Annotated in this window: 41 protein-coding genes, 2 tRNA genes, 1 rRNA gene and 1 other annotated feature (1 of these 45 running past the window's edge); of the genes, 13 read left to right on the top strand and 31 right to left on the bottom strand. The window is 42.1% G+C overall.

All coding sequences use genetic code 11. The features are described from left to right. The 10 genes from QR40_RS24830 to QR40_RS24785 all read right to left on the bottom strand — a co-directional run. A protein-coding gene (locus QR40_RS24830; protein WP_044297245.1) for a beta-galactosidase crosses the window boundary here: on the bottom strand, positions 1 to 292 show its 5' portion. It extends 1724 nt beyond the left edge of the window; the window shows 292 of its 2016 coding nt (coding positions 1-292); it begins with the start codon at positions 290 to 292; the stop codon falls past the left edge of the window. Positions 293 to 448: 156 nt separating this feature from the next. Continuing rightward, on the bottom strand, positions 449 to 1795 hold the full coding sequence (locus QR40_RS24825; RefSeq protein WP_044297244.1) for an alpha-L-fucosidase: 1347 nt from the start codon (positions 1793 to 1795) through the stop codon (positions 449 to 451). A gap of 11 nt (positions 1796 to 1806) precedes the next feature. Then, complete coding sequence (locus QR40_RS24820; protein ID WP_044297242.1) at positions 1807 to 4524, bottom strand: hypothetical protein; 2718 nt, start codon at positions 4522 to 4524, stop codon at positions 1807 to 1809. A 78-nt stretch (positions 4525 to 4602) separates the two neighbouring features. Then, positions 4603 to 6861 (bottom strand): glycoside hydrolase family 95 protein, encoded by a 2259-nt coding sequence (locus QR40_RS24815; protein ID WP_044297240.1) that lies wholly within the window; start codon positions 6859 to 6861, stop codon positions 4603 to 4605. Positions 6862 to 6876: 15 nt separating this feature from the next. Then, a complete protein-coding gene (locus QR40_RS24810) occupies positions 6877 to 7971 on the bottom strand; it encodes a glucuronyl esterase domain-containing protein (RefSeq protein WP_152614278.1) in 1095 nt (364 codons plus the stop codon). Continuing rightward, the gene (locus tag QR40_RS24805) at positions 7961 to 11086 is read right to left on the bottom strand and encodes a glycosyl hydrolase 2 galactose-binding domain-containing protein (RefSeq protein WP_152614277.1); all 3126 of its coding nucleotides are present in this window, start codon (positions 11084 to 11086) and stop codon (positions 7961 to 7963) included. The genes QR40_RS24810 and QR40_RS24805 overlap by 11 nt, the downstream gene beginning before the upstream one ends. Positions 11087 to 11281: 195 nt before the next feature. Continuing rightward, entirely contained in the window at positions 11282 to 12976 is a 1695-nt protein-coding gene (locus QR40_RS24800) for a type 2 periplasmic-binding domain-containing protein (RefSeq protein WP_044297238.1), read from the bottom strand. A gap of 50 nt (positions 12977 to 13026) precedes the next feature. Further along, positions 13027 to 13896 carry a carbohydrate ABC transporter permease gene (locus QR40_RS24795; protein WP_027294946.1) on the bottom strand — a complete coding sequence of 290 codons (870 nt, stop codon included), beginning with the start codon at positions 13894 to 13896 and terminating at the stop codon, positions 13027 to 13029. 29 nt (positions 13897 to 13925) lie between these two features. After that, positions 13926 to 14870, bottom strand: a complete 945-nt coding sequence (locus QR40_RS24790; protein WP_027294947.1) for an ABC transporter permease — start codon at positions 14868 to 14870, stop codon at positions 13926 to 13928. 136 nt (positions 14871 to 15006) lie between these two features. After that, positions 15007 to 16458 carry an MATE family efflux transporter gene (locus QR40_RS24785; RefSeq protein ID WP_044297237.1) on the bottom strand — a complete coding sequence of 484 codons (1452 nt, stop codon included), beginning with the start codon at positions 16456 to 16458 and terminating at the stop codon, positions 15007 to 15009. A 301-nt stretch (positions 16459 to 16759) separates the two neighbouring features. Between QR40_RS24785 and QR40_RS24780 the strand changes: the two genes are divergently transcribed. Both QR40_RS24780 and QR40_RS24775 read left to right on the top strand, forming a co-directional pair. Then, positions 16760 to 17611 carry a helix-turn-helix domain-containing protein gene (locus QR40_RS24780; protein WP_044289497.1) on the top strand — a complete coding sequence of 284 codons (852 nt, stop codon included), beginning with the start codon at positions 16760 to 16762 and terminating at the stop codon, positions 17609 to 17611. A 264-nt stretch (positions 17612 to 17875) separates the two neighbouring features. Then, the gene (locus QR40_RS24775; RefSeq protein ID WP_027294949.1) at positions 17876 to 19393 is read left to right on the top strand and encodes a response regulator; all 1518 of its coding nucleotides are present in this window, start codon (positions 17876 to 17878) and stop codon (positions 19391 to 19393) included. A gap of 115 nt (positions 19394 to 19508) precedes the next feature. On the opposite strand, the gene QR40_RS24770 is transcribed toward QR40_RS24775, so the two are convergent. The 7 genes from QR40_RS24770 to QR40_RS24740 all read right to left on the bottom strand — a co-directional run bounded on the left by QR40_RS24770 (position 19509) and on the right by QR40_RS24740 (position 30255). Beyond that, entirely contained in the window at positions 19509 to 20621 is a 1113-nt protein-coding gene (locus QR40_RS24770) for a uroporphyrinogen decarboxylase/cobalamine-independent methonine synthase family protein (protein WP_027294950.1), read from the bottom strand. Positions 20622 to 20754: 133 nt separating this feature from the next. Beyond that, a complete protein-coding gene (locus QR40_RS24765) occupies positions 20755 to 21597 on the bottom strand; it encodes an AraC family transcriptional regulator (RefSeq protein ID WP_044297236.1) in 843 nt (280 codons plus the stop codon). Positions 21598 to 21611: 14 nt separating this feature from the next. Continuing rightward, the gene (locus QR40_RS24760; protein ID WP_044297234.1) at positions 21612 to 22889 is read right to left on the bottom strand and encodes a sensor domain-containing diguanylate cyclase; all 1278 of its coding nucleotides are present in this window, start codon (positions 22887 to 22889) and stop codon (positions 21612 to 21614) included. A 146-nt stretch (positions 22890 to 23035) separates the two neighbouring features. Continuing rightward, on the bottom strand, positions 23036 to 25735 hold the full coding sequence (locus tag QR40_RS24755; protein ID WP_044297232.1) for an InlB B-repeat-containing protein: 2700 nt from the start codon (positions 25733 to 25735) through the stop codon (positions 23036 to 23038). A 265-nt stretch (positions 25736 to 26000) separates the two neighbouring features. Next, positions 26001 to 26086 (bottom strand) — tRNA-Leu (locus QR40_RS24750). Positions 26087 to 26120: 34 nt separating this feature from the next. Next, positions 26121 to 26202, bottom strand: a tRNA-Tyr gene (locus QR40_RS24745). 138 nt (positions 26203 to 26340) lie between these two features. Next, complete coding sequence (locus tag QR40_RS24740; protein ID WP_052431045.1) at positions 26341 to 30255, bottom strand: PAS domain-containing protein; 3915 nt, start codon at positions 30253 to 30255, stop codon at positions 26341 to 26343. A gap of 196 nt (positions 30256 to 30451) precedes the next feature. On the opposite strand from QR40_RS24740, the gene QR40_RS24735 reads away from it, so the two are divergent. Further along, positions 30452 to 31375 (top strand): AEC family transporter, encoded by a 924-nt coding sequence (locus QR40_RS24735; RefSeq protein WP_027294955.1) that lies wholly within the window; start codon positions 30452 to 30454, stop codon positions 31373 to 31375. Here the strand turns inward: QR40_RS24735 and trpA are convergent. The 5 genes from trpA to trpD all read right to left on the bottom strand — a co-directional run bounded on the left by trpA (position 31365) and on the right by trpD (position 35960). Then, positions 31365 to 32138, bottom strand: coding sequence for a tryptophan synthase subunit alpha (trpA, locus tag QR40_RS24730; RefSeq protein ID WP_044297231.1), 774 nt, complete (start codon positions 32136 to 32138; stop codon positions 31365 to 31367). The two genes, QR40_RS24735 and trpA, sit on opposite strands and share 11 nt — an antisense overlap. Continuing rightward, the gene (trpB, locus tag QR40_RS24725; RefSeq protein ID WP_044297230.1) at positions 32131 to 33315 is read right to left on the bottom strand and encodes a tryptophan synthase subunit beta; all 1185 of its coding nucleotides are present in this window, start codon (positions 33313 to 33315) and stop codon (positions 32131 to 32133) included. The genes trpA and trpB overlap by 8 nt, the downstream gene beginning before the upstream one ends. Before the next feature lie 65 nt (positions 33316 to 33380). Further along, positions 33381 to 34004: a phosphoribosylanthranilate isomerase gene (locus QR40_RS24720; protein ID WP_027294958.1), complete on the bottom strand. Its 624-nt coding sequence runs from the start codon at positions 34002 to 34004 to the stop codon at positions 33381 to 33383. Positions 34005 to 34157: 153 nt separating this feature from the next. After that, positions 34158 to 34937, bottom strand: coding sequence for an indole-3-glycerol phosphate synthase TrpC (gene trpC / locus QR40_RS24715; RefSeq protein WP_044297228.1), 780 nt, complete (start codon positions 34935 to 34937; stop codon positions 34158 to 34160). Positions 34938 to 34946: 9 nt separating this feature from the next. Further along, complete coding sequence (gene trpD, locus QR40_RS24710) at positions 34947 to 35960, bottom strand: anthranilate phosphoribosyltransferase (RefSeq protein ID WP_027294960.1); 1014 nt, start codon at positions 35958 to 35960, stop codon at positions 34947 to 34949. A gap of 44 nt (positions 35961 to 36004) precedes the next feature. On the opposite strand from trpD, the gene QR40_RS33865 reads away from it, so the two are divergent. Beyond that, positions 36005 to 36079 carry a DUF6783 domain-containing protein gene (locus QR40_RS33865; RefSeq protein ID WP_377146398.1) on the top strand — a complete coding sequence of 25 codons (75 nt, stop codon included), beginning with the start codon at positions 36005 to 36007 and terminating at the stop codon, positions 36077 to 36079. Positions 36080 to 36170: 91 nt separating this feature from the next. Here QR40_RS33865 and QR40_RS24705 read toward each other — a convergent pair whose 3' ends face one another. Next, positions 36171 to 36740 (bottom strand): anthranilate synthase component II, encoded by a 570-nt coding sequence (locus tag QR40_RS24705; protein WP_044297226.1) that lies wholly within the window; start codon positions 36738 to 36740, stop codon positions 36171 to 36173. Further along, positions 36740 to 38200, bottom strand: coding sequence for an anthranilate synthase component I (gene trpE, locus QR40_RS24700; protein WP_027294962.1), 1461 nt, complete (start codon positions 38198 to 38200; stop codon positions 36740 to 36742). Before trpE ends, QR40_RS24705 begins: the two co-directional genes overlap by 1 nt. 105 nt (positions 38201 to 38305) lie before the next feature. Continuing rightward, positions 38306 to 38593 (bottom strand) — a binding site (T-box leader). 580 nt (positions 38594 to 39173) lie between these two features. Between trpE and QR40_RS24695 the strand changes: the two genes are divergently transcribed. From QR40_RS24695 to QR40_RS24670, 6 genes are all read left to right on the top strand, one after another. Next, positions 39174 to 40580: an ABC transporter substrate-binding protein gene (locus QR40_RS24695; RefSeq protein ID WP_044297225.1), complete on the top strand. Its 1407-nt coding sequence runs from the start codon at positions 39174 to 39176 to the stop codon at positions 40578 to 40580. A 125-nt stretch (positions 40581 to 40705) separates the two neighbouring features. After that, positions 40706 to 41563, top strand: coding sequence for a carbohydrate ABC transporter permease (locus tag QR40_RS24690; protein WP_044297224.1), 858 nt, complete (start codon positions 40706 to 40708; stop codon positions 41561 to 41563). After that, the gene (locus QR40_RS24685; RefSeq protein ID WP_044297223.1) at positions 41564 to 42394 is read left to right on the top strand and encodes a carbohydrate ABC transporter permease; all 831 of its coding nucleotides are present in this window, start codon (positions 41564 to 41566) and stop codon (positions 42392 to 42394) included. Between the two features lie 22 nt (positions 42395 to 42416). Further along, positions 42417 to 43490, top strand: coding sequence for a uroporphyrinogen decarboxylase family protein (locus tag QR40_RS24680; RefSeq protein ID WP_044297221.1), 1074 nt, complete (start codon positions 42417 to 42419; stop codon positions 43488 to 43490). 120 nt (positions 43491 to 43610) lie between these two features. After that, positions 43611 to 45347, top strand: a complete 1737-nt coding sequence (locus QR40_RS30315) for a sensor histidine kinase (protein ID WP_052431044.1) — start codon at positions 43611 to 43613, stop codon at positions 45345 to 45347. Then, entirely contained in the window at positions 45340 to 46845 is a 1506-nt protein-coding gene (locus QR40_RS24670) for a response regulator transcription factor (protein WP_044297219.1), read from the top strand. The genes QR40_RS30315 and QR40_RS24670 overlap by 8 nt, the downstream gene beginning before the upstream one ends. A 159-nt stretch (positions 46846 to 47004) precedes the next feature. Here the strand turns inward: QR40_RS24670 and QR40_RS24665 are convergent, their stop codons facing one another. The 5 genes from QR40_RS24665 to QR40_RS24645 form a co-directional block, all read right to left on the bottom strand. Next, complete coding sequence (locus QR40_RS24665) at positions 47005 to 48246, bottom strand: uroporphyrinogen decarboxylase/cobalamine-independent methonine synthase family protein (protein ID WP_027294963.1); 1242 nt, start codon at positions 48244 to 48246, stop codon at positions 47005 to 47007. Positions 48247 to 48262: 16 nt separating this feature from the next. Next, positions 48263 to 49576 carry a family 4 glycosyl hydrolase gene (locus QR40_RS24660; protein WP_044297218.1) on the bottom strand — a complete coding sequence of 438 codons (1314 nt, stop codon included), beginning with the start codon at positions 49574 to 49576 and terminating at the stop codon, positions 48263 to 48265. Between the two features lie 80 nt (positions 49577 to 49656). After that, positions 49657 to 50472 carry a carbohydrate ABC transporter permease gene (locus QR40_RS24655; RefSeq protein ID WP_044289499.1) on the bottom strand — a complete coding sequence of 272 codons (816 nt, stop codon included), beginning with the start codon at positions 50470 to 50472 and terminating at the stop codon, positions 49657 to 49659. Between the two features lie 13 nt (positions 50473 to 50485). Then, on the bottom strand, positions 50486 to 51391 hold the full coding sequence (locus QR40_RS24650; RefSeq protein ID WP_242849124.1) for a carbohydrate ABC transporter permease: 906 nt from the start codon (positions 51389 to 51391) through the stop codon (positions 50486 to 50488). A 69-nt stretch (positions 51392 to 51460) separates the two neighbouring features. Beyond that, a complete protein-coding gene (locus tag QR40_RS24645) occupies positions 51461 to 52828 on the bottom strand; it encodes an extracellular solute-binding protein (RefSeq protein ID WP_052431043.1) in 1368 nt (455 codons plus the stop codon). A gap of 537 nt (positions 52829 to 53365) precedes the next feature. On the opposite strand from QR40_RS24645, the gene QR40_RS24640 reads away from it, so the two are divergent. From QR40_RS24640 to QR40_RS24630, 3 genes are all read left to right on the top strand, one after another. Beyond that, complete coding sequence (locus QR40_RS24640; protein WP_044297216.1) at positions 53366 to 54088, top strand: GntR family transcriptional regulator; 723 nt, start codon at positions 53366 to 53368, stop codon at positions 54086 to 54088. Positions 54089 to 54166: 78 nt separating this feature from the next. Beyond that, positions 54167 to 55168 carry an N-acetylglucosamine kinase gene (locus QR40_RS24635; RefSeq protein ID WP_052377874.1) on the top strand — a complete coding sequence of 334 codons (1002 nt, stop codon included), beginning with the start codon at positions 54167 to 54169 and terminating at the stop codon, positions 55166 to 55168. Continuing rightward, the gene (locus tag QR40_RS24630) at positions 55149 to 56186 is read left to right on the top strand and encodes an SIS domain-containing protein (protein WP_027294969.1); all 1038 of its coding nucleotides are present in this window, start codon (positions 55149 to 55151) and stop codon (positions 56184 to 56186) included. Before QR40_RS24635 ends, QR40_RS24630 begins: the two co-directional genes overlap by 20 nt. 135 nt (positions 56187 to 56321) lie before the next feature. Here QR40_RS24630 and QR40_RS24625 read toward each other — a convergent pair whose 3' ends face one another. Together QR40_RS24625 and QR40_RS24620 are read right to left on the bottom strand one after the other, a co-directional pair. Next, positions 56322 to 56684: a hypothetical protein gene (locus QR40_RS24625; protein ID WP_044297215.1), complete on the bottom strand. Its 363-nt coding sequence runs from the start codon at positions 56682 to 56684 to the stop codon at positions 56322 to 56324. Positions 56685 to 57172: 488 nt separating this feature from the next. Then, positions 57173 to 57671, bottom strand: a 23S ribosomal RNA gene (locus tag QR40_RS24620); the annotation flags it as partial.

Genomic DNA, 57671 nt, shown 5'->3' with positions numbered 1-57671 from the left:
TGACTTCCCCTCTGTTATCCACATAGAGAACCTCAGGATGTGCATAAACCAGCCATGCCGGCGGGCATGCAGTCGGTGTGCAGATAATACTGCTGATCCCTGCTTCACCTAATTCCATGACTACTTCTTCCAGCCAGTCAAACTGATATTCTCCCGGTTCCGGCTCCATTTTACACCATGCAAATTCACCCATACGAACCGTGTTAATACCGGATTCCTTTAATAGTTTCAGGTCATGCTGTAATTCTTCCTTTGTTTTATGTTCAGGATAATACGCTACACCATACTGCATTTTCTATTCCTCCTACTCTGTTCTCCATAAATAGCACCAGCCGGCTTGTAAAAGCGGTTTTTCTTTCACACTTTCCCCGTGAATCGCGCAAGCTGGCTTGTGCGATTCCTAATATGTAGTGTGAACAAAGTTCGCACTGTGAAAGTGGGTTTCCTTTCACACTTTTCCTGTAAAATAGATTTCTGCCGCCTCGGCCTCTTTCACTTCTTCTTTTAAAGTAAGTACTACAATGGTATCAACTTCCGGTTCCCGGATACTGCTTAGATCAATCCGTACCCCCACATCATCCTGTACAAATGGAAGTGCATCTCCATGAAGAAGTGCTGCATTTTCAACATGATACTCCTGTAATGGAACCTGTTCCCTGGCAAATGCTTTTGTATCCAGCACATGCAGATAGATTTTATTTGCTTTGCTGGTAGTTCCATATACGTTATCTACCGGTTCAACAGGGCCCCCTCTGGTTCCATAGACTGCTTCGCCGTTTATCTTTAACCATGCTCCGATTTCCCGCATTCTGGTTTTCACCTCTTCTGAGAGCTTCCCATTTTTATCCGGTCCTACGTTCAGAAGCAGATTCCCATCCCTGCAGATTACATCTACCAGCATTTTTATCAGCCAGTCAAAATCGGATACCGGATCTTCTGCCATCCATCCCCAGGAACTGCCGCTGCAGACACACATATTTTTCTCCCAGGGTACCGGAAGAATTTTACCGCTGATCTCGTGGGAACCCTCATCGCAATAAAAGTCTCCTTCATATCCGGAACGTGGATTTAATAAAGTTTTTGGATTATATTTACGAACCACTTTATTTAAATTTACCGGCTCCCAGAACCATGCACTGGAGGTGTCACTGCCTTTGTGGGCAAGCCATCCGCCATCGTACCACATAATATCAATGGGACCGTATTTGCTGCAAAGTTCCTCCACTTGTCCGTAACACTGGTCTTTCATCAGTTTTGCATTATCCGGCAATCCTTCCGGGTCAAAATATCCCGGAAATCTCCAGTCCATTGGCGAATAATACAGTCCTACACGAAGGCCCGCTTCTCTTGCCGCATCCGTATATTCTTTTACAAAATCTCTTTTCGATCCTGTATTGTAACTGGTAAATCCCTCAAAGCTTGCAGGACTGTCCCAGAGCGCAAAACCATCATGGTGCCTGGTAACCATTACCATATACTTTGCCCCGAAATCTTTTGCCAGATCTGTCCATTCCGTCATAGAAAAATTCTCCGGGTTGAATTCCTGCGCCAGTCCCTCATATTCTTCTTTTGGAATCTGTTCATTAAATCTTGCCCACTCCCCTCTTCCAAGTATGGAATAAAGGCCCCAGTGAACGAACATCCCTACTTTTGCATCTCTCCACCATTGTAAATCCTCCGGCGGTAATTTCAGTTCCGGGCATTTTACCCCCCCTAAACTTTTTAAATTTATACTGCTTTTCAGCATAGAGCGCAATTCTGCGCCCGTCATCTCTCTTGGTGTTTTTGAACCCATTTTTATTCCTCCTATTCTTCGTATAACCAGTCCAGGGTATCCAGTCCCTCACCGCCCAGGTTGGCATTTCTGGGTTTTAATACCGTATCAGCAGCTACGACACCGGCGATCATGAATGCTCCGGTTCCAAAATAAATTTCATGAACTCCTTTTTCATACCGGTAAGCATGAATGTTAATTGGCGGGCAAGCCTCTGCCTTAATGGCATTTGCATAGACTACCGTCAGCCCTCCCCGGTCATCTGCGTGGGTGTTAGTTTCAAGATCCGGCAGCTGCAGCCACTCTACCCCCTTGGCATTCATATATCCAATCAGTACATAAGAATCCTGTGGCAGATCCAGTTTTACGGTTACCCCTTCTTCAATCGCTGCTCCCAGTCCCATACGTACTGCATGCAGTTTTTCAAGTTCCGGCGCCAGGTTGATTACTTTGCAGGAGCAATCGGAAAATACACTGTCACCTTTTTTCAGATCATAAGTTTCACAGCTCTGATCTCCCAGCAAAGTAAACGGCACAGGTATCAGTGCATCCGCTTTCACTTCCTCTGCATGATCAGTTGGCAGAATTCCCTGCTTTAATTCTGCAAGGTGTTTCTTAAAGTTCTCATATTCCTTTTCGTACTCTGCGAGGCAGGCTGACCAGTGTCCGAAGGTTTCTCCATTAGGAAAAGGTATTTTTCTCTGTGGAGTCTGCATACTGTTGGCATAGAGGTAAGTACTTTCTGTAAGTTTTGCAAGATTTCGAAATTCATGAAGAGAGTCTTGCATTAATGCCGCTGCATTTTCTAACAATGCCACATCGCCTTTGCACTTTTTATCCATCGTATATTTATATTTCAGGATCTCCATGGCACCCTCTAGCTTTTTACAGTAGGAAATACTCATTTCGTAAACAGCTGCCGCATCGGTATACAGGCGGTTCAGCTCTTCATTTCCTTCTCCTTCTTCTTTCATAACCTCTTCCATAAGCCGTAATGCCTTTGTCGCATGAGCGCTGACTTCTGAAATCATATCATACGGCGTCTCTCCAATATGTGCCTCACCAGCCAGTTCTTTTTGAATATAATCATCCGGCTGTTCCCCTTTTCGGGCTACGGAATTCCAAAGTTCCTTATTTGGGCGGTAGCGGTTAACATTGGTAAACTGGCTCATGGTCATTCCAAGACTCATAGTCTGCCTGTTTCCTTCTGTAATACCTATTCTTCCCAGAATTTTCGGCGCACACTGCCCCGCATTTTCCTGAGAAATTAATAACTTTCTTGCTGATTCCGCAGAAATCCGGTAGTGCTTTGCAAATACATTTACCCAGTGTTCCATTTCTGTATTTTCTTCACGGTTTGGATTCCATGCATAGCGGAACCATGCGGCATACCAGATATAATCCCTGTCCATCTGCAATAATCTGGGTGACACCTTATCCGGTGTATATGGCCAATCCCAGTAGAACAATGGATACAGATGCAGTCCATTACAGCCAAACCGGTGCTGTCCAGCCTGCACACACTTCTGAATGTACAACGGGGCGTTAAATTGGAAGGGCTCCAGATCTGCCAGAATATGTATATTCATTATATGTGTGGTGCCCAATCCGCTTAGCGACTGGTGAATGTCCTGCCATTTTCCCTTAGGATAATAAGTAGTCAGACTTTCTCCATTATATTTCCACATGGTGTAAAGGTTGGAGTACTTTTTCTTCGCCTCTTCCATGGCTCCAACAGGGTCACAGTCATGACCGCGCAGAATAACCGGAGGCTCTTCTGACAGTCCTGCTTCTGCTGCTCCTTCTTTTACTGCGGGTATGATGGTATCGATAAACCAGTCTGTCTTGTTCTGCGTTCCGCGGAGTGCTTCTCCCAGGCATACCATAAGACCAATATGAGGAAAGGATTTGATGAATTCCTTAATTGTTTTTCCTGTGTAGTCTGCTACCAGTGGTGTAATCTTACTTTGCAGCAGTTCCAATCCATGCTTCCTGGCAAATGGGAGAGGGATATGTATATTGTAGAATTTTAATACTACCCAGATACCTCTGCGGTCACATTCCCTGGTAAGCCAACCGAATACTTCACGGTTTAACTCAAATTCTTCTTCCGTTACCTCCAGGGCTTCGGGATAGTCTGCCACTTTCACCAGGGATGAAAAGGGGTGTCCGCTCCAGATATAGAGCACGTTGCAACGCATGGATAACAGCATATCCAGAAACTTTGTCCACATCTCTTTATCGTAAAACCACGGGAACCGCTCCGGGGTAATTGGATATTCATAGGTAAGCCTTGGAGGTTCGATCTTTGTCTTTTGCAGACCGACTGCAGGTCCCCTCAGTTTAAATACAGGTGCGTCTCCAAAGGTTATTTCAGCCGGAAATTCTCTGTCTCTTTCAATTCTCTCTTTTAACTCCATACAGCCGTATAAGGCTCCGGTGTCTGTTCCTCCACAGATGACCGTTAACTCTGCAGAACAGGTTTCAATATAAAAGCCTTCCCCCTCCGGCTGGCGGGTATGGAAAATTAATAGTTCGTTTTCCACCATCCACTGTAAGAATGTGTCTTCGCATAATACAGAAATATAAACCTTTTTCCCTTCTATATTCCGATACTCTGCAGGTGACTGGGGGAGCGGGGCGTAAATCACTTCATACCCGGCACTGGTCATTGCCTGATCAAGCTGCAGTAATCCAAAATTGATTCTTTCATTTTTTGTGCTGTTTTGTAATATTGTAATTCTTTCCATTTGTTCCTCCATATTCTTAGAGCGTTTTTATAAATGTCAAAGTGTGTCCGAAATTACTTATATAATTGAATTGCATATTTACCAATTCAGTTCTACTTTTTCTCCTGCCCTGCAGATAACATTTCTAATCTCATTCCTCCAGGCCAGCTGATACGTCTTTGTGCTTTGTGAAGTCAGGGCAATTCTCACAGGCCTTTCATTTTCCCAGTCCATGTCCAGTCTCGTATTTCCTTTTAAAATATAACCTTTCAAACTGCCGTCTTTCCATTCCTTTGGCAGTGCCGGCAGCAATACCGCTTTTCCTGTCAGGCTCCGCACAATGCCTTCCAGAATTGCCTCTGCAATTCCAAAATTCCCATCAATTTGAAATGGTGGATGCATATCCAGCAGATTATCCTGAATGCACTTTTTCAGAAGCTGACTCACATGCTCTTTCAGTGATTTTCCATCCTCCAGCCTTGCTGCAAAGCATCCAAGCCATGCACGGCTCCAGCCTGTGTGTCCGCCGCCATGGGTAAGTCTGGTCTGCAAAGTCTTTTTAGCTGCTTCAAAATATGCCTCAGTTTCAGGAGTAATTTCATTTCCCGGATGCAATGCATAGAGATGAGAAATATGCCGGTGCCCCGGTTCCATTTCCTCATAATCCTCCATCCACTCCATTAGCCTGCCGTCTTTTCCAATCATAAGCGGCGGCAGCTTCCCAAGAATATTCTTTAAGGTTTTTTCTTCCTCTTCATTTTGAATTCCAAGGACATCCATACTGTCCAGATACGCTTTCAGAAGCTGTCTTAAAATTGCACTGTCCATTGCGGTTCCCATAGATAATGCTCCGGTTTCACCCACCCTTGAACGATATGTATTTTCCGGAGATACAACCGGTCCTGTGACCAGAAGGCCATTTGGAAGCTCATAAAGATAATCTTCAAAGAACAGGATCGCCTCTCTCATAATTGGAAGAGCTTCTTTCAAAAACTCCATGTCTTCTGTATATAAATAATGTTCATACAGATGCAGGCACATCCAAGCGCCTCCCATAACCCAATAGGGAGATGCATCAAAAATTCCTTCCGGTGCTGTACACCCCCATACATTTGTATTGTGATGTGCGCAGAACCCTCTTGCGCCATATAGCTTACGGGCTGTTTCCTTTCCGTTCCCGGCAAGCAGCTTTACCAGATTCATAACGGGCAGCTGACACTGGGATAACCCTGCTTTTTCCGCAAACCAGTAATTCATCTGGGTATTAATATTAATTGTATACTGACACTGCCACGGCGGTTCATAGGAGCCGTTCCATAACCCCTGGAGATTAGCGGGAAGCTGGCAGTTATAGGAAGAAGCAACCATCAGATATCTGGCATAGTGTACCAGAATTTCCGTCAGATAATTGTCGCACGAAATATCCCCCTGGCGAAAGGCATTCAGAATTTCAGCTGTTGCCATTTCTTCTTTCCCTGTTCCATATAAATCCAGATTAAAATCACCATATACAGACTGATAATCTTCTAAATGCCGCCTGCGTATCTCATCATATCCCGCTGCCTGTGCCGCGTCCAGCCGTTTGCCGACCACCTGATACAGTTCTTCATAAGCTTCTTTGCCGTCTTTACGCTTACCATTCAGACAATCCAGGTAATCCGTACCTGCTGCCAGATATACTACCACTTCCTCAGCTGCTTCCAGATAAACGGCATCGCCCATGGTCCTGGCTCGCTCCGATGCAATGCGTACCCCACTCAGATAGTGCATTCCGCCTGCGCCGTTTTCTCCCCAGTTTCCCGCTGTAGCCTCTCCCAGAACTCCCGTAAATTCTTCAAATGGTTTCCGGCTGATATTGGCACTCATGGTTATCTTATGTTTTCCCTTAGAGCGGACACGGATTGCAAGCACCTGATAAGCTTCACTGACAAAATGTTCCCTTTCATACCGGGTTTCATCCAGTTCATATACAATTGTGGCAATTGCCTCATTCAGACACAGCCTGGCTTCGTATTTCGTTTCCTTCCCGGCATGATTTAAGAAACAAAGTCTCAAATCTCCCATAGGCTGGTAAGGATTGTTGTATTTCGGCGTTGACGCCAGAGCCATTTTAGCCAGAAATGCCGCTTTTTCCACCTTACCTTCCAGTAAAAGGTGTCGGATTTCTCCCAGATGCCCCAACGCATCGGGATTTTCCCTTTCTCTTGGAGGTCCATAACACAGGGTCTCTTCATTTATAAATATAGTTTCTTCTTTCAATCGCCCCAGCAGCATCGCTCCCAGGCGGCCATTCCCAAGAGGGAATCCATCGTCCCACTTCCTGGCGGGCTTTTTCATATATATTTCATACCTCTTCATCTTTTCTTTTACCTCTCACACTCCATGCCGATTCCGGTATGCAATTATCTGTCTCCAGTCATCCCGGCTGAGATAATGAGTCCCCCGCCGCAAATGGTATCCGATTCTGCCTTCATGGTAACATGCTCCTGTTTCCGGCAGGCGGTCCGGTGAAACCAGACCTTCTTCTCCATACAGATTCCAAACTTTCGAACATTCCGCACACGTTAAAAATTCAGACTTTGGATCTGCCCAGTCATCCCTGTCCGCACTGGCTATATAGAGATGGCGGGGAGCTGTCAGGGACAGGAGAAAATGCTGGTCAAAAGGCATCCGGGTCAGATCCTTTCGGTAGTTAAAAAAATTTCCGTCAAACCAGAGTCTGGATCCCTTCCCATAGAGATTTTCTATCTGCTCCCCGGTTTTCCCCCGAAACAGAGCGGCTCCACCCGCGCCGGATTCATTTGCAGCCGTCAGGGAAAACCTCTCATCAAAAGCCCCGGCAATTAACGCTGTTTTTCCCAGACGCGAATGCCCCAGAACTGCAACCCTCTTTTCATCTATTTCCTCCCTTTCCAAAATATCATCCAGGATTCTGCTGCTCCCCCATGCCCACATTGCCAGTTTCCCCCAGCTGTCATAATTATTCCTGGTACAAAACCTGCCCAATCCGCTTTGATGCTCGTCATAATAATCGGCGGTAATATCCTGATAATAAACATTTGCCACACCATATCCGGCATCCAGAATTTCTTCTCCTAACCCATCCGCAATTTCCGGTGAAAATGCCAGATAGAGAAAAACAGGGGGACGCTCTGCATTTTTCGGAAGCATGAGACGGTATGGAAATGATACATAAGAATAATCGGATGCAATCCCAAGGTTTATGGTCTTCACCACCGCTTTGCCACCGTAGGCACTATCATCCTCCAGAACCTGTTTACCTGCTATTCGATGCGTAATTCTTGGGAAACAGCCGCAGAACTCTCTGCAAAGCAGATTTTTTATCTCCTCCCGTCTGGATCTCCAGCCGCTTTCATTCTGTACAGCCTCATTGTCTTTATTTCTAAATAGCTCCGGAAGATTTCTGCTTTTTATTTCTTGCTCAAGCAATCCCATCTTATCTTTCACCTTTCAAGATCAAATTTCTGAACAGTTCATCCAATCCCGGATTACATCCGATTCTTCCTGATCTGGCCAGACTTATCAACAGAATCTCACCTGCACCCAGTGGGCATTTCTTTACAAACGGAAGATGCGGTTTTGCGCCCTGGTTTTTTCCCGCCCCCTGCTTGTCATAAGTATATATCAGTGCCTCGCCCGGAAGCTCCGTCTGAACAGTGAAGGATGCAGTAGCATCAATATATCCCTTTTCTTTGTTATATACCATGGAAATCGGATAATCTTGGAACTCTTTCTTTGCTGCCGCAAAGAACAGTTCCCCACATCCCTTTGTGGATACCTCTTTTTCTCCGATATTAAGTATTACTTTTTTCTCCGGCATTAGCAGAATGCTTCGTCCGCCAGCCTTAGCATGGGCTTCTGCCTCTGAAACGCTGTCAGAACTAAAATCACTGATTATTAAGATATCATTGCCGGTTGCGTCAGACTGTCCTAAGGTAGTCTGATCTTCGGTTTCTATTGGCGTTAATCCCAAGTTAGTGCAAAGTAAGATTGCTTCATCACCAATTGTTCTGACCTTCTCCGTATGTATCTTACGTTTATACACCTGTAGAAATAAGGTTTCTGTATTCAGAACATTTCCTTCTTCATTTAAAATAGCTGCTTTAATCTGCACTTCTGCATGAGTGCCGTTAAATCCCGGCATTTCCTCAAAGCTTAACGGAATCTTGCCGGCACATATGGCATTCGCCGCTAATGCTGTATCTTCCATTTCATAAGCCGCGAAGGGATCTGTGTCATGACCTGCAAATACTTCTGCCCGGATTGTCAATACACTGTCTTTCCCCGTATCATTTAACAGCCACGCCTCTACGTCCACCTGTTCATCCAGATAAGCATTGCTGCGCCCGGTATAGAGATTTACCCGGAGCGGCTGCAGCGATTCCTGATAAGTAAAATATGCCCTTTTAGGCTGACGCCTGCAGTCTACCAGGGTCTTCATCCAGCCTGACGGCCATGCATCAATCAACAGATGAATTGCCGTATGGTTTATAATATCGCCCCTTCTTCGATAGGCATCCGTCAAAAGCTTTGTGGCTTTTGCCTGATGAATCTGGCTCTCCCTTACCCAGTCAGCTATATTATTCTGTTCCTCATACCAGTCCCCCTGTACCGAATAGGTCTGTGCACGAACAATTTTATCCGGATACCAGGATCCGTCAGGCTGTGTTTCCAGCCATTTCTTTGGATAGAAACTGCGCATTACCTCCTCATGATCCAAGCCCTCGGCACCATATTCACCGCATCCAATCATCCAGCCTTCTTTAACCGGGGGCAGATATCCTTTCAGCAGTCGGCCAATCGGTTCTCCATGATTGGTATACCACATGGTGTAACAGTGAAAATCCGGCATACCTTCTGCGGTAGGCCCGTCATAGTCCCCTTCCACATTTTTAATCACACGATCAGGGTTTTCCACATATACTGCCTTTCTTGCCGCTGCGAAAAATGCCTCCAGTTCATCTCTTAACAGATGCCGGTGTCCTTTAGCTTCATAGCGTCTGGAATATTTATCATCAGGATCTTCGGTGCGCCGAATACACATGGGTTCATTTATAAAAGTAACTAACACAGCAGATACATGCTTTCTTACCAGATGTTCCATCTCCTGCACCTGCTTCACTGCTTCTGCAAATTGAGGCCTTCTAAGAAAACCAAAAAGGGGAAAGTCACACTGGTGCATCATTCCAAGCATATCAAAGTAATCATAGATTTCTTCCTGTACCGGACGCTGAGTGATACGGTAATAATTCATATTGCACATCCTGGCAATCAGAATGTCATCCACCAACTGGTCAAAATCTCCCTTCATCACACACTGTTGGAGGTGTCCCATTTCATTGGCACCGCGAAGTACTATGGGATGGTTGTTCAGATAAAATTTCCCTTTTGGTACAGAGGTTTCATCACTCACAAATTTTTTTAGTCCAAAATTCTGGCTCCTGCCTGAAACAGATACACTACCTTTTCTCAGATTTGCCCGGGCTCCATAAAGCCACGGGGTATCCGGTTCCCAAAGCCTGTAATCTGATACCGGTATAAAGTAGCGGTATTCATTCTTTCCCGGTCCCACGTATGGAATCGTCGTATGGAAATCTCCGATCTTTCTCCCTTCATAATTACGTGGCAGCAGATCCAGATCCAAATTGTAATCTGTTTTCACCTCATCTGTATAGTTCAGGACCCCCAGCCGTACTTCCACCATATCATTGTCAATATCCGGTCTTACAAAAATATCTTCCAGGTATACTTCCGGGCGAATCTCCAGGGCAACACTTCCAAATACTCCAGCACCTGCCGGACAATGGTGCCATCCAACATTTGGGTCATCCCATCCGGGTCCGGTAGCCGCATAGATTTTATCCCCATCCAAAACCGGACCAACGCCAAGTATCGGCACATCATTTTTACACAGGATAACCAATTCATTTTCTTCTTGCATGTAATCTGTAACATCAAAAGAAAAAGGAGCAAAAAATCCTTCATGGCTGCCTACATAATTGCCATTCAGATATATTTCAGCAATATAGTCCACACACTGAAAATACAGAACAGCTCTCTTCTTATTTTGAATGAGCCCTTCTGACCATGTATCTCTATAAGAGCATCTGTAATAACCGCTCCACTTTCCATCTTCCAGCGCAGGACCTCTGTAATCAGGTACCGTTACTTTTTCCCATACCTTATTGACATCATCCCGTTCTGTAAATACCTCTCCTTTTTCCCGATAGCGGAATTCAAATTCACGCAATTGAATACTCTCTGTCCCCGTCTCTGCAAGCGGCAGATAGTTCTTCATGTATGGACGGTATTGCTTTCTCATAGCTTCTAAGTCCCGCGTGAATTTCTCACACTGCTCTTCGAATGTCTTTTCCTTCTCCCAGGAAATCTTATGCTGACGGCAGTCTTCTTTTGAAGACCAGATATCCGGTGTTGGTAAAGGCTGTACTTCTTTATCTGTTGTCCCAATTGGATGCTTTGTCATTGCAATCTCATGAAAAAAATCCTGATTAACCATATTTATACCCATTGCATATTGCAGGCTTGCCTGCAATACTGCCACACTAAAACAGGTTGAAAGAATCACACCATGGCATCCTTTCTATCTCATAATTTTCTTTCAACCTTATACTTCCTGCATATCGCGGTCCTGCCTGCAATACTGCTTTACAGATTAACAGGGCACATCCACGTACTTTTCATCTGTCAGTTCTCAGTTGTTAAGCATATCGTGAATGAACCCTGTTGCCAATTTCTATTATTTAGCTGCTTCTGCCGCTGCGTCTTTAAATTCTTGCTGGATTGCTTTGTAGTCAGCAGAATCTACGATTCCCTGTACAAAGGTTTTCCATTCTGTTTCCCCAATCTGTCCCATAATATACTGTGCACAAAGGGTATTTACATCATCGGTCAATACATTCCAGTTATTATTGTAAGTTGCTGACTGAAGGTTACTGATTGCATTTTTCATTCCGGTTTCTTTTAAGTCGCTATATACAAACTCTTTGATTTCTTTTACTTTTGCAATATTTTCATCAGATGCTCTCTTGGTTCCGTCTTTCATAAATTTGTCGTTTATCTGATCCGCATCTTTTTTCAAGAAGATCTGGTTCCATGCACCTACATAACCATCCTGTCTTTTTTTCTTAAATGTTTCATCATCTGTATTTTTTGTTCCGTCTTCTTTTAAGGTATAATGAATATCCTGTACACCATCCATCATTACAGAATCGTATCCCGGATGAGTCTCTTCTGTTGCATTAAATACTTCCATAATCTTCTTAATTTTTTCATCAGAGCATTTAGCGCTGATTGCGATACAGGAATCAATGTCCGTATAGTTTGGACTTACCGTATATGCTTTGTCTCCCTTAACCGGCATCAGACACCATGCTTTTAATTCCGGTCCTGTACTTTCATCAAATATTTTATTACTGGTAAGGTCTGCTGACTGATTCCAGTTATACCATGCTGTCAGGTATGCCACGGAATTGCCTGCTTTCCATTTAGAAGTATCGGCATTTGCTAAAGCAAATTCAGGATCAATAACACCTGCATCGTATAAATCTTTCATCCAGTTCAGGAAATTGATATATTCATCTTTAAACTGCATGTATTCAAATTCGCCGTTTTCATTTACAGACCAATCTGACTGTCCTGTAAACGCTACTGCAAAAGCTTTAATTCTGTCATTCATAAAATCATCATCAAAATATTCCAGAGCATAAATCTTCTTGCCTTCACCTTCAGATGCCGCTTTAGACAGATCGATTAACCAGGTCTTCAATTCTTCCATGGTTTTTGGTTCTTCCGTGAAATTATATTTTTCCATCAGGTCTTTTCTGACTTCTATACCGGAATTCTGTCCGCTTTCCGCCTTACTTCTTGGAAGAATATAAATGCCGCCGTTATATCTTGCCTGATCCCACATATTCTCGTCCCAGTTTTTCATAACTGCATTGGTCTCGGCAATTCCGTTGCCATTATCAAATAAGTAAGGTGTCATATCTACAAAAGATCCTGCTTCTACCGCCTGTGTAAACACCGGATAATAATAAGAACCATTTCCCTGCTTGCTCACCTGGATAACATCCGGCATACTGTCTGCGGCAATCAAAGTATTTACCTTCTGGTCAAAATCCTGATAGTTCACCCATTCAATTTCCAGATTTACATCAAACATATCTTCCCAGTACTGTTCCATCTCACTGTTTGCCAGAGGACCATATCCCCAGTCAATACCCATAACAGAAATTGTCATGCGGTCTCCGCTTTCACCTGATGCTGCTGTTTCGCCGCCGGCAGTATCTCCCGTAGCTGCTTCTGCCTGTGTTCCTTCTGTTTTTGCTGCTTCTGTGGTTTTGCCGTCTGAACCGCCGCATCCTGCCAGAGCAGATGCTGCCAAAACTGCTGCTAAACCAAGAGCTACCTGATTTCTAAAATTCTTCCTCATATCTTATTCCTCCTAAAAAATATTCTTTTTATGCAAAACGCTCCGCGTTTTTAACCTTTGACTGCTCCTACCATCATTCCTGTCTCAAAATACTTCTGCAGGAATGGATAAATAATTAATACGGGCAACACAACAACTACTACCGCAGCCATTCTCATAACTTCCTGCGGAACGGCATTCTGAACGGTTGACTGCACATCCAGGACATCTGAAATATTGGATGATAGTACAACTTTCTGCACATATACCTGTAAAGAAGCCTTCGCTGTAGATGTCATGTACATAATGGAGTTAAAGTATGTATTCCAATAACTTACAAAGGAAAACAGTGTCATGGTTGCAAGCATTGCTTTGGACAGAGGAACTACAATGGTTCCAAAGATACGAAGCTGTCCGCATCCGTCAATCTTTGCTGCCTCCTCCAGTTCAATGGGTAATGACTGGAAGAAAGATCTCATTACCATGATGCTCCATGCCCCGCATGCTGCCGGCAGGATACATGCAAAATAGTTATCTATTAATCCTAATGAATTGATATTCATAAAGTTTGGAACCATACCAGCCGTAAACAGCATAGTAATCATAACGTATTTATTGATGAAACTTCTTCCCGGTATGGGCTTTGACAACATATATGCCAGTCCGGCATTTAAAAAGACGCTTAGCGGTACTCCAACTGCTGTAATAAATATTGTTGATTTCAGGGAATTCAGGAATCCTGTTCCCGATAAGATCAGTTTATATGCCGCCAGAGACCATTTTTTCGGCCATAACATAAATTCGCCTGCTACATACGCTGTGGAATCTGTAAAGGATAATACTACAACATACAGGAATGGCAGAATCATGGTACCTGCTATAATAATAAGAATTAACCACAAAATGCTCTGATAAATATTTTCTTTGGCTTTCATACCCATTTTATTCGCTCTCCTTTCCATCCTCATCTTTACATAACCCCGTCATAACCTTTGCGGTTCGTAATCCAGTTTGTGAAGATAACAAGTGCCGTATTAATTACAGATTTAAACAATCCGATTGCGGTTGTGTAAGAGTACTGTGTACTTCCGCTGGCAATACTGTTGTTATATATGTAGACCTCAAATACTTCCAGTTTCGATTTAACCATCGCGTTATTCATCAGGAATACCTGTTCAAAATCTACGGAGATAATCGTTCCCATTCTCAGGATTAACATAACAGCTACGGTAGGCATAATACTTGGAAGTGTGATTTTCATCATACACTGGAACTTGTTAGCCCCATCCATTTTTGCTGCCTCATACAGTGACTGGTCAATTCCGGAAATCGCTGCCAGATATACGATGGATCCCCAGCCTATGCTTTTCCAGAGTGACTGGATTACAATAACCAGATAAATCCATTTGGTACTGAATAAATAAGCCGTAGATTCATATCCCAGCAGGTTCGCAATCTTGTTTACAAGGCCCTGTTCTGTAGACAGAAGGAAAAATGTCAGACTGGCTACGATCGCCCAGGATAGAAAATGCGGAAGGTATACCGAAGTCTGTACGAGCTTTTTAAACTTCGCATTCCGTACCTCATTCATGATCAAAGCCAGGAAGATTGGCGCCGGAAAAGTCAAAAGGCTTAATCCACTGATGATCAAAGTGTTTTTTAACATGTTATAAAATTTGGGGTCCTGAAACAGTGCTTCAAAATGTTTAATCCCCACCCATTTGCTATGGAGTAAACCTAAATGTGGATTGTAATCCTGAAATGCCATCAACAGACCTCTCATCGGCATATAGCAGAACAGGAATAAAACAATTAACCCCGGTAATCCTAGTGCATAGATCCATCGATATTCATAGATGTGCTTTCTTAATGTCTTTTTGGAAGTGCTTACATTTTTTTGACTAGAAGCCCTCATACAATATCCCTCCCGATTATCTTTTTCAAGACGGTGTGTTTTCCGTCTGTTCTTCGTCGTTAAGGAAAGTATAAGGGATTTTTAGAATTTTTTATATAGTAGAGATTCAATATTTTTGTACAAATTTCATCTTTTTTTATATTTTTTTCATATTTTTAATATTTTTGACATCCATATTATGGAAGCGCTTACTTTTTTCTCTATGTGTCCCCCAATATTTTTTCTTTGCAGCCGGTATAACAATTGCAGCAGCCAGAATTGCCACAAAGGCAACGGATATATTACTGACCATCATTACGATACCTACGCTTTCACTTCCCAGATTCGTAAAATTTTGCAGAAACCATAGAACCGGTACCCGGAACACAAAGACACGGCTCATACTGATTAACAATGATATTTTTGTTTTCCCCAAACCATAAAGCAGCGCCATGACAGCCGAATTAATCCCAAGAGGTACGAACCCCATAGCTTCAAACCGGAATATTTTCATAATCAGTCTTTGAAATTCCGGGTCATTTTCCGAAAACATGCCGCTTATCTGTTGTAAGAATCCCATTGCAATGGCATATGCAGCAGCCCCTGCAATTAAATTATAAACCAAGACACTCCAAAACGCCTGTAATGCCCGGTCAAATTTGCCTGCCCCAATATTCTGACTGATTACGGAAGCGGCTCCTTCCTGTAAACCGTTTTGCGGTGCAGCGGCAAAGCCTCCCAGATTATTGGAAACCCCCAATGCCCCCACGGTAAGAACACCATACAGTGTACTCATGGAATTTACCATCAGTTTCCCCATAGAGAATAAAGCCCTTTCTACAACCAGAGGAACAGACTGTATAATCATAGGTCCTGACAATCTTTTTTTGAAAGACACAAACCGTATTGAAAATCCAAACGCATTCTTTTCACGATTCATCTTGATCAGCCCGATCACCATTAAAGTTGACTGAGAAATAATCGTAGCCAGAGACATTGTAACGATACTGCCTTTTAGAACATAAACAAACAAGGCGGTCAAAGATGTCTTGGTAAGGATTACAATAATATTCATTTTCATAATCAGCTTTGTTTCGCCCCTGGCACGTTCTATGGCAATAAACACATTGTTGAAGAAAATAATAACCATCGCCAGCAGCTGCAGCTGAAAGTAGGTATTGCCCTCTGCAATCAGCTCCGGCGGCGTTTTCGCAAAAGCCAGAATCTGCCGGGTAAACGGAATGAGCAGGAGTATATTTGCAGATAAAACACCGCACATGGCATACAGGGTACTGACCCGTTTTTTTACCAGGTCATATTTTCCCTCACCATAAGCTTCACTTACCTTCAGGCTGGCACCTACCGCCAGACCTCCGCCCACCGCCGAAATGATAGAATTAATCTGAGCCAGATAGGCCACTGCTGATACCGTATTGGAGCTGATATGGGAAGCCATCATGGTATCCAGCACTCCGAATACCTGACCCAGACACTGATATACACATAGCGGCAATGCGACCTGCCATACTACCTTCCACATATTCCCGTTCAGCGTAAAATCCCGAAACTTCTGATCTTTTGCCGACAGCCCCGCGTTATTCTCTTCCATGATGTCTGCTCCTTTAGAACATGTCAAAAAATACCCGTACCAGCGAAATACTTAAGATCCGCTGCGTCACAAATGCGTACCTTTTTTGGACAGCAAAGGCTGGTGCCATAAATTTTTTTCATGCTCTTGTCTCATTAACTGTTTTATGAACTGTATTTTGTATTGTATTTTACCGCAAAATCTTATTGATATCTACTGTTTTTTCGTGAAGATCAGCTTGAATTACAGATATTTTGTGTTATTCTAATAGGGAGCATTAAAAATAATCAAATCATATATATTTAGGAAAGGCAATATTGAAATGAATCCAGACAATAAAGAACTCACAAATGATCCTCCGCTGTTTTTTATAAACCAGTTGAGGCGAAACAGCAGTTTCCGTATGCCCGAATCCCATTCTCACGACTGCTATGAACTTTATTACCTTCTGTCCGGCACACAGAAATTTTTTATTCAGCACACAGTACATGCCATGTGCCCCCATGACTTTGCCCTGATCTCCCCCGGACTCCTGCACCGCACTACATATTCCCAGGTATCTGCACACGAGAGAATTGTGATCATGTTTGATCCCTGCTATATTTCCGCACTTACGGATGCCTTCCCGGACCTGATAAAAGACAACTTTCTGGGAACACCCTGTTTGCATGTATCCGAGCTTTGTCATGAAGAAATTATGCAGACAATCAATCATCTTTTTCAGGAATTTGAACAAAAGGATGAATTTTCCACAATGTTAACGTCACAATCCCTGTGCCGGCTGCTTGTGCAGCTTACAAGGCTCAAGCAGGAAGAGCATACGCCTGCCCCTTCCCCTTTGACACCTCAGGACGAAGCCATAGGCAAAGCCGCCTTCTTCATCAGCCAGTCATACTGGCAGTCCATCACTTTGGAAGATGCCGCCAGAGAAGCCAATTTAAACCCTACCTACTTTTCCCGTAAGTTTAAAGCCGTTACCGGTTTTGGCTTTAAAGAATACCTGACACAGATCCGCATACAAAAAGCTTCTTATGAGCTCCTCCACACAAATGATTCTATTACCGAAATTGCAACACGCTGTGGTTTTGAAAACAGTAATTATTTTGGGGATTTGTTTTATAAGGTGAACGGGGCTTCACCAAGGGCTTATCGGAAAGCCAGAAAGTTGAAATGATTCTACTTTACAGGTGTTTGCCAAATATCTGAGCAGATGGTATTGCAATATTATATTTTGCTTTCCAGAATTTCAAGCGCCAGAATATATTCAACACAATTCCTACTAAAAAGCTTTTTTTCATCTGATTTAGAAGGCTTGTGTCTAAATTCTATCCACATTTCTTCAAGTCTTGACTTTCTTAAAACAATCCGCTAGTATAAAATATAGAAACAGCTGCCTTTGCGGCAGCATCAAACTTATGATAAGAAATGAGGCCCTGCTATGTATCGGGTATTAATTGTTGATGATGAACCTTTTGTGATTGAAGGAATGAAAACGGCCATTGACTGGACCGGTTTTAATTTTGAAATATGCTGCAGCACAACAAACCCTCTCCACGCTTTGGAATATCTGGAGAACAATCCGGTAGATCTGCTGATCACGGATATATCCATGCCCCAGATGGATGGACTGGAATTGATTCAAAGAGTGCGTAAAATAAACTCGCTGATCTCTATTTTAGTACTCTCTGCCTATGATAACTTTGAGTATGTCCGGACTGCTATGCGCCACGGTGCTGAAAATTATCTGTTGAAGCCGCTGAATCCAGATGAACTGGGAGAATCGATCAGCCGGATTGTCAGCCATCTGAAAGAACGCTCCACCCTTTCCAATACTTACGGTTCCATGATGCTGACTTTTCGAAGTATCTTTACGGAAAGCTGGGTGAAAGGGTCTCTCAGCGAAGACGAATTTATTACTCGCGCCCAGATGCTTGGCGTAAACCTGTATCTGAATAATTATACGGTGATGATTTTCACTGCGGATACGGGCATTTCTCAGACAACCGAGAAAATGTCCCATTTATTTGACTATCTGCTATCCCTTTTTGTGGGTACTTATATCAGTCACTTTTATTTTGAGACACCGTCCCGCCTGGTCTGTATTATCAGCAGTCCCACCACAGAGCTTCCCCTTGACAGTCTGTTGTCTGAACTGGAGAACGCCAGGGTAATCCTGAATTTCCCGTTTTTTGTTTCTACCGGGAATACCGTTAACAATTACGAGGATGTCAGTATCAGCTACCGGAATGCAAAAAAATATCTGTTTCTCCAGTACACTAAAATGAGCAGCTTTATCTATCAGGATATGGATCTGCCAATTACTTCTCTAAACGTCATTGAGCAGGACTACACCGATATTACAGAACAGGAATATCTTTCCCAGGTAACCGGTCTGTTGGATAAGGCACTTGATCCTTCCAAACATATTCCTTGTATTCTGTCTGTTTTAAGCTGGTGTACCTCACAGACAAGCACTGATCTGCAGCCACATGCTTCTATGATTGAATTATTAAAGTGCCTTAAGCCGGAAATACAAAATAATGCTGACATGATTTCTTATCTTCACACATTTATCCATACGGGATATGAAGTGCTATCCCAGAAGCAGCTGCTGCAGACTGCATCCTATCCCTGCGTAGATGCAGTCATTAATGCCGTACACGAATTCTCCGACAAGGATATTTCACTTAAAACCCTGGCAGCTAAGCTGAATATGCACCCATCCTATCTCGGAAATATCTTTCATCAGCAGACCGGATTTTATTTTAACGACTACCTGAATGATGAACGTCTGAAGTATGCAGCAGGGCTTTTGGAAAATTCAGATATGAAACTAAAAGACATCGTGGATAAGGCAGGGTTCTCCAGCCAGACTTACTTTAACCGCCTTTTTAAACGAAGATACGGTGCACCGCCAAATGCCTACCGGCGGGAATTGCGGGCGAAAAAGCTTTAATTGCATAAGAAGTATATATTTTTATAAAAAAGAACGCACCGGAGTAAATTTGAATTTATCAAACATCCTTCGGTGCAGTCTTTTATTTTAAAATGTTCGTTTTATAATGTTCGTTTTAAAATGTTCCTTTTACATCGCTCCAGTTTTTCTCCGCATAAGCAATCAACTGATTCGCCTGATCCAGAGGCATATCATTGAAGAAGAGGTATAAACCTTTGGAACCATATTTCTTAACAATTCTTTCGGTATTGCGGATCCAGTCATCAAATTCTCCGGAATATACCTTTACCCATAGAGCTTTATTGGCCGCCCTTGCTTTATCGTAAATCACATCCCACTCTTCCAGTGTTCCGTCCGGTCCATGGTCTCCGCTGGTCCATTGCAGTGCATTGATACCGTCCACTTCCATCAATGCATCCATATGCTTAATAGCATCCGGTCCATCCAGATGATACAGGACGTTATCCACTCCCTTAACTGCCTGTTTCAGTGAATCCAATACAAAGGTACGGAAATATTCCGGAGAGAGCAAAGCAGAATAATCACACTGCAGCTTCTGGGTTTTTCCGCTTCCGAATATCTGGAATACCGTGTATGCACTGCCTCCTTCATACTGGGCATATTTATAAAAGGCATCATAGTACTTCTGGTAGACATCGGTTACCTGCTGCACACGTCTGACTACCTCTTCATCATCGTCAATCATATCGTAGATCAGTTCCTGGGCTCCACGCAGAGATGCCAGAACATCTACATTTTCCATAAGATCCGGAATTGCAATTGGAAAATCATTTCCGATTAATTTCTTACATTCATCAAAAAGTGCAATATGTTTCTTAAACCATATATTATCCGGGTCAAAGACTAAAGGTTTACATTCTTCCCAGTCCTCTACACATGGCTCAAACCATACCGTTTTATCCTGAAATACAATTTCGCTTCCCAGATATCCTGCGATGGAACCGGGACCAAAATCAGCATTCAGATTCGGGAAACTTTCTCCCAGAAATTCATGCGTCTCGCAATAATGACGGAAGCGGTTTACAATTCCCTGGGCATTCATATATTTATCTTCCATATCCTTTGATTTTAACGCTGCGGGAAGTGAATACGGATAATATTCCGGTTTTATACCTGTTACACGCATAATCGGCCTGCCTGTATTCTGGCATTTCCAGTAATCATCAAATCTTTGTTTTGTGGCTTCCCAATCCTTTTTATACTGCATACCTGCTCCTCCTTCAAACCCCGGTTTCCATCCGTTCTGTCAAACTCCGGGGTTTCCTTATCTCCGCTATTTATAATCAAATCATATCATCGGAGGAGCCCAATTACTTGCCCAATATCCAGTATTTTTTGCACTATATTTGGATTTTCCGGTAAGTGCCCGGAGAGACTCCCTGCACCTTTTTAAATATCCTGTTAAAATAAGACACGCTGTTAAATCCGGTCTTCATTGCAATTTCCGTTATATTCATCTCTGTAGTGGTCAGCAGCATACATGCCTGGTTAATCCTGAGCTGGTCAATATATTCAAATATCCTCATATGAAGAATATTTTTAAAACAGGAACAGAGGTAACTTTTGTTCATCATTGCCACTTTTGCCATTTCATCCAGCTCCAGCTGTTCCATATAGTGTTCATGGATATAATCCAAAACGGGCTGCAGCCGGATAAACGGCTTGTGCCGCTTCCCAAAATCCTCTTCCAGGCAGCTGTCTATATAGAATCGGTAGAGTCTGGCAAGAAACAGCTGGGTCCAGGATTTTACAAACAGCTCCCATCCCGTATGTTTTCCGGCATATTCATCACATATATGTTCCAGGTCCTCCTGAAGTCCGATATATCCCTCCTGGCTTGGTCTGATCCGGTTGGTAAAGTTAGGGCTTCGGTTGAAAAAAGGTTCCAGAAACTGATATCCCTGATTTTTGTCCCAGAAAAAAGCCGGATCAAACACAATCACCTTAAGCTGCAGACTCCCGTCATGAACTGCCATATGGCGTTCCAGGTTATTAATGATAAAAATATCGCCTTCACATATTTCATATTCTTTTTCTTCAATCAGATAGAAACCCGTTCCTGAAATAACGTAATTAATTTCCAGAAAATCATGGGAATGAAAATACATCTGCCTTGAATTTGAAATGAATATCCGATAAGGAAACTCCGGTTTGAAGACCATCTTATCTTTGATACTGTCCATGTTAAACTTCTCCCTTATTCTATCATCCTATACTTTGAAATATCCATAATGAATTCAACATGAGCCTTAATTCCGTTCCAGTTAATTATTTTCCCTTTCATTAATAACTCTGTTCCTGAATATGGTACCTTAAACCTGCGCTCGCAGAACGATTCCCTTTTCATACTGGAGATCTTGCAAAATGGGCATGGATCGTTCAAATGCATCAATTCCTTGTAGCATTTTTTTCCAATATAAGTATTCCCCTGTGTATTTGCCATCTGGCGTGCTAATTTATTCATATATAACAGTTCATAATTTTCTACATTGCAGATATAAATTGCATTCGTTCCTTCATCCAGCAGCCATTCCATATTCCGCAGCAATAAAGAAGATGGCGATGACATTAATTCTCCAAAAAAACGGTATTGATTCTTCCCATTGTTTTTGGCAAACAGCAGCGCTTTATCTGCCTTTGTATATAACTCCATATACTGAAATCCATCTTTGGGAACCCGGCTGATACCCATCGAACAGGACATGTAAATTTTACTGTCCTGGTAATCATACTCCGCACATGAAATGCGGAAAAATTTTTGAATGAGCATGGTCAGTTCCTCTTCCATAGAGATTCGGGTAACAAAAACTGCAAACTCGTCACCACCCATACGCGCAACAAAACTTCCTTCACCAAAGGTTTCTTTGAGAAGTTTCGTAATCCTGCAAAGAATCTCATCTCCCTTCGTATGCCCCAGGAAATCATTAATCTGCTTGAAATTATCAATATCCAGCATTAAAAATGCTGACATATCCGTTTCGTGCCCGCTCAGATATTTTTCGATCTTCTGCTCAAAACTGATCCGGTTCAGCGCTCCCGTAAGGCTATCCCGCTCCGCCAGCTCACTTAGATGTCTTTGGGTATTTCTCTCCTCGCTGATATCCATAAAGATAGCGTAATAGATTGGAAATCCTCCCTCTTCCCGAATCCTCAGGGCAGACAGATGGATCCAGACAACTCCTCCGTCCTTATGCCTGATCCGATAAGTTGCATCAATTTTTCTATTTTCTGATAAAGCCGCTATTATTTCATTATTTAATTCCTTGCGGTCTTCTTCCAAAACGATCTCAATTGCATCAGATTCCACTATCTCCCAGTATTCTTCTCGTGAGTGACCGCTTAACGCACAAACTCCATCATTAAAATACAATATCTTCAACGGATCTGCCAGTTTATAAATTGCGATTCCTCCGGGAATATGATTGATTAAATAATTCAAATCAAACTCATAGGTCCCTTTCTCTTCTTCCTGCATATAATTCTCCTTATACGAAACTTTTAGGCTGCAATTCTATTAATTGCTATTCTATCACACTAGTTAAACTTTCACCATCAAATCCGTATCGTAACTTTATCATTTTCCAACATAGACAGAATTCAAATGGAAAACCGACACATCACTTATTTTTTAATTGGTAACTTCTTTACACTGCTGAATTTACCATAGATTTTTTTTCCTGCGGAGTCGAACTTATAGGCACGTACCTTCACATAGTAGGTCTTTCTTTTCTTAAGCCTTGTAACTGCCTTTTTTATCTTCGTTGTATATACCTTCTTTTTTCCTTTGGTAAATGAGGAATTCGATCCGTATAAGATCTGGTATCCCGCTGCTCCTTTGACTCCTTTGAAAGCAATATCCATGCGCCCTTTCTTTTTATTGTAAAGTTTTAATGAGTTTACACGCCCCACAGTGACTTTGCTCCAATGCGCATAGAGCATCTGGTCCTGATTCAAATTAACTCTGGTTTGGGATGTAATCTTCTTTCCACGGCTTTTCGCCGTATACCACCCTGTGAATCTGTATCCGGATCTTGCAGGTGCCGGAAGGGAGCCATAGGAATCCCCGTTCTTTACACCTCTTCCGGAAAACTTCTTTTTTCCACCGTTGCTGTTAAACTGTACCTGATAAATAATTTCTTTCCATCTGGCATACAGATTCTGGTTTCCGGTCTGTCTGAAATTAGATTTACCGGTAATCTGAGTTCCTCCGGATCTGGAATTAAACCATCCGGCAAACTGATATCCCTGTCTGACCGGCACCGGCAGACTTCCGTAAGCACTTCCGTAAGCTATCGTTTTTTCCTTTACAGACAGACTGCCACCCTCCGGCTGAAACAAAATTTTATAACCGCAGGGCCGCCAGGCGGCATATAATGTATGATTAGCAGCTGTGCCCACAATTGTCTCTTCTGCCACTCTGCTTCCTCCGCTTTTCATTGTATACCACCCTGCAAATTCATATCCTGTTCTTTTTGCCACCGGCAGGATTTCATAGGCATATCCTAGCCGCACCATAATCTGGTTCTGGGATACCGTTCCGCCATTACCGTCAAACAATACAACCAGTGCGTTTATGTTATTTCCCTTTTTTACATGATCATTATTTTCCCCCCTGGTGGTCAGGATACGGTCAATATTCTGAACATTCTCTGTATAGTGAACCGTCAATCCATTTCCATCCAGCCCTGTTTTCTCAAAACACTTTGCATAATATTCCGGATTAGCCTTAATGATTATTTCACCCTGCAGCCGGTAGCAATATTGAAACGTATTTGAAATATTGGAAACCCCCTCCGGAATATCCGGCGCCTCTGTCAACTCCGTACAGCCTGAGAATAACGAAGAAATATTATCTGCACTCTGTGGAATATCTGTTGCCTTTTTTAGGCTGCTGCATCCCCGAAAAGTTCTCCATAAATCGGTGACTCCTGCCGGGATCACAGGCGCCTCCTCCAGACTTGTACAACCCTCAAATGCACTTCGCATAACCAAAACCTCTGCCGGTATCTCCGGGGCCTGCTCCAGGTTTTTGCATCCCATGAAGGTAAATGCCAGTGTATACAGCTTCTTTGGCAGAACAGGGGCTTTTTGCAGACTCGTACAGTCTTGAAAAGCTCCATACAAGGACGTAACCTGATCATTAAATTCGGGGACTTCAACAAGATTTATGCATCCGGCAAAGGCTCTTGATACTATTCTTATGCTGTCCGGTAAATCTCCCGCTTTAACCATGCTGATACAATTTTCAAAGGTATTATACAGCCGTTGTACTCCCTGGGGAATTACCGGCATTTCTGTAAGGCTGCTGCACTCCTGAAATGTCCTGTCCATATCTTGCAGGCTCTTTGCAGATAAATCCGCTTTCTTCAAACTTCTGCATGAATAAAAAGTACGTGTAACCGACTCCAGGGAATCACTTTCTATAGAAATCTGCTGTAATTCACCACAAAACCGAAAAGCTTCATTTGCCGTCCTTAAGCTGTGGCTGTAGATATCCGGAACCGCTTTTAACTGATAGCACTCTGCAAAAGTACCATCCATATTTGTTACATTGGGGGGAATTTCGGGACCATATTCCAAATTAATGCAATTAAGAAACATATAACTGATGTCCCGTGCCGATTCCGGAAGCTTTGGTGCTGACATTAAATTTTGGCAGCCCTGGAATGCACTGTTCAAATTCAGGACACCTTCCGGTATCTCTGGTGCCTCTGACAGCCGGGTGCATCCCTTAAAAGTATTCTGCATTTCTTCAATACCTGGTGGTAATCTGTCTGCATAGATGAAATTCTTACAATTTTTAAACGCCTCGTTCATCGTACGTACCCCATTTGGAAGCCCTGTAACTGATTCCAGATTCCCACATTCAAAAAAAGCTTTGTACATACTGTTATTGCGGAAACGAACCCCATCCTGAAAGGATACGGTTCTTATATGATTATTTTGGAAAAACGGTCCTGTACTCAGATATTCATAACTGCTGGTCCCTACGACGGTATCCATAATTTCCACCCCATAAACGTTTCCGTCTTTTACAACAGTACCAGGCACTTCCACATCAGTGTCAGCTCCCTTATATTCTGTAAGAGTTACCGTAAATGTGCTTTCATCCCACTCGCAAAGCCAGGATGACATATCCGTATCCTGGGAAATCACGTCCTCTTCCACTGCCAAAATACGTTCTGTTTCATCTCCTTCATCCCTCTGTACAGCTTGCTCATTATCCAGCACCGCTTCTGCCTCTGCCGGAAAATAAAAAGCCATAGTTAGTAATACTGCCAGCATTATTGCTCTTATTGCTGTTTTGCATCTCTTTCTCATTTCTTTCTCCCTCCTGCCGGTTCTTTCCTCAATTAGAGTAAATCCCCTTCCTTTATCATACATTATAAGACATTATTATCGTTTTTGCCAGAGCGTTGAAAATGCTTCCTGCAAGATATGTCTTCCAAAAGCAGCAAAAGGGAATAAGGCATAAAGTACCGCAAATGATTTACTCAAAGATCTCAAACACTGGATCAGCAGAAAAATGAAAAGATAAAAAAAGGATAAACCCACTATACGGGTCTATCCTTTTTATTTTCGAGAATGCCGGCGACCGGAATCGAACCGGTACGGGAGATTAGTCCCGCAGGATTTTAAGTCCTGTGCGTCTGCCAGTTCCGCCACGCCGGCATAAAAATAGATTGCTCAGGCAATCTATTTTCAATGGATGGAGGTGGATTCGAACCACCGAAGCAATTTGCAGCAGATTTACAGTCTGTCCCCTTTGGCCACTCGGGAATCCATCCATATGCATTGATCTTTTACAAGATCAATGTTCTAATTTTGTTCTGACAAGATATATTTATATCACAACTAAGAACAAAATGCAAGGCTTTTTTTCGAATTATTCAAAATAATTCCAAATGCTGACACAATGAGCACCATCACGATCCTTTCAGACACTTTTGCAGGGTATCAAAAAGGACTTCCGTTTCTATGGGCTTGGATAAATGTCCATTCATTCCGCTGGCCATGGACTTTTTTGTGTCCTCACTGAATGCATTGGCAGTCATCGCAATAATCGGAATTGATCTGGCATCTTCACGCCCGGAGGTACGGATCCCTTTTGTAGCTTCCAGTCCGTCCATAACCGGCATTCGAATATCCATCAGCACAGCGTCATAGTAATAAGGCGGATGATTTATATACATATCCAGCGCCTGCTGCCCATCTCCCACAGCTTCAATAATAAAGCCGTTCATTTCTAAAATGGTACTGGCAATTTCCTGATTTAACTCATTATCTTCTGCCAGCAGGATTCGTTTTCCATCAAAATCATAATCACATTTCACTTCTTCTTCATAAGGTACTTCAATTTCGTCTGAACCATATGCAAATGTCAGTGTAAAATAAAATACTGATCCTGCCCCCGGCTCACTCTGCACCTCCAGGTTCCCACCCATCATCTGTACCAGTCTGCTGGATATGGCAAGCCCCAGACCGGTTCCTCCGTATTTAGAAGAAGTTTTCTTTCCTTCCTGTTCGAATGCAGTGAAGATTCTGCCAAGAGCTTCTTTGTTAATCCCTATTCCATTGTCTTTCACAGAGAAATGCAGTACAACCTGGGCTGCCTCTTCCTTCAGAGGATCAATATTTACGATTACCTGTCCGCCCACACCGGTAAATTTCAATGCATTTCCTACAATATTTACCATAACCTGGTTGAGACGTAATTCATCAGCGATAATTCTGCGGTTGTTGATATAGCGATTCTCGATCCTGAAATCAATGTTTTTACGTTGGGCCTGCGGCATCATCAACGATTCCAGATCATCCATTTGTCTTTTCAGATCCATGCTCTCTTCGTTTATCTCAATTTTACCGCTTTCTATCCTGGACATATCCAACACATCGTTCACAAGATTCAGCAGGTAGGTATTGGCTGATTCAATTTTATTCAGACAATCCATCGCCTTCTCTTTATCATTCAGAACTGTTTTTGCAATGGCAGTCATTCCCGTAATGGCATTCATAGGTGTCCTTATCTCATGGGACATCCTGGATAAAAAGTCTGTTTTCGCCTGACTCACAGCATCTGCCCTGGCTTTCATAATAAATGAAAATATGATCTTAGCCATTTCCTTCACCAGTTTGCGCTGCTCCTTCGTCCACACATAATCACCTTTCCGGATCTCAAAACTTAACGTTCCGGTTATTTTTCCATGATTCCAAATGGCGGAGATCAGGCATGATGGGATCTTGGAAACCCTCGGGTTCATCCGGTCGCACAGCCCCTCTTCATCAAATATCTGATCTATTTTGCTGACTTCTTCTCTGAATATATAAAAATCCCGATCCATTTCAAGATCCGACAGGTTTCCAGCCCACTGGTAAGTATAACGGTAACTTAAATATTCGTAATCCATCTCCATAATGGTAACCCTGTCAAAATGATAGGTTTTGCCGATTCTGGATAACAGCAGGAAAATGGCATCATCCAGACTTTTCGCCTTCCCCAGAAGCTCCAGGGCAAAGGAGGTCAGGTCCTCTTCCCGGTATTTTACCGGTCTGCCAATTTCATTGATAAAATGAGCTTCTTTATAGAGTTCCGTAAGTACCGTCCCCAGTTCATTTGAGGTATCCAGGTAACAGCATGCACGGCCCCTTTCATACTCTTTTGCATATTTCAGAGTACTTTCCGCACACCGGTAAAGCCCGCTGTATTCGTCTACAACCTCGGTAACACACATCCCGATGGTAACCGAAACCCGCACCTTGCTTTGCCCTGAAACCACCAGATTCTGTACCATCGCAGCAATCTTAGGCCCCAGTATAGTTGCTCTTCCTTTTGTACAGCCTTTTAAAAAAAGCATGAATTCATCGCCGCCCAAACGGATCAGTATATCATCTTCCTGTGTTTCAGACTTAAGGATCACCGCCACTTCCTGCAAAATAGCGTCTGCAAATACGCTGCCTTCTTCATCATTTACCTTCTGGAAATCATCCATATCCAGGAGCATTAGCCCGCAGATTTCATCCGGGCTTTTCTGCTCCATGTACTCCCGCGCCAGGCGGATACCCGCTTCCTTTGTATACAAACCAGTCAGCCCGTCCCTGTATTTCGCCTCCTCCAGCGCGAATTCCTTTTCTTTCTCTGACTGGATGTTGCGCATTTTACCGATCATTTTAACCATATTTCCTTCATCATCATAGATCGTTGTGCCGGATATCCGGGACCACACAGTATGGGAACTGCCCACATGAGGTGCCAATTTAATATCTATTTCTTTCCCTGCCCTGCCCAGCATAAAATCCCGTAAATATGCCGCATCCTTTTCCCCGGCTAAAGAGTACAGCTCTTTTTTGAGAAAATCAGGTACGATTTCTTCTGTATCATTTTTTCCCTTTGTCTCAGACAGGGTACCATAAGACCGATACTGGTCCTCGCGGACATCATATTCAAAAATAACTGCCGGGGAACTTTCAATGGCAATGCGAAACCTCTGGTGTTCTTCTTCCAATTCCAGTTCCAGTTTCTTCTTTTCCGTTATATCCACCATAACGCGCTGAATGATATTTCCGCCGCTACTAGACATCATCAGCTCTGTCGTTCCATATACCCAAAGAATATCAGACGAGGGTCCCAGAATCCTGTATTCAAATTGAAAGCGGTCACCCGGGTTTTTTAATTTATTGATCTTATCAATGATAACCTGGCGATCCTCTTCATAAATTCTGTTATAAAATTCATTCATACCCAGTTTATAGCATTCATCTTCTGACTCATACCCCAGAATCCGAAGTGCTTCGTGATTCAGTGTCAAAGCAGAGAACTCCCCGTCCTCCAATTGGTACCGTAGAATTCCGCACATCATAGAATCGTAAATGCTGTCTAAGAGTTCTTTCTGAGATGCCATTTTCTGATTTGCTTCTTCCATTTCCGTAACATCCAGATAAATGCTGTTGATAATAACTTCTCCATCTTCATTTCTGACCTTCTTACCACTGTCAATGATCCATTTCAAAGATCCGTCCCTGCAAGCTATCCTGTATTTAATGGCATAATCCATACTGCCATCCCGAAATGCCTCTTCACACTCTTTTAAAACCCTTGGGAGATCCTCCGGATACACAGCACCTACGGCGCTGCCTTTGGTCACTTCCATAAACTCATCCCTGGTATAGCCAAACATACTGCACAATTCATCGCTTAGATAGGCATATGTATACATATTATCATCGATACTGATTTTCAGCCCGCCCTGTATCGCATCCAGGACAACCTGTATCTGATGGTTTTTCTGCATATACTCATCATAAGTCTGCTTTTGTACCTGAACAGCCTTCTGAAATTCCAGCTCCTTTTTCTTCAGCTCTTCTTCAACCTCTTCCATTTTCTTTTCCAGGTAAGAGTATGCCTTACGTCCCTCTTCATTTGGAAAAAGATCTCCCGTTTCCATTTTTTGATATGGGTTTGAATTATGAATATGAACACATTCAAAGGTGTCAGCTTTCCTTCGGAATATAAATGTAATACGCTGATGTTCTTCAATGCACAGACCAGTCTCTTCGTTGGCAGCAACCCAGAATAATCCACTGCATAAATACATCCCGGTTCCAAGTTCCGTCACTTCAAATTCTTCGTCCCATATATGACATGGCGGAATCTTTCCCTTAAACATCTGAAAATATTTTGCGGTCTCTTCCCCGGACTCCCGATGCTGTTCCTCCCCGGCTCCAATCCAGGTGATATCCGGAGCAAATACTGCTGTTACGGCATCTTCATCATTTTCAACATAATGCTTCTCCAAAATCCAATGGGCAAATTGTTTTACCTCTGTTTTTATATGATCATTCATAGTAATCCCTCTAAACATTACGCCATCCTTTTGGATGAACATATGTAGCCGCTTCATATTATACTTTAATCCCATTATAGATAAGAAACCGTCAAAATACAAGCAGCAAAAATTTCCCTTTTCACCACCTTTTAAAAATGCTATACTGAATGAAAATAAAAGCCCTTTTTAAGTGGGTTTTAAACTGAGGTGACATATGAATTTTTTATTGAAACCACTAGCTTTTCTTCTTATAATTTTCGGCGGGTACCTCTTAAAACGTTTTGGGTTTTTTAAAGAAACGGATTATCCCCTCATTACGAAAATTGTGTTGAACATTACACTCCCCGCTGCTGTTATTAACGGCTTCGGAGGCTTCCAGCGTGATACTTCCCTGTTTTTAATCATTGTACTGGGCTTTATGTGCAGTTTTCTGCCATTGCTCATCACTTTCCTCTTATCCAAAAGAATGTCTAAAGAACGCCGTGTATTTACGATGATCAACTCCTCCGGTTATAATATCGGCTGTTTTGCACTGCCGGTAGTCCAGAGTTTTTTCGGTCCTGCCGGAACTGTTGTAACCTGCCTGTTTGATACCGGGAACTCCATGATTATGACCGGGGGATCCTATGCTGTTACTTCCTCCCTGCTTCACACCAATCCGGGAGAAAAAACGAGCATTTCTTCTATAATAAAGAAACTTGCATCTTCCATTCCCTTTGATACCTATATGCTGATGCTTCTGCTGGCAATCTTCAATATCCGGATACCGGATGGGGTAATCACTTTTGTAAGTCCCTTTGCATCCGCTAACAGTTTCTTAGCCATGTTAATGCTTGGGCTGATGTTCAAACCGGTCCGCAATCCATTATACATAAAAGATACGATCCTTGTGGTGGCAGTAAGACTTTTATTTAGTACCTGCTTTTCCCTGTTTTTATACTGGTGCACCCCATTTTCTCTGGAAATCCGACAGATCCTGGCCGTTGTGGCATTTGCCCCCATCGGATCACTTGCTCCGGCATTTACGGAAAAATGTCATGGCGACGGGTCCCTCTCCAGCTTTGCAAATTCTATTTCTGTTATTGTGAGTCTGATTATTATGACCGGGATGGTGGTTGTGATGGGCATCACCGCATAACTGCCGCTTTCATTTCCCGGACATATTGTGCAACAGCCGATACCGCGTTTTCTCCATGCTTTGCAACCAGTTTCACAATTGCGGAACCCACAATTGCACCGTCTGACACTCTCGCCATTGCAGCTGCCTGTTCCGACGTAGAGATACCAAATCCCACTGCACAAGGGACATCTGTCTCTTCTTTTACCATTTTTGTCATCTCGGCAATATTCGTCTTAATCTCGCTTCTGACTCCGGTAACCCCAAGAGAAGATACACAATACACAAAGCCTTTTGCCTCTTTTGCAATCATCCGAATCCGCTCATGAGAAGTGGGGGCTATGAGGGAAATAAGGTCTACATCATACTGTTCGCATACACCGGAAAGCTCCTCTTTCTCTTCATAAGGCAGATCCGGCACAATGATCCCATCCATACCGCATTCCACGCAGCGTTTCATAAATTTCTCTTTCCCATAAGTATAAATAGGATTTACATAAGTAAGGAATACCATAGGAACGGTGACCTTCTGTCTGGCACGAAAAATCATATCAAATAATTTGTCGGTGGTACAGCCAGCCTCCAGTGCCCGCTCATTTGCTTCCTGGATTACAATCCCTTCTGCAATGGGGTCTGAAAAAGGGATTCCGATTTCTATCAAATCTGCCCCTGCATCCTGCATGGCATACAATAACTGTTCTGTTACATCTAATGTGGGATCTCCTCCCGTAACGAAAGGAATAAATGCTTTTCCATTTTCAAATGCTTTTCTAATATTACTCATAGATATTCACTCCTCTGTATCTTGCGATCGCCGCAACGTCTTTATCTCCGCGTCCTGAAATGTTAATTACAATAATTTTATCTTTATCCATGGCAGGTGCCAGTTTTCTGGCATATGCTACTGCATGGGCACTTTCAATTGCCGGAATAATTCCCTCTTTTCTGGAAAGATATTCAAATGCCTCCACTGCTTCGGTATCCGTAACAGGTACATACTGTGCTCTCTTAATTTCAGCAAGATGGGCATGTTCCGGTCCTATCCCCGGATAATCCAGACCTGCTGAAATAGAATATACCGGAGCAATCTGACCATACTCATCCTGGCAGAAGAGGGATTTCATTCCATGGAATACGCCTTCGCTTCCCCTGGCAATGGTAGCTGCATGTTTTTCCGTATCTACGCCCAGTCCTGCTGCCTCGCATCCGATCAACTGTACTTGGGTATCCTCTATAAACTCATAAAATGCACCCATTGCATTGCTTCCGCCGCCTACACAGGCAATTACGGCATCCGGAAGTCTTCCTTCTGCTAATTGTATCTGTTCTTTGATTTCCTTGCTGATAATTCTCTGGAAATCACGCACGATGGTAGGAAATGGATGTGGTCCCATAACAGAACCTAAAACATAGAGCGTGTCATCGCAGCGGCTCGTCCACTCTCTCATTGTTTCATTGACGGCGTCCTTAAGCGTCTGAGTTCCGCTGGTAACAGAATGAACCTTGGCGCCTAACAGCTCCATACGGAATACATTCAGCGCCTGACGGTCTGTATCTTCTTTTCCCATGAAAATCTCGCATTCCATGCCCATTAAAGCCGCCGCTGTTGCCGTTGCCACACCATGCTGCCCCGCTCCTGTCTCTGCAATAACACGGGTCTTTCCCATTTTCTTAGCCAGCAGCACCTGCCCCAGTACATTATTAATCTTATGGGAACCGGTATGATTCAGATCCTCTCTTTTTAAGTAAATCTTAGCGCCTCCCAGATCCTCTGTCATCTTCTCTGCATAATATAACAGTGATGGCCTTCCGGCATAATTTTTATATAAATCATCCAATTCTGCAATAAATTCCGGATCCTTGCTGTATTTATCATATGCTGCTTCTAATTCATATACTGCATTCATCAGTGTTTCCGGAATATACTGTCCGCCATATTCCCCAAATCTTCCTTTGCTCATAATTCTACCTCTTTTCTGATTACTCTTATTTGATTTCACTCCTGCGGCTGCCTTGCCGGTTATACTTATTTCAGACCTCTGACACGTAAGATAAATTCTGCGATCTTCTGTCTGTCCTTTATCCCAGCCGTTTCAACTGCACTGCTGACATCTACGGCATATGGTGCACACTTTTTGCATTCCGAGATAGAAGCCGCTGCATTATCTGCTGTCAGTCCGCCCGCCAGGAAAAATGGTTTCTTAAGCTGTGGAATCAGGGAACGGTCAAATACCTGCCCGCTTCCTCCGTACTGTCCCTTCGTATAAGTATCCAGAAGCAGATAATCACAGGGCAGCTCTTCTGCATTCCTGATCTGCTCACCACTCTGCACCCGAACTGCCTTAATCACAGGACAGGAAATACGATTTTTCAATTCTTGAATATACACCTGGGTTTCATCCCCATGCAGCTGTACCAGATCAATAATTCCCATTTCACATAGCTGTACGATTTTCTGCTGCTCCTCATTTACAAACACGCCGACTGCTTTGATCGACGGAAGAAGCAATTTTTTCAGCTCCCCAGCCTGCACCGCCGTTACCTGCCTGCTGCTCTTTGCAAATACGAAACCGATATAATCCGGAACCAGGTCATTTACCATACAGATATCTTCCTGCCTCTTCAATCCGCAAATCTTAATTTTAGTCATACTTCACCGCCTTTATCCGACCATTTTCCCACCTTTGCACTACCATTTCAACCAACTTATTTTCCATTTCTCAGAGAGTATCCGGAACCCGCCTTAGAACGTGTTAAAATTGCTTTCTGACAGCTGTGCATTACACTTAGCAGGATTGAATTTTCATCCACGCTTTAAGGAATCCAGCATCTGTTTTTTATTGCTGCTTCGCATTAACGTCTCTCCAATCAAAACCCCATTTACCTTTGCTTCACGCAAAACCCGGATATCCTCCGCCGTCTTTATTCCACTCTCTGCAATAAAGATCACATCCGCCGGTGCCAAAGCACGGAGTCTGGTGCTGTTATGGATATCCACAGTGAAATCTTTCAGATTACGGTTATTCACCCCGATGATCCTGGCACCTGCTCTTAATGCACTCTGCATCTCGCTTTCATCATGGGTTTCCACCAAGGCGGATAGGCCCAGTTTATCGCAGATTCCGATATATTCTTTTAGTGTCTCCGTATCCAGCAGTGCACATATTAAAAGTACCATGCCTGCTCCAAGCACTTTTGCTTCATAAATCTGATAGGGATCTATGGTAAAATCCTTACGCAGTACCGGTATGGAAACTTCTTTTGCTATTTCTTCTAAATATTGATCACTGCCCTGAAAATATGTTGGTTCAGTCAGGCAGGAAATCACAGATGCCCCCGCCTCCTCATATTCTTTCGCAATGGACAGATATGGAAATTCTTTTGCAATTAATCCCTTTGAAGGAGAAGCTTTCTTCACTTCACATATAAAGTGGATTCCTTCCCTTTTCAACTCCTGCTCAACCGGGAAACCGGTCTTCGCGTTCATGCTAAGCGCTCTGTCCATCATTTCTTCCATGGAAACTCTTTCTTTCGCCCCTGCCACCCGCAGCCTTGTATCTGCAGCAATCTCATCTAATATCATTCTGGCACCTCACATTTCCTTTGTAGTCTTAATAAATTCTGCCATTTTCGCATATGCCTTACCACTGTCAATGAGGTCTGCCGCCATTTTAATTCCATCCGCCAGGGTAATATCATCAATTCCAAGATAAAGACTCATTCCGGCATTCATTAAAATGACATCCCTTTTTGCCCCGCGTTCTTTACCGGATAAGATATCTTCTGTAATCTTAGCATTTTCTTTGGGATCTCCGCCTACCAGATCGGAAAGCTCACACCGGTTCAGTCCAAACTGTTCCGGAGCAATTGAATAAGAAGTAATTTCTCCAAAACGGATCTCATAAACCACAGTTTCTCCGGTAAGTGTAATCTCATCCAAGCCATCATTTCCGCATACCACTACGCCCCTTGTAACTCCCAGATTGGAAAGCACCTGCGCCAGCGGTTCCGCCAGTTTTCTGTCATAAACGCCAAGAAGCTGCATTGTCGCCGCTGCCGGGTTTGAAAGCGGACCCAATATATTAAATACCGTTCTGGCTCCTAATTCCTTACGTACCGGCGCTGCATACTTCATGGATGAATGGTATACCTGGGCAAACATGAAACACATTCCTGTTTTTTTCAGTATCTCTTCATTCTGCTCTACGCTCAGCGAAACATTTGCTCCCAGATTTTCTAATACATCCGCTGCACCGCATTTACTGGAGACACTGCGGTTTCCGTGTTTTGCAACCGGAACCCCGCCTGCCGCAACTACAAAAGAAGCTGTTGTAGAAATATTAAATGTTCCGACTTCATCTCCACCGGTTCCAACAATATCGATTACTTCTCTTTCTGGTTTTAATTTTATGCCCTTTTCACGCATAACCGTAGCAAATGCAGTGATTTCCTCTATTGTCTCCCCCTGCATACGCAATGCAGTCAGAAATCCCCCCATCTGTGCCTGGGTTGCGGTTCCATCCATCATTTCTTCCATAACTGCCTTAGATTCGTCATATGTCAGGTTGTTACCATTCATCACTTTATTAATTGCTTCTTTAATCATGCTAATTACCTCCTGCTTTCTATTTATTATCGAAATTTTGCTGAATTCTGGGCAAATATGCTGCAAAGTGGGGCGTGCAGATGGCGGGAATGAATTTTCAAACACGCTCTGATCTATGAATGCCCCATATGCATATTTTTTTACCCCTGGGTATCATATCTGAAAATTATTTTAACAATGTAAGGCTCTATCCCATTGCATGATTGTCTGTTATGATAACTTCAGAAAATTTTCCAATATCACCTTCCCCTGGGGGGTTAATATGGATTCCGGGTGAAACTGTACACCAAAAACGGAATTTTCTCTATGCTGTACCGCCATAATTTCGCCCATTTCATCCACCGCTGTAACGAATAGAGAATCCGGTATGGTTTCTTCTTTTGCTACCAGAGAATGATACCTTGCCACATCTATTTTTTCAGGAAGTCCTTCAAACAACGGGCACTCTGAATCAATCTTAATCGTACTTTTTTTCCCATGCATCAACTCTTTTGCATGACCGATCTTTGCTCCGTACACTTCACAGATCCCCTGATGTCCAAGGCATACACCCAGAATGGGCATTTTACCCTGCAATTTTTCCACAACTTCCTCGCATACGCCTGCATCCTTGGGATATCCCGGTCCCGGCGATAAGATAATATGCGAAGGATTTAAATTGCGGATTTCATCAATACTCATTTCATCATTTCGGATCACTTTAATATCCGGGCAGATGCTGCCCGCCATCTGTACTAAGTTATAAGAAAAGCTATCATAATTATCAATCAATAATATCATTATTCCAGGACCTCCTTTGCATTCATAATGGCGTTCATAACTGCTGCTGCTTTATTAGCCGATTCCTCATATTCTTTCTCAGGAACGCTGTCAGCCACAATTCCGCCTCCTGCTTCCACATATACTTTGCCGTCTTTCTTTACCGCCATACGAATGGCGATACAGGTATCCAGGTTACCGGTAAAGTCCAGATATCCCAGCGCCCCTCCGTAAATACCTCTTTGTTCACTCTCCAGCTCATTGATAATCTGGCAGGCACGGATCTTCGGTGCACCTGACAGGGTGCCGGCCGGAAGGACTGCTTCAATGGCATTTAATCCGTCATATTCTTCCCTAATATTTCCTTCTACCTGAGAACAGATATGCATAATCTTGGAATATTTATGAATCATCTGATACTCTGTTACTTCCACTGTATCAAACTTCGATATCCTTCCCAGATCATTTCTGCCAAGATCTACCAGCATGTTGTGCTCGGAAAGTTCTTTTTCATCTGCCAGAAGTTCCTGTTCCAGTTTTTCATCCTCTTCCTGATTTATCCCCCTGGGCCTTGAACCGGCAACCGGGAAAGTAGTCAGCCTGCCATTTTGCAGACGCACCAGGGTCTCCGGTGATGTACTAATTATTTCTTCCTCATTGATATTCATATACACCATATAGGGAGAAGGGTTGGTAGTCCGGAGCACCCGGTACGGATTGATCAGATTCCCTTCATAAGGACTTGTAAACTGTCTGGCAATAACTGCCTGGAATATATCCCCGTCTACGATATACTCTTTCGTCTTTTCAATAATCTCACAATAGGCTTCCTTGCTTACATTACAGGTAAATTCAACTTTCTGCTGAATCTTCTGATCCTCCAGAATCGGTGCATTTCGTATAATATTGGTGATACTCTCTATCTCAGCCATAGCTTTGCCATAATTCTCCATCACCTTGTCTGTTTTCATATTTACTACAATGCAGATCTTTTGTTTTAAATGGTCATAAGCAATTACCTTATCAAACAACATCAGGTCATAATCATTAAAATTACCTTTATTGATATTTAATGTGGGTTCCGCATATCCAATCATAGAATATGCAAAGTATCCAACAAACCCACCCGCAAATGGCGGCAGCCCTTCCAGATTCGGAGCCTTGTAATCTTTCATTATGGAGCGTATTACCTCAAGGGGCTTTTTCGTACTAATTTTTTCCATAACCCCATCCCGCGTGATGGTAACCTCATCATTTTTACAGAAAACCCGCATCACAGGATTAAATCCCAAAAAGGAATATCGTCCCCATTTCTCGCCGCCTTCTATACTTTCTAACAGATAGTAACATTTGCTGATATTTGCAAGTTTCCGAAGTAAGGTGATCGGTGTTATAACATCCGCATATATTTCCTTACAAACCGGGATCACATCATAATCCCCTGCTAATTCTAAAATTTTGTCACAGCTTGGCTGCATCATGGTCACTTCCTCCTTTTTTGTCTTCATTCCCGTTACATATTGCAGACCTGCCTGCAATACTGCCACTGCATTTTAGCTATAAAAAAAGACCTCTGCCCCCTATATCCAAGGGACAAAAGCCTGTAGCTTCTGCGGTACCACCCAAGTTGCTGATCACTCAGCCACTCTTTTTATGTACGATCATACATACCTCGTTGATAACGGATAAGGCTCCCGTCAGCGTCTACTCTCACCTCTTCCACTCTGCATTATTTACAGGGTTTCCGTTAACTGCTGTGATTTTGAGCTGCCCTCGCAAGTCCATTCAATAAAATCTTTATTACCGCCTTCACACCACCGGCAGCTCTCTGGGAATAACGAATCTTATTTACTACTCTTGTTCATCGGTTTTGGTTCAATACTTTAATTTAATACAGTATATGCTTTTCTTTTTTATTTGTCAACTAAAAATTTTGTTTTTCTCAGATTGAATGTAGATTTTTTACATTTCTATGATAAAAATTTAATTAGCCTTAAGATTATCAATAATCAGAAGCAAGCGGATATCTGTCACAGGGTACTTGATTTTTTCAAGTATCCTTTTGCATTTCATTATACTTTTTTATATTAGGTGACCTCCATCTGATTGCTAATAGACGATCTTCTCCCTATATGTTACACTTAAATTATAGGTATCTAAACAATAAAAGTGGTATTGCAAATAATTTTTGTATAAAACCTGGCATATGCCACTACAATTTTTTTAGGAGGCAACATGCAAGGTACTTCTAAAAACACTTTGCTCCTAATAAATATAAATCAGAAATGCTGCTGTGGCCGGAGAAATCAACCTCCGGCTTTTTTAATGGAAAATTTTGTTAATAAATAATATATTATCATTCAATATTATATGGTATAGGATTGGATTTTTAATGTATAAGTACAGCAGCTGCATGATAAAATAAATCCATAAAAACCAAAAGGAGGATAAGAAATGAGAGGAAAAAAATTTTTAGCGGCAGTACTGGGTATTTCGATGCTGGTCTCCATGTGTTCAGGATGCGGTGAAAATGAGAGTGCCAAAACTACAGGTAACAGTGAGAAAACAACCAATAAAGAATCAGCAAAGACGGATTCTCCCAGCGAAGAAACTGCAAAGGCGGATTCCACCAATGGAGAAACTCCAGTCGCAGGTGCGTTACCTTATGAAGGAGTGACCATAACCTTTGCAAAAGATACAGACTCCTCTTCGGAAGGTGTAGAAGCTGTTATTGCCCTGGCAAAGGAAAAACTGGGGTTGAATGTGGAACTGGAACTGATTCCCGGCGGTGCAGAAGGGGACAATCTAATCCGAACCAGACTGGCATCCGGCGATATGCCAGACCTGCAGTCCTATAATTCCGGCTCGCTATTCTACGCACTAAATCCGGAAGAATATTTTATGGATCTGACGGGAGAACCTTTTATCGATACACTGGATGAAAACTTTGTAAAATCTACTTCCGTAAATGGGAAACCCTATGGAATTCCCCTGTTTGCTTCTCAGGCAGGCGCTATCGTATACTACAAGCCTATCTATGAGGAACTGAACCTGGAGATTCCAAAGACCTGGGATGAATTTCTTAAAAACTGTGAGAAGATCAAACAGTCAGGAAAGGTGGCTATGATTGGAACCTGTGCTGATTCCTGGACCGCACAGCTTATCTTCTTTGGAGATAACTACAATGCACTGAAGAAAGTTCCTGATTTCCCGGAAAAGTTCGACGCGGGAGAGATGAAATTTGCAACCACCCCTGCAATGGTAGAAAGCTTTGATAAATATGCGGATCTGATCGGCTATTATAACGAAGATTATCTTGCAGCAACCTATAATGACGGATGCGACATGATCGCAACCGGACAGGGTGCACATTGGCCGGCACTTACACAGGTATTAGGAAATATAGCAAATCTGTATCCTGACGCTATTGATGATATTGGTGTCTTTGGTATTCCCGGAGATGATCCTAACGATGTGGGACTTACACTCTGGATGCCTAATGGAGTCTATGCAAATAAGAATACCGAACATCCCGAAGCGGTAAAAGCATTTATGGAACTCTATGTATCCAAAGACGGACTGGATGCCTATTGCGGTAAAGAACTGCCCAATGGACCTGTGGTAGTAAAGGACTATGTAATGCCGGATAATACATATCCAGCAGTTAAGGATGACATGATGGCTTATCTCAATGCCGGAAAGACAAGCCCTGTTCTTGATAATCTGGTGAAAGTAAAAGGTCTGGAATGTCCGACAATCTGCGTAGAGTGTACCACAGGAGAACTAACCGGTGAAGAAGCAGCAGCCGCTTATGACGAAGATTGTAAGAAACAGGCGATTCAAATGGGTTTAGACTGGTAAAACTGTGAACTGTATCGACTAAATCAGGTACATTTATACCTCAAACTGGGGGCGAGCAGAAGATAACGTATTATCATACAGGCTCTGATTCACTTAGGGCAGCCCCCAAAGAAAGTGAGAAGATTATGAAAGATAAAAAAATATATACTTACTGGTTTACATTACCCGCACTTTTCATTTTCAGCATCTTTTTCCTGATCCCCATGATTACCTCAGTATTTTTCAGTATGACAGTCTGGAACCTGAAAGATTTTAAATTTGTTGGATTCCAGAATTTTATACAGTTTTTTACAGAGAGATCTCTGCGGATCGGGATTAAAAATACCCTGATCTATGCATTCTTGACCAGTGGGGCAAAAACAATATTAGCTTATGGAATAGCCATCCTGCTGTCAGGTAAATTGAAAACGAAAAATTTTTTACGGGCAGTTGTCTTTTTTCCCAATTTAATCAGTACTATCGCCGTAGGAATCACTTTTGCAGCGATGATGCATCCCACGAAAGGTCTTTTCAACACCGTTCTGCAGGCCATGCATCTTCCTACTATCAATTGGTTAGGAAATGCAGATACGGCAATCTTGAGCATTGTACTTACAGATATCTGGAAAGGGACGGGAGTTGGTGTTATCATCTTCCTGGCAGGTATTCTGGCAGTTGACAAAGCCTACTATGAAGCAGCGGACATTGACGGTGCCGGAGTCTTTCAGAAGATAAGATATGTTACTACTCCACTGGTAAGACCTTCTCTGAACACAGTAATCATCCTATCCCTGATTGGTGGAATGCGATCCTTCGACCTGGTTTGGTCTATGACAAAAGGAGGTCCCGGATATGCCACAGATGTGGTTGCATCCATTGTATACAAGCAATATGCCGCAGGATATTATGGTCTGTCCACAGCTGGAAATGTGATTTTGTTCCTTCTAATTGTCATATTTGTTTTTCCTCTGAGATCTTACTTGCTGAAAAAGGAGGAATATTAAATGAAAAAATTCAAGGTAAAGAGACTTGCTGCGGAGGCTGTCGCCGTAGTAACGGCCGTACTTATTTTTATTGTACCTTACTTTTTAATATTTTTTAACTCCGTTAAAGGCAGAAAAGAGGCTAATCTGTTAAGGTTAGATATCCCCGCAGAATGGCATTTTGAAAATTATATTGAAGTAATAAAGGCTAATAATTATATACTGCTTACGGCTTTTAAAAACAGTATTCTCATTGCACTGTTGTCTGTGTTCGCAATTATATTGACTGCATCAGCTGCCGCTTATGTCCTTCAGCGAAGATCCGGAAAAGTTTCCGGCGTTATCAGCATTATCTTTCTGACAGGCCTGATGATTCCACCTGCCATTATGCCCACGATTTGGCTGCTGAAAAGCCTGCATATCTACAAAACATTTTTCAGTATGGTAATGATAGAGAGTTCGCTGCAGCTTCCCTTTTCCATCATGCTCTACAGGAGTTATATGTCTTCTATACCTAGAGAGCTGGAAGAGGCGGCACTTATGGATGGATGCACTCCACTGAAAATATATACATCCATTATATTTCCAATGCTGAAACCGGTATCCGCCACCGCTTTTATTCTTAATTTTATTACTATATACAATGATTTTGTGAATCCCCTTTATTTTTTTCCGGGTACAGAAAACGCAACCGTTCAGCTGACAATTTACAACTTTATAGGCCAGTTTTCCAATTCTTATAACTTGTTGTTTGCCGACGTCGTTGTCATTACAATTCCCATGCTCATATTATTTATCTTCTTCAATAAAAAAATAATTGCTGGTATGGCAGCCGGTTCTGTTAAAGGATAACGTTTTGGAGAGGAGGAATAACATGCAGCCAAGAGAAAGGGTACTCCGGGCGATGCGAAGAGAAGGCAACCCGGATCGTATGCCATTTGAGATCAGCTGGGGTGCTTTCACACCCGGTGTCATGGAAACATATCACAAAATAACAGGAACGAACCTTCCACCGGAAGAATATTATGATTTTGATGTGAGAACGGTAAGTGTTGGTCCCAGCAGGAAGATACGGGATGTCAGCATTTATTATGACGAAGAGCTGCCAGCGGATATTGTACTGGATGAATTCGGTGCGGGAGGAATCCGTGGGAGCCAGGATCATTTTCTGGAATTCCGGTATCATCCTCTATCAAAAGCCCAGTCTTTAGAAGATATAAGGGCATATCAATGGCCGGATCTTGACGCAGATTACCGCTATGAAGGTTTGAGAGAGCAGGTATCCACCTACCATAAAAGAGGTTATGCCGTTACGGGTGATATGTATTCCACCATTTTTGAGACGGCATGGATGCTGCGTGGTCTGGAAGAACTGCTGATCGACTTTTATGAACAACCGGAGCTGGTACATGAACTGTGTGAACAGATTACCCGTCTGCGTATCAGACAGGCTCAGAAATATGCCGAAGCCGGGGTGGATATTATCCGCCTGGGAGATGATGTTGCCACACAGCTGGCACCCATGATAAGTCCCTGCCTGTACAGAGAATTTTTTCAGGTACGTATAAAAAGAATTGTGGATGCTGGTAAAAAGATAAACCCCCAGGTACTTTACTTTTTACACAGCTGCGGAAAAGTTGAGGACATGATTCCTTATTTTCTGGAGGAGGGAATTGATATCCTGAATCCGGTTCAGCCTGAATGCAATGACCTGGAAAAAATTGCGCATTTATACGGGGATAAGATTTCCTTTTGGGGAGGGATAGGGACTCAGACTACCATGCCATTTGGCACACCGGAAGATGTAAGGACAAAAGTACATCAGGTACAGAAAATATTAGGGATAAACGGCGGACTGCTGATCGCACCATCCCATATATTAGAGCCGGAGGTTCCCTGGGAAAATATCACAGCCTTTATTGAAATTGCCAAAAAATCTTACTATTAATTTTAATTACAGAATGTTATGATTAATTTAGATATTTTAGCCACACCCCAGATTACTGCAGGAATATATGCCGGATATCTATGAAAATATGGGGTAAAGTTCTGGCGTCAGGGGGAGACCATGCGATTTCGAACAAAATTAGTACTGCTTTATGCCGCTTTTTTCTTTTTGGTGGTCTCCGGACTGGGGATATATTTTTATCAATACAGCACAAAACAGTATACGCAGGATAAAACGAATAATCTGGACCTAATGGCAGAACAGATCCTGAACCAGTTCAATGCATTGACAGAAAAAATGGAATACCGAATACGGTTCATGCTGTCCGATCCGGAGGTTTTGAGATCCATCATAATCTTGGGCGACCCCGAAGGAATGCGGGGTGAATACCTGGATGGCGCAAGAAATACCATTCAAAACAGTATGATCATCGACAGTACAATGAACAGCTTTTACAGAGTTCTTTATTTTAATGAAAACGGTGAAATAATTGCCATGAAAACCGGAATCAATGAAGCTATCAATAAAAATGTAGATTTTCATTCTATGCCATGGCTACAAATGGTAAATAAAAAGCAGGGGAAGCCGGTACTGGTAAATACCCATAAGGATATCTGGGGATATAAAAATGAGGTTGAGGTGTTCTCAATCATAAAAAAAGTCCTTGGAAAAAATACGGGATACATAGAGATACAGTTTGATACTGATAAACTGCAAGAGCTATTAAAAATTGCAACCCCCAATGGGGAGGTCATTGTTTTGAGCAATGATACAGAACTGCTGTTTTCTACATCAGGCAAGGCTGAACCGGAAAATTTATACTCTCAGGAATATTTGTTTGGGGAAGCCGGGCAGGAAGCATATGGCATCCGGGTAATCGTAAGAGAGGACCGAAAATCAGTCATGGAAGAGAGCGCCTATATCTTAAAGATGTGCGTGCTTATCATGGTGACAGTCTACTTGCTTTTGCTGTCCTTTATTTATATCATATCCAACTACCTCACCAAGCCCCTGAATAAATTAAAAAAGGTGATTGAAACCACGGAGATTGAAAATATGGGTCAGACTACCAAACTGGAAGAATCAGACGATGAGATAACTGCCTTAAGCGAATCTTATCAAAATTCCATGGTCAGGCTAAAAAAGGCTATGATTCAGGAGCGGCGCCTGGCAGTTTTACAGATGGAGGCTCAATTTAATTTTTTGCAGGCACAGGTGAACCCCCACTTTATCTATAATGTTTTAAATGTCATCTCGGGAAAGGGAATTGAGAGCGGTGACGAAAGTATCTGTATCATTTGTGGAAAACTGGCTGCCATGCTGAGATACTCCGCAGATACGGATTGTAAATATGCCACATTATCCAGTGAAATCCAGTATGTAGAGCAGTATTTATTCCTGTTAAAGTGCCGCTACGATTACAAACTGAATTTTACCATAGACGTAGAAGCCGATGTCCGGGAGCAGAGAATTCCCAAAATTGTACTGCAGCAGATTGTGGAAAACTGCATGAACCATGGTTTTCAGAATAAAATAGACAATATGCTGATTCAAATAAGCGGTGTTCGTAAAGACGGAAGGCTCAGAATCAGTGTGCAGGATAACGGACAGGGATTCACGAAATCCTGCCTGGAGGAACTGAAAGGAAAGTTCAAAAGAACCAAAGAACAATTGCTGCACTCCCGTGAGAATATCACAATGAAAATAGGAGGCATGGGATTGGTAAACACATATGCCAGACTTTTGCTCAGATATCAGGATGATCTGGAATTTTATATTGATAACAACGCTGGGGGTGCGGTAGTGTGGTTCGAGATTCCTTTTCTTTATATGGAGGTGGATATAGAAGATGTATAGAGTACTGATCGTAGAGGATGAGCCGCCGGCAATTAAACCCATAAAAACATTGATCTATAAATACTGTAAAGATTTTGATCTGGTTGGAATTGCAGAAAACGGTGTGGATGGAATTTCCATGGCAAGAGAATTGGAACCGGATCTTATCATTACAGATGTGCACATGCCACTTATGGATGGGATAGAATTTGTTTCTAAAATAAAGAGAAAAAATCCGGAAAGCCTTATCCTGATCATCAGCGGTTACAGTGAGTTCGAGTATGTACAAAGAGCCATATCCTATGGGGTAAATGATTATCTTCTAAAACCTATCGTACCGTCAGAATTCATTTACACTATGAATAAGATCGAGAAGCTGCTGGAGAAGCAATTTTATCAAAACCGAAACCGGCTGCTGAAAAAGATGTCTAAGGAGAAATCTGTGGATCCGATGGAAGTAAAACATTATTTTCCATATGATAAATATTTTCTTTCAATTATTCGGGTAAAGGGTATGCCAGGCAGATTTGAGCGAAGCGGAGAATTGGAAATTTATTCAGAAAAGGATGAAACAATAGCCGTTTATGGCAGAGATTTAAATGAAGGTTTATATTTGATCCCATATGAAGTGATCGGAAACAGCGATATCAGAATGTTTAATAGAAAAATCATGAAGCAGTACAAAAAAATAGATGTATATTTTACTTTCGTATATATGACACGGCCTGTCAGTATCCGCGATATACCGGAAACTATGAAAAAACTTTATAAACTGCTGGATAAAAAGATTATAATTGGAAAGACACAGGTCTTAAGCGAGTTGGATGACAACAATAAATATGTGGAAGTTAATCAAAAAGATGCTTATGAGATTTTGGATAAAATCGATTATATCTTTCATCAGATGGAATATGGCAAGATAAAAAATGAACTCCGAACACTGTTCAGACAATGGGCATCTGAGGAAAGACCTCAGATCTATATATCCCATATGCTGAAGCAAATCTTATATCTGTCCCAAAAATATAACAGGGAGAACATCGCCGGCTGGCTGCTTGAAACAGAGGATATTTTAGAAGAGATATTAGCTGAAGCCAACCAACTGGAGGATGTTCAAAACGGGTTCACTGATCTCCTATTACAAAGTCAGCAGGTTTTAACAATAGAAAAAGTTGATGCTCCTGAATTTCTTGAATCTCTGAGAAATTATGTGGATTGTCATATTGGAGAGGAAATTTCTCTGACCAGTATATGCAGCACTTTCGGTGTTTCACAGCCTTATTTCAGTAAAATTTTCAGAAAATACATGGATAAGTCTTTTAACCAATATATAACCGAACAACGAATGGAAAAAGCAAAAGAGATTATCTGCAATAATAAAGATTTACTGATTAAAGACGTTGCTTCACTGGTGGGGTATAACAATCAGTTCTACTTTAGCAGGATTTTCCATGCGTATACCAGGTTGAGTCCTACTGAATATTTTAACAGGGCATATGATGAGCGGGAAGGCGGATGACATAATTTCAGCGCTTCCATCTGTCTCCGGGTCTTTAGTTTTTATTGTACAATACCCGGTTCTGCATCAGCCTGCTGCATCTCTGCGCCTTCCCTGCCCTCTTCTGTTATTTCCTGATATCTAAGTAATAACACATTTTATTTTCTTAATTCTATACACTTAACCAGCCGACTCCTCCGCCTGCTCTCTGACAATTTCCACCGCCCGCCTCACATCTTCCAAATCCCGTACGCGGTAAACATCCCGCATAATAAATTCACACTGGCATCCTTTTGCCGCATCCAAAGTTTCTTTAATATGCTTTGTCCAGGCTTCTTCATCCAGCCTGCTTTCTACGCCCAGATAGTTTGCATAGGGCTTCCTGGAGAACACCACGTCTGTTCCCCGAAGCATTTCTCCCATTTTCTGCTGGCTGCTCCACGGCGATACGGATACCTTCTGTATATTAGGAATTTCCTTTATGACATCCTGCCATATATTATGCATTGGCTCACAGCATCCATAATAAATCAGACCCATTTCTCTGCATGCCTTTGCCATATATGGAAGGCAGAACTCGCGGAACATATCCGGTGATATGGATGCTGCCTCCTCCGCTTCTGCCCAGATCCAGACATCCTTTAATGTCGGACTTTCTGCTCCCGTCACAGGAAGGCGATCCGTAAAGCCATAGCTGCTGAGGCAGGTTTCCTGATTGCTGTTATTTAAAGTCAGAATTCTGTTTTTCTCATAATATTTCATTACCTTTATCTGGTTTTCCGTTAAATAGTGCATCAGTTTATGCAGGGTTTCAGGGCAGTCATACATGGACATCATATAATTTTCAAGGCCCAGTAGCTTTACTGCCTGAAAAGGAAGTGCAATCATTGGCGGGGTTCCTGTGAGTCTCACTGACATAATTCCGTCTAATATATCCTGCACAAAATCATAGGAATTTTGTGTCTTTTTATGGTTTATGTTAATTACTGCAGGTTTCAGCCTGTAAAAATCCTCTTCCAGATCCCGGATTGGCGAATGATATTCATAGCCGACATCCCTGCCATTGGCATCCAACGCATGGCATTCCTCTATAGGAAAGCCAAATTCATCAATCTCTGCCTGAATTGGAATCTCAAATACATCCGGAATCACTTTGTCATCCTGAATCAGTTCATATTCACGAATATTCCTTAACAAACGGTATTCGATTTCACGTGCCTTTGGATCCGTACAGTACAGAATATGATCAGGTACCATGTACTGCCGGAATGTCTCTGTCTCCACAACTACGGGCGGAACCGTCTTTTTCCCCGTATTTACATCCATCCATTTTTGCTTTTTCTGTTCCATTTCCGGCAGATTTGCATATGCTGTCTGCCTCTTAGCCAGTTCTCTCAGATACTGCTTTTCTTTTGCCCACATGAAGACGAATCCCCCTTTACTTCTCTTTCCATGCTTCCGGCAGCAAGTCCAGATTTGCATGAATCAGATCCTTTAAAAGTAACTCCGGATACAGACAATTAGCTGACAGCGGATCCAGATACACCGCCTGTAATGCCTTCTCATAACTGCATGATACCGCTGCTTCCACCATGAGAAGATATTCTCTTCCCAGCCTGTCGCACTGCGCAGCAATAGCGTCAGGCAGCCTCCCTATCTTCTGGGGATGCAGACCAAATTGATCAATATAAGTGGGCAGTTCTACAATGATATCTTGTGAGACATTGTCAATATATCCTCTGTTCACTACATTTACCATTTCACTGGAGATTTCCCCTGTATTCAGAGATCTTATAAAATTTGCCGCAGTTTCACCGGAACCTTCCAGCAGTTTCTCAAATCCCCTGTTATGCATTCTTACCTCGTCGAACAGCTCTCTGGCCTGATCCCTCCAACCATCCACCACCTTAAAATCATTATTTTTCCATTCGTAATCCTTTTCTTTCAGGATCTTATCCTTTAAATAATACGGCACAAATTCTCCTACATGCCGGTCTCCTGGGGCAGGATAACATCCATAAATGCGGTATAGTTCCGCAGATATGGGCTCTTTCTTATCCATCCCACTTCTATTTAATGCATGGCTAAGTTCAGGGTACACGTCTTCCCCGTCAATCCTCATATCTGTAAACCAGGTAAAATGATTGATTCCCGCTGCCCGGTAAGAAAACCGCTCCCAGTCAACCTGAAACACTTTTTCAGCCAGCCACTGTGCCGTATCCGGTGTACCATGGCAAAGGCCAAAGTTCTTAATCCTGGAAAACTTTTGAAGAGCAAGACAAACGGCACCCTCCGGATTGGAATAATTAATCATCCAGGCATCAGGGCACAATTTTTCCATGGCACTGGCAATATCTAATATCACAGGTATTGTTCGCAGCGTCCTGATAATCCCACCGGGACCGATTGTGTCTCCTACCGATTGCAGCACTCCGTGATCCGTACATATTCTGATATCCTGTTTCCACCGCTCATATCCTCCTGTCGCTATCGTCATGAACACATAGTCGGCATCCGGAATCGCCTGCTTATAATCCGTATGGGCAGTGATCTCAAACTCCCGCTTCGCAAAATGTATCAGATGAATAACAGCTTCCTTCGTCTCCTCTAAAACTTCCCCGTCAATATCTACCAACGCAATATGTCCGCCGTTAATACTATTTTCCTTTAAAATATCCCCAATCAGACGCAGCGTAAATACAGAACTTCCCGCTCCGATAAATACAAATTTACAATATCCGTTTTCTCTCATTTTTGCTCCCATCCGTGCGCTTTAAGCGCTCATATAAATTAAGGAAGTTGAAAGTACTTTTCTTTCAACCTGTCACCTCTCTACTTAATCCCCGTTAATGTGATACTTTCTACAAACTGCTTCTGGAAAATAAAATATACAATTATAATCGGCAGCATTACTAAAACCCCCGCACTCATTGATGAGTTATAATCCGTTAACAGACTGGAATTGAAAAAATTAAGCGCAAGGGGCAGGGTCATCTTATTCTCACTGGTAAGTGCAATCAGCGGCCATAAATAATCATTCCACCTGCCCATAAAAGTAAAGATGCAAAGTGCCGATATCGCGGGTTTGATCATCGGAATAATCAGTCCGAAAAAAATCCGCCACTCTCCGGCTCCTTCAATCCGTCCGGCTTCCATAATCTCATCCGGCACATTCTCCGCAAACTGACGGCACAGAAAGATTCCGAATCCGGAAACCATATAAGGAATTACCAATGCCGCAAGTGTATCTAAAATATGCAGCTTATTACTGATCAGGTACGTTGGAATCATCGTTACCTGAAAGGGAACCATCATGGTTGCCAATATTCCCATAAACAGTATATTTTTTCCTCGAAATTGAAATTTACCAAAAATATATCCTCCCAGACAACTGGTCAGTGCCACAATTCCGGTGGCAAGAACAGACGTTACAATACTGTTAAACAGCCATCTCATAAACGGAGCCTCTGTTAAAACCTTCTTATATCCATCCAGGACAATCTGCGTAGGAAAGAATGAGGACTCTATACTCATAATTTCCGCATTTCCTTTAAAAGAAAGCAGAACACACCATAGAAACGGAAAGGCAACTACCAAGAACCCTATACCTAATATAAAACCTTTTAAAATCTTTGACAGTATCTTCATGGTATCCCCCCTCCTAATATTCCCAGTCTGACTTTACACTAAAAAACTGTACCATGGATATAATTAAAATGATTCCCAGTAATACCATTGCCATTGCAGAAGCATAACCCATCTGGGAATATTGGAATGCATAATTGTAAATATTGTAGGCTATGACATTGGTCGCATTATTGGGTCCGCCCTTGGTCATAATCTGTATTTGGGCAAAAGCCTGAAAATAGGTGATATACGTCATCATACTGACAAATAGCATATTTCTGGATAAAAGGGGAAGCGTAATCCGGAAAAACCTCTGTACGCAATTCGCACCGTCAATGGAAGCAGCTTCCAGAAACATTTCAGGAACGCTGTCCATTCCTGCCAGAATTAAAACAATATTATATCCCAGATCACACCACAAAGTAGTAATGATAATCGCAATTAATGCCGTACTGCTGCCTGTTAACCAGTTAACAGGTGCTATTCCTGCTAAAGAAAGCATTTTATTAATAATCCCGGAACTGGGCTGATACATAATGGCCCAGACATAGCATAACGCTACAATAGGAATAACTGCCGGGATAAAAAACCATCCTCTGAAGAATGAACGGATTTTCCGCTTTTTTATTGATTTGATTACAACTGCCATCAATGTTGAAATAACGATATTTGCATTAACCGCAATCAGAACAAAAATAATTGTATTTTTCAATGAACCTAAAAATTCCGTATCATGTACTAATTGAACATAATTATCCAAACCCACAAAAGGTGCCTGGCCAAATCCACTATGATTAAAAAGCGACATGATAAAACTATAAAATATCGGTATAACGGAAAAGACAAAGAATACAATCAGAATAGGAGTCAGCCCTATTATGACAAATCTTCTTTGACGGCGGCTGATACCCTGTTTCCTCTTCACTTTTTTATTCATCATCCTGCCTCCTTAAGGAACTGCTGCAAAATAAAGTCCGGAAAATTTATTTTGCAGCACTCTCCATTCTGTTTATTTTGTCTGGGCTAACAGAGAATCGATATGCTGATTAATATCCGTCTCAGCCTTATTCAAAGCTTCCTCTGTGGTATACTTGCCATCAATCTGGCTTTTAAATATATCCCGGATTGTGGTCTTGACAAAATCCATATCCTGAACCGGGCCTACATTCTGCGCATATTTTAAATATTGGAACTGGTCCTTAAATCGTACATTCTCTTCCGCTTCCGTATATGCCGGATCTTCTACTAATGCTTTTAAAGACGGAATTGTCTTTGTTGCAAGATTAAACTCAAGTGACTTTTCGGGCTGCAGACAATACTGTATGAATTTAAAGGCATTGTCTTTATTCTTACTATTTTCAGATACTACATAAGCCCATCCGGTTTCCACAACAAAATGAGGTTCATCTCCGGTGACCGGAGGAAGAAATGTATATTCCCAGTCATCATTTTTCAACTCCTCACCAATCGCTGAAGCCCAGGATCCTTTGATTAGCTGCGCTGCTTTCTTGTTAAAGAAAAATACATCTGATGTGATATCCCCAGTAATATGCTTAGTATCTGTGACCTTGTCTGCTTCGATAAGATCCACCAGTTTCTGCCATGCCATTTTTGCCTCTTCAGACTGGAGAACCATATGGGTCCTGCTTTCATCCCAGAAGTTTCCGCCATACTGCAGTATCCAGGACAGGAATAACTGTGCAACATTGTCACCGTTGTCAAATTCCAGACCGCCATATTCCAGAACATCTCCATTGTATTTCACATGATCCTTGGCAATTTTAATAACTTCTTCAAAAGTCTTAGGTGCCCCTTCTATTCCGGACTCCTTAGCCTTTTCCGGCACATAAAATAATCCGCTTTCCATCTGCATTTCGATGGGAACACCATAATAGGAGCCATCTTTTTCATACCCCTCCACTGCACCGGACAGGAAATTCTCCTTTAAATCTGATGCCATATCATCCGGTACTTTAGCTAACACTCCCTGGTTGATATAGGTCGGCATCCATGCACCGAATCCCTGAATAATATCAGGCTCATTCCCGGCAGTAAAAGAAGCTTTCATCTTCTGACTCATAACATCATACGGAAATACCTGTATATCAATTTTGATCCCGGTCTCAGACTCAAATTCTGCCGCCAGTTCCTTTGTTGCCTTTACAAATGCAGGACCGTTATGCATCCAAAGTGTCACAGGCTCTCCATTAGCCTCTGCATTTTGCGTATCCGGCTGATCCGCTTCCGAAGATACCGCTGTTTTCGTTTCATCTTTTTTCTGTGCTTCTGAATTTTCTTTACCGGAACAGCCATAAAGAACTGAAGACATAGCCAGCATACAGGTTAAAATAACTGTGATTCCTTTTTTTCTTCTCATAGTATTATCCTCCAAATTTACATAAACCAAAATTATGGTTTTGTTTTCTAAATTGCTACAAGGCATCCTTTACCTATCTAATCCAAACCTTCTCCTGATTTTTTCCGGATCAAGTGTGAAAGAAAACCGCTTTCACACTACTGATTTTGGAATAGAACAAGCCGGCTTGTTCTATTCATGGGGTAATGTTTGAATATTGCACTTATCAAGTCGTCATAATAATGAACCCCCGTTCACCTCTCTTCCTATATTGATCCTGTTTTTATAGAACCAATATTCTTCTTGTCCTTACGTTTCCCTTATCTAACTTGTATTGCTATTATAAGACAAGTTTATACTACTTGCAATACATTTATGCAAATTATTCACTTTTCATCATTATTTAACAATATTTATAGTCATTTTTTATACATTATTACGTTTTATTTTTATTTTTCAAAAAGCCCTTGCACATTTTTAATAGTTGTTATATTATATTAATACCTTTAAGATTTATTTCCGCTGTAATGTCATAATCATATTTAAGGAGGATCCTGTATGTCAAAAAACAACGACGTTCAAAATAATTTCAAATACACACAGCTCTACGATATATTAGTTGAGAAAATAACTTCCGGCGAGTGGAAGCCACACGATAAAATGCCTACCGAACGGGAATTATGTACGCGTTATGCGCTCAGCCGCATTACCGTCCGTGATGCTCTGGACTTATTAACTAAAGACGGTTATATTTACCGTAAGCAGGGCAAAGGTACCTTTGTCTCTGTACGCAGAATAGAACAGACTCTGACAAAATTTTATAGCCTTCGTGAAAACATTGAAGCAAAAGGAATTACGCATAGTAATAAAGTTCTATCATTTAAACAAATACCGGCAGTAGGCAAGGTAATGGAAAATCTGAAACTAAATCCCGGCGATATGGTATATGAGTTAATACGCTGCCTATATGCCCAGGACATTCCTTATGCAGTGGAAACTTCATACATACCGGTGAGCATTTATCCTGAGATGACCCTTGAGAAAATTAAGGAAAACGGACTTTATAAAACGATGCAGTCCTTTAATATTATACCGGAACGGGCTACTGAAAACATAACTGCAGTCCCCGTTTCACGAGAAGATGCACTGCTATTAGGCATCAAAACTTCTGATACTTCTATTAAGATTGAAAGAATCACTTTTTCCAGAAATTATATCATTGAGTATACCGTCGCCTTTATTAAAAGTGATTTCTTCTCTTACCGAGTGGAACTGAATTAACGGATGTCAAGTACATCCAATAACAGTAAATTTAAGATAAGGATCGAGATGCATGGAGTATGCAAAGGAGGAACCAACATGAAGTATCTTTTAAGTATGGATGGGGGCGGAACTAAAACCGCCTGGATGCTGACTACCTACTCCGGGTCTGTTGCCGCCCGCTTCGAAACTTCCGGCTGTTCCCATCCCCAGATCGGTATTTCCGGTGTATGTGATCTGGTGGAAAACGGGATCAGCAAGCTTGTTGAAACAGCCGGATGCCGCAAAGAACAAATTTGCAGTGCAGCCTTCGGCATCCCCTGCTATGGTGAAGATTCCGCTGCAGACCGGAAGATCTCCGGATATTTCCACGCTCTTCTGCCACAGGCTGTACTAATGCTCTGCAACGATGTTTCATTAGGTTTTGCCGGATCCCTCAACCTATCTCATGGTATACATATTGTAGCAGGCACCGGTGCCATTGCATACGGGGAAAATATGGAAGGAAAAAGTGCCAGGGCTAATGGATGGCATACGGTATTTTCAGACGAAGGTTCCGCTTACTGGCTGGGAATGCAGACACTTTCACTGTTCGCTAAAGAATGTGATTATCGTGAAGACCGTTCGTACTTATATGATGTAATACATAATACCCTCTCTCTTCATGATGAAGAGGATATGGTCTCATATTATAATAACTTCTTGTCAGGAAATCGGGAAGGTATTGCAAAAATGCAGATGTATTTGAGTGAGGCTGCCAAGAAAGGCGATGCTAATGCCCGCCGCTTGTATGATATGGCAGCTTATGAACTCTTTATTTCAATAAAAGCAATTTATCGAAAACTGGGATTTTCACCTGAAACTCCGGTACGCGTTTCTTATTCCGGAGGAATTTTTAAAAACGAAGGTCTTATACTTGACCCCCTTCAAAGATATTTAAAGCAGCTTGCGATTACCCTTACTCCCCCTTATCTTCCGCCCGTTCAAGGCGGCATCTTACTGGCTGCTCAAAATATATATCATCACGAACTATCAGAATTAGCTCTTCATTTAAAAGAGCAAATATCAAAGGAGGAACCACATGTATACCATTCAAACTGAAATTTTTTCCCAGCCTTCTGCTCTTATGCAAACACAGGCACTTTTTAAAGAAAAACACGATCAGATTTATGAATTTATAAAAAAACCCTTCCAAAACATTATTTTCATAGGCTGCGGATCCGGCTTTATGCTGAGTGAGGGTGCCGCTGCTATGTTCTCCATGTACACTGACAAAAAAACAGTAGCTGTCTCCGGCGGTGAGATTATTTTGTCACCGGAGAAATACAGCAGGATATTTACCAACGCTCTGGTTATCGTTGCCTCCCGGTCCGGTGAAACCAGTGAAGTATTATTTGCTTTAGAAAAGCTGCGTAAACTTACAACCTTTAAAACTATGGGTATTATCGCAAAGACCGATTGTTCTTTGAAACCATATCTGGACTTTACACTGGAGATTCCATGGGCTTTTGACCATAGCGTATGCCAGACAAGAACTATTTCGAATATTTACTACTCATTAACAATGTTATTGGCGATCTATATAGAGAACGAGCAACTGGCAGCGGCATTTCAAACATTTTTTGAAAACCAGTCAGCATTTTTAGAAGAACACAAAGAAATGTGTCAGATAATAGCACAAAAAGAATGGAATAATGTAACTGTGTTGGGTGATGGGGAAATCAGCGGAATTGCAAGTGAAGGAAGTCTGGCATTTACTGAAATATGTATACTTCCCGGAGAGTATTTTAATCTTCTGGATTACCGGCACGGACCTATTGTCCTGGCAAATGAAAAAAAACTATTTCTTATTATCATTAACCCCAATGAAAGTAATTACCAAAAGCAGATGATCAAAGATATAAAAAACCGTGGTTCTTATGTTATTACTCTGGGACATCATACAAAAGACTACTGGGAATCGGATTACCATGTTTCCCTGCATGCCATTGTTGAACCCATTGCCTGGGGTATTCCATTTATAAATATATGTCAGATGCTGGCATTTTACAAGGCCATTGAAACAGACCATAATCCGGATATCCCCGGCGGCCTGAATCCTTATATTTCCCTGAAATAACAAATCAGTTTTTATATAAGGATAAAAAATATTTCCAAATAAATATAAAGTGCTGACGTATTAAACCGAACTCCTAATCGATAGACTTTTGGTCTAACAATTGGGAGTAGGTTCAATCAAATCAGCACTTTTTATTTATTTTTCTAAAGCTTTTTTTCCGACATACAATTTATTTTTATCACCCTGAACGGTGTTAACAAGAAAAAACATACCCGTCTTCCTTTTATTTATAAATAACACCAGAACAAATCCTATGATACATATTCCCAAAATGAAGTATATATTCTGTTGGTAGGAAATAGCTTCCGCCAGATAAGCAATCTTCGACAGGAATACAAAAAATGATGATACAAAAAATATTCTTGCACAAAATGAAAAATATTCATTCTGATCGGCCTGTTTCACAAGCCTTAATGCACGTTTATGCGTTGATAGAATAGACTCTGTGCAATAAGAGATTCCTATTATCATTAAAACAAACCCTAATATCACCTGCATATTTCCCTCCCACTTTATTATAACATTTACTTTGTAACTTTATTATGTCTATATTCTACATGGGATTTGTTAATTCTAGTCTTGTTTTATTTAAAGTTTATGTAAAATTTAAAACGTTTATATTTTGTAGACTTTCATTATATTTTATAGTTACCTATGGTCTTCCATGTTTTCTCACTATTTTTGCTGATCCACGACTGACTATGATGCCTATTATTTTTTTTATTATTTATTCCTTACTATGATGCCTATTATTTTTTTCATTATTTATTCTTTACTATGTTACCTACTATTCTTTTTCATGTTTCATTCTTGCCTCATATTACTGGCTTATCCATAAATTTATACACAAAAAAAGCAGCTATCTTTAGCTGCCTCACATGCATATACCTTCAAAATCACACATAGAAATTCATCAAATTATCATCCGTTCTTGCATTACCAACTTCGTTGATCATATCAACTTTATTGACATTATCCTAAACCTTATGGATAAGCCTTCGACCTATTAGTATTAGTCAGCTCCATACATTACTGCACTTCCACCTCTAACCTATCTACCTCGTCGTCTTCAAGGGGTCTTACCGCTTATGCGGGGGATATCTCATCTTGAGGGGGGCTTCACGCTTAGATGCCTTCAGCGTTTATCCCTTCCCGACTTGGCTACCCGGCCATGCTCTTGGTAGAACAACCGATACACCAGAGGTCAGTCCAACCCGGTCCTCTCGTACTAAGGTCAGCTCCTCTCAAATATCCTGCGCCCACGCCGGATAGGGACCGAACTGTCTCACGACGTTCTGAACCCAGCTCGCGTACCGCTTTAATGGGCGAACAGCCCAACCCTTGGGACCTACTACAGCCCCAGGATGCGATGAGCCGACATCGAGGTGCCAAACCACTCCGTCGATGTGAACTCTTGGGAGTAATAAGCCTGTTATCCCCAGGGTCGCTTTTCACCGTTGAGCGACGGCCATCCCACTTTCTACC

The organism is Robinsoniella peoriensis (assembly GCF_000797495.1).
In the GTDB taxonomy this organism is placed as follows: domain Bacteria; phylum Bacillota; class Clostridia; order Lachnospirales; family Lachnospiraceae; genus Robinsoniella; species Robinsoniella peoriensis.
Note: the sequence above shows the minus strand (reverse complement) of the source record. Positions and strands in the feature narration are given on the sequence as shown.

Excerpts from the sequence above, each read along its gene's own strand:
- QR40_RS24825 (WP_044297244.1), bottom strand. The coding sequence starts at position 1,795 with ATGGGTTCAAAAACACCAAGAGAGATGACGGGCGCAGAATTGCGCTCT.
- QR40_RS24820 (WP_044297242.1), bottom strand. The coding sequence starts at position 4,524 with ATGGAAAGAATTACAATATTACAAAACAGCACAAAAAATGAAAGAATC.
- QR40_RS24815 (WP_044297240.1), bottom strand. The coding sequence starts at position 6,861 with ATGAAGAGGTATGAAATATATATGAAAAAGCCCGCCAGGAAGTGGGAC.
- QR40_RS24800 (WP_044297238.1), bottom strand. The coding sequence starts at position 12,976 with ATGAGGAAGAATTTTAGAAATCAGGTAGCTCTTGGTTTAGCAGCAGTT.
- QR40_RS24795 (WP_027294946.1), bottom strand. The coding sequence starts at position 13,896 with ATGGGTATGAAAGCCAAAGAAAATATTTATCAGAGCATTTTGTGGTTA.
- QR40_RS24790 (WP_027294947.1), bottom strand. The coding sequence starts at position 14,870 with ATGAGGGCTTCTAGTCAAAAAAATGTAAGCACTTCCAAAAAGACATTA.
- QR40_RS24785 (WP_044297237.1), bottom strand. The coding sequence starts at position 16,458 with ATGGAAGAGAATAACGCGGGGCTGTCGGCAAAAGATCAGAAGTTTCGG.
- QR40_RS24780 (WP_044289497.1), top strand. The coding sequence starts at position 16,760 with ATGAATCCAGACAATAAAGAACTCACAAATGATCCTCCGCTGTTTTTT.
- QR40_RS24775 (WP_027294949.1), top strand. The coding sequence starts at position 17,876 with ATGTATCGGGTATTAATTGTTGATGATGAACCTTTTGTGATTGAAGGA.
- QR40_RS24770 (WP_027294950.1), bottom strand. The coding sequence starts at position 20,621 with ATGCAGTATAAAAAGGATTGGGAAGCCACAAAACAAAGATTTGATGAT.
- QR40_RS24765 (WP_044297236.1), bottom strand. The coding sequence starts at position 21,597 with ATGGACAGTATCAAAGATAAGATGGTCTTCAAACCGGAGTTTCCTTAT.
- QR40_RS24760 (WP_044297234.1), bottom strand. The coding sequence starts at position 22,889 with ATGCAGGAAGAAGAGAAAGGGACCTATGAGTTTGATTTGAATTATTTA.
- QR40_RS24755 (WP_044297232.1), bottom strand. The coding sequence starts at position 25,735 with ATGAGAAAGAGATGCAAAACAGCAATAAGAGCAATAATGCTGGCAGTA.
- QR40_RS24740 (WP_052431045.1), bottom strand. The coding sequence starts at position 30,255 with ATGAATGATCATATAAAAACAGAGGTAAAACAATTTGCCCATTGGATT.
- QR40_RS24735 (WP_027294955.1), top strand. The coding sequence starts at position 30,452 with ATGAATTTTTTATTGAAACCACTAGCTTTTCTTCTTATAATTTTCGGC.
- trpA (WP_044297231.1), bottom strand. The coding sequence starts at position 32,138 with ATGAGTAATATTAGAAAAGCATTTGAAAATGGAAAAGCATTTATTCCT.
- trpB (WP_044297230.1), bottom strand. The coding sequence starts at position 33,315 with ATGAGCAAAGGAAGATTTGGGGAATATGGCGGACAGTATATTCCGGAA.
- QR40_RS24720 (WP_027294958.1), bottom strand. The coding sequence starts at position 34,004 with ATGACTAAAATTAAGATTTGCGGATTGAAGAGGCAGGAAGATATCTGT.
- trpC (WP_044297228.1), bottom strand. The coding sequence starts at position 34,937 with ATGATATTAGATGAGATTGCTGCAGATACAAGGCTGCGGGTGGCAGGG.
- trpD (WP_027294960.1), bottom strand. The coding sequence starts at position 35,960 with ATGATTAAAGAAGCAATTAATAAAGTGATGAATGGTAACAACCTGACA.
- QR40_RS24705 (WP_044297226.1), bottom strand. The coding sequence starts at position 36,740 with ATGATATTATTGATTGATAATTATGATAGCTTTTCTTATAACTTAGTA.
- trpE (WP_027294962.1), bottom strand. The coding sequence starts at position 38,200 with ATGATGCAGCCAAGCTGTGACAAAATTTTAGAATTAGCAGGGGATTAT.
- QR40_RS24695 (WP_044297225.1), top strand. The coding sequence starts at position 39,174 with ATGAGAGGAAAAAAATTTTTAGCGGCAGTACTGGGTATTTCGATGCTG.
- QR40_RS24690 (WP_044297224.1), top strand. The coding sequence starts at position 40,706 with ATGAAAGATAAAAAAATATATACTTACTGGTTTACATTACCCGCACTT.
- QR40_RS24685 (WP_044297223.1), top strand. The coding sequence starts at position 41,564 with ATGAAAAAATTCAAGGTAAAGAGACTTGCTGCGGAGGCTGTCGCCGTA.
- QR40_RS24680 (WP_044297221.1), top strand. The coding sequence starts at position 42,417 with ATGCAGCCAAGAGAAAGGGTACTCCGGGCGATGCGAAGAGAAGGCAAC.
- QR40_RS30315 (WP_052431044.1), top strand. The coding sequence starts at position 43,611 with ATGCGATTTCGAACAAAATTAGTACTGCTTTATGCCGCTTTTTTCTTT.
- QR40_RS24670 (WP_044297219.1), top strand. The coding sequence starts at position 45,340 with ATGTATAGAGTACTGATCGTAGAGGATGAGCCGCCGGCAATTAAACCC.
- QR40_RS24665 (WP_027294963.1), bottom strand. The coding sequence starts at position 48,246 with ATGTGGGCAAAAGAAAAGCAGTATCTGAGAGAACTGGCTAAGAGGCAG.
- QR40_RS24660 (WP_044297218.1), bottom strand. The coding sequence starts at position 49,576 with ATGAGAGAAAACGGATATTGTAAATTTGTATTTATCGGAGCGGGAAGT.
- QR40_RS24655 (WP_044289499.1), bottom strand. The coding sequence starts at position 50,472 with ATGAAGATACTGTCAAAGATTTTAAAAGGTTTTATATTAGGTATAGGG.
- QR40_RS24650 (WP_242849124.1), bottom strand. The coding sequence starts at position 51,391 with ATGATGAATAAAAAAGTGAAGAGGAAACAGGGTATCAGCCGCCGTCAA.
- QR40_RS24645 (WP_052431043.1), bottom strand. The coding sequence starts at position 52,828 with ATGAGAAGAAAAAAAGGAATCACAGTTATTTTAACCTGTATGCTGGCT.
- QR40_RS24640 (WP_044297216.1), top strand. The coding sequence starts at position 53,366 with ATGTCAAAAAACAACGACGTTCAAAATAATTTCAAATACACACAGCTC.
- QR40_RS24635 (WP_052377874.1), top strand. The coding sequence starts at position 54,167 with ATGAAGTATCTTTTAAGTATGGATGGGGGCGGAACTAAAACCGCCTGG.
- QR40_RS24630 (WP_027294969.1), top strand. The coding sequence starts at position 55,149 with ATGTATACCATTCAAACTGAAATTTTTTCCCAGCCTTCTGCTCTTATG.
- QR40_RS24625 (WP_044297215.1), bottom strand. The coding sequence starts at position 56,684 with ATGCAGGTGATATTAGGGTTTGTTTTAATGATAATAGGAATCTCTTAT.